A 57,671-nucleotide genomic window follows, 5' to 3' on the forward strand; every position below is an offset into this window, starting at 1 on the left:
CTTTATATTGGATTCCCGAATGCAGGATCAGCCGATTATCGAAAGTGTTGGGAAGTTGAAGCGGATAGCCTCCCATAGCTTTTGCAATACTAACATGCATTGTATTTGAACTGATGGAGAAGTCAAAACCAGTGCCCGATTGCAATGGGTATTCAAATTTTAATCTACTCCAACTGGAAAAAATACTTGTTTTCCACCTGTCAATTTGTTCATTATATTTTACATTGGGCTTACCAGATAATAAGGTTTCATGGTAACCTTTGCCTACTTCAAATCGAACGCTTTTAGGGATTTCAGCATCCGACTTTAAATAAAACGTTGGCTTTAAACATAAATACCCAAAAGGCTTTGCACGATTTACGTTATTATCAAAAAAAAGGCTTACTTCAACGGCGTCATATAGTTCCAACTGCATTCCACCTTTAGACAATAATCTTTTTGTTGTTGGCAGATAGATCTTTTTACGATCATCTGTAGCAAGGCCGGTCAATTCGCAAAGGGACTTGACAATAGCTGTTAAAAACAAATTTTTTAACGACCCCCCGTCACGAATTTCTTTAAATGTAATTGGCGTCCGCTTTATTTCACCCTGCAATATATCGCCAAACGCTTCCCTAATGTGTGACTGAGTACCTAGGGCATAGACCATTTTTTTAATCGGCACCGCCACTATAGGCTTACCCTCGGTTCTGGGCCTTATTTCCTGCCACACATCCGCATTGCTGAATGATGCCTCAAATTGAAACACTTCTGTTGGACAGGTGATTGGAAACAAGTTGCTTTTTAGTAGTACGTGCGGGGTCTTCGACTCCATTGAAAAAGATGCAACCACAGCATTTTCATCTTCCGCATTTTCGAGCATTTGTTTCATGTTATTGGAAAATGTATCATTTCCTATAAAGCATGTCTTTGAAATATCAATCAGAGAGGTATCAAACCCTTCAGTTGGTATGAAGAACCCTTTTCTGTTGTAGGCTGATAAATGCATTAGCAGTTCTCCAACTTCATCTGCCATATTATATCCAAATCCACACCAAAAAAGCATCCCACCTCCCGGTTTTGAGTATGCTTTTTTCAGAGCATCCATTAAAGATTTGTCCCGACCGCTATAACCCATAACAATTAGATGTTTGTCATATAAATGCTGTTCCAGTGCCTGAACAAATGTGTCGTGCTGATTATCGAGTTCTTCGCCCGTATTTTTAAGTGGGCCATATTTGTAGTCACCGTGCAGGGCAATTGTCAGAAGTTCTTGGTTGCTGGAGACTCGATGGATTCTATCTGCGCTGTCCAGGGTAATTGCAATTGGCGTTATACCGGTTTGGTGTGCAGCCTTTTCGACCAAACCATCAAAGTTGGTTGTAAATACAGATCTAACCATACCAAATTTGGCCATAAGGCAAAGCAGTTTGTAGCCTAAAGCTGGTTCGATTCCACGGCATTTATTTTCAAAATACTTTCTTCTAATATCATCAATCGGGAAGGCTTTCTGGGCATAAAACGAATACTCTTCTGGTGCACCTTCTGCTGGAAAAACTCCTTCATTGTCCAGCCACTTTTGAATACTCCTTTGCACAGTTTCAGATTTATATTCATTGTACTGCGCAGAAAGGTTTGGATTTTTCGTAATAAAAATATTCCGCTTCCATTCCCATATGCAATCAGATGCAGGCTGAACGCCAGAGCTTATAGATGCACCAGCGCCTAATAAAAAACAATGATCTGTATCGGTATTCTCGCGTAAGGTTCTTAGAAATGCGTCGTAAGGCAGGTCGAAATTCATAAACTATATAATTCTCAAATAAAAACTAACCCCTTAATATTAGGACGGAGGTATAGGTTCAATCAGTAAATAAAAAATATAAATATAATTATTTTCTGCGACCGTACTCGGTTACCGGTGTGAAAGAACGTTTCTGTTTGATACCAAATTCGCCTTCATCAAAACTGATGTGGGATGAAAACGACAGAAATAAGCACAAATAAAAAGAAAGAGTTGTTGCAGCAACTGGTCACGCTCGACGACCTTGATATTTTTAAGCATGAATTACTGGCAGATATTAAAAGCCTTCTAAAAGAATATGCTGGTAAACCTTCCAAACGCTGGTTAAAAACTGAAGAAGTCAAAAAGCTACTCGGAGCTTCGACTGGCACCCTGACAGCGTTACGCATTAAAGGGACATTACCCTACAGCCGTATCGGAGGAATCATTTACTATGATTCCGAAGATGTAGAAAAGATGTTCGATTCCCGTAAAATTCAAAATAATAAGGTATGAGCAGGAACGCATCCATCAGCGGCCACGGCATGAGCGTGCCGCCCATCCTTCCGCACGTGTTGATCTACTTTGACCAAAAAGGTATGTCGGCAAAAGAAGCAGAAGCTTTCTACCATTATCAGAATGCACACGGCTGGAAAACAGACAGCGGCACACCTATAAAAAACTGGAAGGTGGTTGCAGCAAACTGGATATGGGATATTCAACGCACAAGGTTTGTAACCATTCAGCTCAAAGTCAGCCGGAATTTGCTCAAATGAGAAACAGGACGCAAAAGCTGACCGAGCAGGTATACTATCAAGCGCAGACTTCCTTCCGGACAATGGAGAAACTGGCTGAGGAAGCAGTGCAGCTCAAAGACCTCAAAATGCTGTTTGGGAAATATGTACCGCAAAATAACCTGGTGCATTTTCCCTCGCAGCGAGGTGTAGGTAAGTCCTGGCTTTGTATGCAAATTTGTATGGCAGTGGCCGGTGAATGGGATTGCTTTTTAGGTGAGCCGATCACCCTGCATGGCAATACCCTCTACATAAATCACGAGCTTAGTCCAAACACCATGCGCAGGCGCAGCCGGAAGTTATACGCCGGTTTACCACAATCACTGAAAGACCAATACCATTGTTTTGTTTATACCTCACGAGCTGGGCTAACTACCGAGCTGGCAGCGATTATCCAGTATATCGAAAAGTATAAACCGGTGCTTATCGTGATCGATAATTTACGCATGGCCTTTACCGATGTGGACGTAAACAACAATCGCGAAAGTACCCGGATCATGAACATGCTGCTGGCACTTTGCGATACTTCCAGTGCCGCCCTGATAATTACCGATCATTTCAGAAAACATACAGGCGGCCAATTGTCGGGCAGCGATTTGCAGAGTGGCTCCGGTATTAAAACCGATTTGTCTGACGCAGATTTTTTCATGCGTCGCAGTTGCCAGGACAAGAGCCTGCGCATTCTTAAACGGGACAAGTCCCGGCACTTCGAGGAAGATCCGAGAGCGAAACTGATCCGTCTCAATCCTGAAACATTATGGTTTGAGTTGGTGGCAGAGGACGTAAATGAAGCCGAGCATATCGGACTGAATGGACTCAAAGAAAAGGACGAGCAAAAAGATATGGCACAAACGCTACGTGACCAGGGTAAGAGCATCCAGGACATTGCCACCATTTTAGGTAAGGGCAAAGCAACGATACACCGATGGTTAAAAATAGACGGAGAATGAACAGCAATAATTCAGTCAAAGACCGGTTCAGCGTTCCATCGTTCCGTTTTTTGGAACGATGGAACGAATGGAGTTCTTAAGCGATTGAAGGAAAGAATATTACCTCAATCATTACAGTGACATGGAATGAACGGAACGAAAAATGGAACGAGGCCAACCATTGACCAATGAAAGCATATCCGGCAAGTGAATTTTTGGCAGATTAATTCTTAAATACAATCAAAGCATGAACATGAAATCGGTCCGAAGGCGGGCCTTAATAACTGTTGGTTCCCCTTGCTTCGCCGGGGAAAGCAAGATGTACACTTGTCGGACAAGTGGCGATTTTTTGCCCCCTTTCGCTCCGGAGTCGCAGGGGTTTTCAGACCATTTTGAACTATGAATAATTGACAGATGGAGAGTGTTCAGAGAAGTAGAAAACTGACGGTCCGGCTTACCCCGGACGAGTTCAAGACGATAGACGGCCAGTTTAAAAAATCGACCGCAAAGATCATGAGTGATTATATCCGCAGCATTTTATTGACTGGAAAGATCACCTTGTATTATCGTAATCAGTCTCTCGATCAGCTCATCGAAGAACTGAAATTATTACGCCGTGAGCTTGCGGCTATCGGAAATAATTTCAACCAGGTAGTAAAAAAGATCAACTCAGTAAAGGAGGCAGCCGAGCTTAATTTCTGGTTGGACATGGCCGCACTGCTTCAAAAACAGTTGCTGGAAAAGACCGCAAGCATCAACGATAAAATCGCTCAAATCTCAGACAAATGGTTGCAAGGTTCGTAAGCGGAAAAGAGATCGACAAGGCTGTTCGCTACAACGAGCAGAAGGTAGCAGCCGCTAAAGCTGAACTGATCGGCGCCTTTGATTTTACCAAAGATGCTGATCGTTTAACCATGTCGGACAAGATTGGTCAGCTTCAATATTTAGCAAAACAAAATTGTCGGACACGCAGAAACGCAATCCATATCAGCCTGAATTTTGATAAAGCAGACCAACTGGACAAAGAGAAACTATTAGAGATCGCACAGACGTACATGGACAAGATCGGCTTTACCGGACAGCCCTGTCTGATCTACCAGCATCACGATGCTGCGCATACGCACATACATTTGGTCACGACGAACATCCGTGACGGGGCCAGGCGGATCAACATCAATAATATCGGTCGCAATCAGTCAGAAACAGCCCGGAAGGAGATCGAAGAATTATTTGGCCTGGTTAAGGCGCAAGGTAAAAAGCAGGAACGTGACCTGCTGCTAAAACCGGTACAGGCAGAGAAAGTGATCTACGGTAAATCCGAAACCAAAGCTGCAGTCTCTAATACAGTTCGCGAGATCGTTAGTACCTATAAATTCACCTCGCTTGCTGAATTAAACGCTGTCTTACGGCTGTCTAATATCGAGGCCGACCGTGGCACACTCGGCTCGCAAATGCATCAAAAAAACGGGCTACGGTATTTCGTGCTCAACGAGCAAGGGCAAAGAGTTGGTGTACCCATTAAAGCCAGCAGTATTTATGGCCGCCCCACTATGGCCAACCTTCAAAAGCGCTTTGCTGCCAATGAGCAAAAACGGAAGGGCTACCAGCAAAGATTACAAGCTGCGCTAGATAAAGCGTTGCAGCCTACTGGCGGCCTGACACAGAAAGCTTTTACCAGCCAATTAAAAAAAGCGGGGGTTGATGTTGTGTGGCGACGAAATGAAGAAGGCCGCCTCTACGGCATTACTTACGTGGATCATGCTACCCGAAGCGTATTTAACGGCAGCGATCTTGGTAAAGCTTATAGTGCCAATACAATAAATGAATTCCTGGTTAAGCAACCGGAAAATGACTACGACAGAAACAGTGATCCAAAGGATGATCGTCTGCCTTATATCGTCCGTGACCTTCCGGGCAACCTCATTAGTACCCTACTGGAACAACCCGATGTCTCCGACCAGATGGATTACCACCTACGCATTACTAAAAAGAAAAAAAAGAAACGCCCCAATTTTTAACCAGCTAATTACAGATCATGAGCCATACAGGAGAGAATTTAGAAGGGCTGCGAAAGATCATTGACCTTACCCGCAAGATGAGTATAGCATCACTGCTATTGCACATATATATTTATTGCTACGCGGCTTTCCGGCTATGGCGACTGACGCATCCGGTTGGTGACAAGATACTTGGTAACATTGCGGCCGTAAGCCCGCTTAACAATATTTGGCTGTCAAAACTGGCTGCGCTGGCGCTATTGCTTATCTCCCTGATCGGCGCAAAAGGCAAAAAAGACGAGCAATTGAAATGGCCGGCACCGGTCCGGTCGGTGATTATCGGCCTGGTGCTTTATTTTCTAAGCAGCTTCCTTTTAAATATTAACGCTTCGACTGAAGTTATAGCAGTGTTGTATATGAGCCTGACAGCACTTGGCTACCTGATGGTATTGAGTGGTGGCACCATGCTATCGCGTATCCTACAACTGAAATTTAAAGGTGACATTTTTAATAAGCTCAATGAGACATTTCCCCAGGAAGAACGCCTGCTTGAAAACGAGTATTCAGTCAACCTGCCGGCACGGTACAATCTGAAGGGCAAAATCCGCAAATCATGGATAAATATCATTAATCCTTTCCGGGCATTGCTGGTAGTGGGGACTCCCGGCGCGGGTAAATCCTATTTTGTAATACGTCATGTCATAACCCAGCACATCCGCAAAGGCTTTACCAGTTTTATTTACGATTTTAAATTCGATGATCTCTCCGTTATCGCTTACAATACTTTCTTAAAATACAAACATCTTTACCCTGTAGAACCGAAATTCTATGTGATCAATTTTGATGACCTGTCACTGAGCCACCGATGTAACCCGCTCTACCCGGATAGTATGACCGATATAACCGATGCAACGGAATCCAGCCGTACTATAATGCTCGGTTTAAACCGCGAGTGGATCCGCAAGCAAGGCGAATTTTTTATAGAGAGTAGTATCAATTTTGTAACAGCCGTAATTTGGTTTCTGAAGAAATATCAAAAGGGTAAATACTGTACCCTGCCGCATGTAATCGAATTGATGCAAACGGAATACGACGAGTTATTTCCGGTACTTAGAACGGAGCCGGAGATTGAAGTACTTATCAACCCTTTTGTTTCTGCTTATGTTAATGAGGCGATGGAGCAATTGGAAGGCCAGATCGCCAGCGCGAAGATCAGTATGGCGCGGTTGGCCTCACCGCAGCTTTACTATGTACTTTCCGGAAACGATTTTAGCCTTGACCTGAATAATCCGAAAGAGCCGAAAATTATTTGCGTGGGTAACAATCCGCAAAAGCAGCAGGTGTATGGAGCTGTTTTGTCACTATACATTTCCAGGATGATCAAGCTGGTCAATCGTAAACAACAGCAGAAAAGCAGCCTGATTTTCGACGAATTTCCCACGATTTACTTTAATGCGATTGACAGCCTTATTGCTACTGCCAGAAGCAATAAGGTATCTACTACGCTTGGCGTGCAGGATTTTTCACAGCTACGCAAGGACTACGGCCGGGAGCAGGCCGAGGTTATCTCTAACATTGTGGGTAATGTCATCAGCGGTCAGGTAGTTGGTGATACAGCCAAAACCTTATCAGATCGATTTGGTAAGATCATGCAGGAACGTGAGAGCCTTTCCATTAATAGCCAGGATACTTCTGTCAGCCGGTCTACACAGTTGGACGCTGCTATTCCAGCATCCCGTATTTCATCACTTTCTTCAGGCGAGTTTGTCGGCGCCGTAGCTGATGATCCAGACCAGAAAATCGAATTAAAAACATTCCACTGTGAGATTATTAATGACCACGATGCATTAAGAAAAGAAACTGCTGAATACCAAGCCATCCCTAAGATCAGGAATTGTCCGCAAGTGGAAATCGATGCAAACTACCTTCAAATCAAAAAGGAAGTGGCAGCTATTGTCGCTACTGAAATGGAACGCATTTACGATTCTCCGTCACTGGCACATCTGCTGGTTAAGAAAAATAATAATTAGTAACTGTATTTATTCATCTATAAATCCATCTTAAAAATGAAAAAGCAATGTTTAATGTTTATGCAACTCTGTTCATGTTTGCCTTTTCCTGTAAAAAGTACAACAGTGACCAACCCGCTTCCCAAACAAAGGTCTTGCCACAACTCGCGATTACCTATTATGATCGCTGGTTGTTTAATATATAATTAATGAGAGAAGATAACGCCTCGCAGTAAATTGCAATCTCTATTAAAAATATCAACAACCAGTTATTGCGATGAATACGCTATCAGAGAACCTGGACACACCCCAATGGCATTTCAAATCAAGCGATACATTTTACGTTCAAATGCGGAACGGTTGCAATGTGCGTATTATGGTGGAAAGGGATCATTTGGAATTTTATGGAATCGACAGTGACGAACTTTACATCACTTCAAAATCATTCAATTGCGTTAGATTACATTTTAAATTACCTGCACCACAAAAGCTTTGGGAAGCGGACGAAGTGAGCATAATATTTAATGATGAACCCAGGAAGCATAAAATGTGTAAAGTGTTGGAAATAAAATTGAAGAACGGAGGTATTTGTAATTTAAATATCGAACACGACTACATTAAAATCTTCGCGAATAATTACCGGCGCTTCTTCGTAGAGCCAGCTTATTGTAATGTAATAAAGGCAGTCGTTTATAATGATTAATGCCACCTGGTAAATTCATTTTGCCTGACTATGTGCTTTACATTACCTTTTCATTTCTTTAACTTTAGCCTAATGTTTTTTGAAAGTTAGGCGTGTATGTGCTAACCCCATCGGCTGAAAAGGAACTGCTTGCCCGTTTGCGGCAGGGTGATAGCAAAGCTTTTGACCAGATTTACCATCATTACAGCCTGAAAATTTACGCCAATATCCTGCGCATGGTTAAAGATGCTGACGACGCGCAGGAACTCCTGCAGGATGTGTTTCTTAAAGTATGGCAGAAACGGCACAATATTGATCCCGAGCAGTCATTCAAATCGTACCTGTTTCGTATTAGCCGGAATTTAGTTTACAATTTCTTCAGAGATGTATCCATAGAGAGGAAGGTCATGGATTACCTGGCCAGCATCGGTACGGAGTTGCATACCGATTTAGAAGACGATCTGATGTTCAAAGAGCAAAAACAATTGCTCGAACAGGCCATAAACCAGTTGCCACCGCAACGCAGGCAAGTATATACATTGTGTAAGATCGAAGGGCACTCTTATGCCGAAGTGAGCAGGATGCTTGGCATATCCACATCTACGATCAGCGACCATATAGTTAAAGCGACCCGTTTTATAAAAGAACATCACCGCTTAACCGATGGTGCTGCGCTCCTTGCAGTTTGCATGCTATTTAACAATATCTGAAATTAATTTTCTTCCCGAACAGAGGATACCTGCCTGCCGCGTGTATTAATATCATGCGTTTGACCCCGGCGGTTTCACGGTAATTACCTACCTGAAGCTGTCGGAATAACTTTAGTTAATAGTTTAAAGCAGCAGCGCGAGGCTGCTGCTTTTTTAATGTAATTTTTCTCCTGATGACAAGCAATATTTCTTTTTAATGGCAGTCCCCATTTATGTACGACGAGTACTACGCCGTCATAATAACTACGGCTTTACCGCATTGAGCGGCGTGTGAAATGAATTTTTTAAGTGCAAGGAAATGAGTGTATAAATAATCACATGATTCTTTGCCATAGTCCCAAATATCCGGGTAAATAGCTAAAGCTGTCATTGCAGGCGGATCAAAATTCTTTTTAAGGTCGGATACTTTTGCATCGGAAAGAAACATGTTTACTTTCCTTATTTCGTCAGGCATTAATACCTCACAGATTATGTTTGTGTCCCCATCAGCCAGTTGAATGGTCTTGCCTATTAATAAGTGTTGATTGGGATTTTGAACATCCGTACTGCCGGATAGCAGGAATTTAATTCCGGGTAAACTTTTATCGAGATCAAGCATTTGATCTTTTGGAGCCTGCTCGTCCAGGTAAAAACTCGGGTAAAAATCCTCCACGTGTAGATCGGATAATTCAGCAGGATTTAACTGAAACAGTTTAGTGTATAGTCCCATAATACAAAGTAACAAAGCAAATGTTACAAACGCGCCATTAAACCTGGAAAATGAGTTGCCACTAAAAAAAATTCACATTTATCAATAAAAATTAAAAACGAGCAGAGTAACCATTTCTTAAAAGTGTATTAACAATAAAAACACTTTGGAAAACAGGGACGACATCAGAAAACAATTTATCCGCTACCTGGCCGGAGAAAGCAGCCCGGAAGAAGCGGAGCAACTACTGCGTTACATTCACTCAGGACAGGATAGGGAATTTATTGAACTCCTGATCGGCGAGCATCTTGATCATCCGGTCGCACAACAGTTGGCAAATGATACTGACACGCAAAACCGCTTGCAACAGACGCATGAGCGCCTCAGAGAATTAATTAGGCCAATAGAGGAGCCGAAGGTCGTTCGTCTACAATGGATACGCATTGTTGCTGTCGCTGCCTCTATCACATTACTACTTACTGGCGGATGGCTATTTCGGGATAATATCCGCAACTGGATAGACCCGGTAAAAATGGCGCAGCTCACAACATTAAAAGGCGAACACAAACAGATCACCCTTTCGGATGGGACGCAGATCTGGTTAAGTCCTGCCAGTAGTCTTGAGTACCCGCACACTTTCAATCGTGACACCCGTGAAATTCGGTTAAGTGGCAGTGCTTTCTTTGAAGTTGCCAAAGACAGCAAACACCCCTTTAGCGTTCATACCGGAAAGATCACCACGCAGGTTTTAGGCACCAGTTTCCAGGTCGATGCTTATAATGACCAGCCGGAGATTGCCGTGACCCTGCTTACCGGCAAAGTGTTACTTGCCTCTGGCAGTGATACTACTCACCTGCAACCGAAACAACGCGGCAAAGTGAATAAGAATACAGGCAAAATTCAGAAAACGGACTATCCCGAAGCAGACGAATATCTGGCACGGCGTGATGGCGTCTTCGATTATCAGGGTGAACCGGCGGTGGTTGTCATTACCGACATACAACGGGAATTCAATATAAGCATCGATATAGTGGGGGCGGTAAGGCACCGTGGCTTCTACGGCAGTATTTCGCTAAAGGACGGTGCACTTGTGGCTGTGCAGAAACTATGTGCCACAATAGGCGCAACCTACGAGCGACAGGATGATCATTTTACAATTCATATGACAGGCAGATAATTTTTTTAGAGCGATTAAAAGAAAGGATAAGCATGGGATAGACCGATATAAAACAACAAATCCTCCCTGCCTGGGCAGGAAGGAATGATTTAAAGTGAAAAATATGTGCAGTTGCACCAACAGGCCTTCGAAAACCAGGTGTACTGCTTCTATTAACCCTAAACATTTTAAAGTTATGAAAAAAAATGAACCGCATAGGTTCTATAAGCTACTGGTATGCGCTATGAGGATACAGTTGTTTATCATTGTTTTGATCTGCAGCGCTACGATGCTGGCGCTGGCAGATGCCCGTGCGCAGGACCCGCTACGCAAGACCATCACTATTGAGCTGAAAGACGCGCCCTTGAAAGAGGCGCTTGATAAGGTCGCTAAAGAAGCCGGTGTAAAATTTCTCTACAGCGATGATGTCGCTAAAAGCACCACTAAGATCAACGCCTCTGCCCATGAGATTACCGTGGGTAAATGGCTGGCTGACATACTACAAAACATCCCCTATTCCTACCGAATCGTCGGTGACGCACTTCTTGTCCGTTATGATGAGGCAAAATTTAAAGCCCTTCAATTAAAACAGCGCCGGAAAGCTGCGCTACCGGTAAAAGGGCGAATCGTTGACAGCAAGGGCGAACCCTTACCCGGTGCCACCGTCCGGGTGAAAGGAACAGAAACACTCGCTATAACGGATAAGGATGGACTCTTCCAATTACAGGGAGCAAGCACGGATGACATTTTAATTATTTCTTTTGTTGGTTACAAAAGTAAAGAGATTAAAGTAGCTGACATTAATGCCAACGGAAGTGTTGTTCTTGAGGAAGACGCTGCCGCCCTGAAGGAGGTTGTTGTGTCAACGGGATACCAGGAAGTACCATTGGAACGGGCTACCGGCTCATTTTCCAAAGTAGACAATGCCTTATATAACCGGGAGGTTTCTACGGATGTTATCAGCCGTCTAAAGGCGATTGCGCCCACCTTACTATTTGACGAACGCAACGGTACGACCAAGTTGAGCATCAGGGGACGCAGCACCATTTTTGCCAATGATCAGCCGCTTATCGTCGTTGACAATTTCCCTTACGATGGAGATATAATCAACATCAACCCCAATGACGTAGAGAGTATATCCATACTTAAGGACGCAGCGGCCGCATCAATATGGGGTGTTCGCGCTGGAAATGGCGTTATCGTAATAACAACAAAAAGGGGACGGAAGAACCAGGCACCGCAATTAGAATTAAATGCCAATGTAACGGTAGGTAATAAACCTGACCAGTTCTATAAACCGCAAATGAATTCCGCCGATTTTATTGATGTTGAAAAATTCCTTTTTTCCAAAGGTTTTTATGATGCATCAATTGCGAATAAAAGAACATTCCCGGTACTAACGCCTGTGGTGGAATTACTGGCAAAGTCGCGTGCAGGCGATTTAACTTCAGAAGCGGCAAATGAACAAATCAACGCACTAAAAGGTTATGACGTGCGAAATGATATTGACAAATACCTTTATCGAAAGAGTATCAACCAGCAATATGCACTGAATTTAAAGGGAGGGGCGGAAAAATACACGTACTATTTTTCGGCAGGCTACGACAAAAATCTAAACAACGCTGTCGCCAGTGGTTTTGATCGCCTTGTATTAAATAGTCAACAAACTTTTGTCCCTTTAAAAAACCTCGAACTGACCACAGGGTTAGTCTATACACAAAGCAATGTGCAGGCAAATTCTGCGGTCAATCTGTCTATGGGTGCGAAAAATATTTACCCCTATGCACAACTGGCAGATGCTAATGGAAACCCACTAAGAGTTGCCCGCGATTTTAATGCTGACTTTATTAACTCTGCCCAGTCAAAAGGATTACTGGATTGGAGTTACAAACCGCTACAGGAGGTAAAAGATAATAGTGATAAAACGACCCAGTCGGACATGCGTTTTTCCGGTATTGCAAAATATACTTTCATAAAAGGACTAAGTGCTTCGCTGAATTATCAGTACGAACGGCAAAATACCAATAACACTTTACTACAGGGCGAAAATGCATATTACACCCGCAACCTGATCAATAGCCTAAGTTCCCTGAATGGTGATGGAACAGTCAATCGAATTGTCCCTGTTGGTGGGATATTAACAAATGGAGCGACCTTGCTTACTTCTCAGAATGGAAGAGGGCAATTAAATTTTGACAATAACTGGAATAAAAGCAGGATAACCGCTATCGCCGGTGCAGAGGTCAGACAGGCAAAACTAACATCCAATCAGGGAAAGTTGTACGGTTATGACGCCGAACTTGGCTTGGGACAGCCAGTAAACTATACGGATTACTTTCGCACAAATCCATCAGGGTTTTATTCCAATATTCCGGGTATTACTTCAGTTAGCACCATACTGGATCGCTTCCGTTCTTATTTTGCTAACGGTGCATACACATATGACGACCGGTATACGTTGTCAGTCAGCGGTCGCATAGACCAGTCGAATTTATTTGGTGTAAAAGCGAACCAGCGTTCCGTTCCTTTGTGGTCATCAGGAGTTAAATGGGATATTGATAAGGAATCTTTTTACAAGGTATCATGGCTCCCGACGTTGAGCCTTAGAGCATCTTATGGCTATAACGGAAACTATGATAATACGGTGACTGCCTTTACAACGGCATACTTATCGTACAACGTTTATACGCAACAAACAGCCGCCGCTATTCAGAGTCCCCCTAACGAAAATCTCAGGTGGGAAAAAAGCGGGATTCTTAATATTGGCGTTGATTTCGCCAGTCAAAATAACCGGCTCACCGGCAGCATTGAATATTATCATAAAAAAGGAACAGACCTGATCGGCAACGGTCCACTTGATCCTACAACTGGTTTTACTCAGTTTAAAGGAAATGTAGCCGGTATGAGCGGTAAAGGGTTAGACCTGATAGTAAATACCAAAAACATTACCGGCAAATTCGGTTGGCAAAGCACCATAATTACCAGTATCGTAAACGATAAGATTACAGATTACAAACTGGTAAACACTATTGCAAGCGCCTATCTGGTCGACGCCAGTATAACCTCGAATACCTACGGTTATTCACCGGTTGTAGGACGTCCTTTATTTGGCATATACGCCTACAAATGGGCTGGTCTTGACCCACAGACAGGCGATCCTATGGGTTATTTGAATGGCAAACCGAGTAAAGATTACGGAACATTGAATAATATCGCTGCCGATAGCCTGCAATATATAGGACGGGCAACACCTTCGCTTTATGGTGCTTTCCGGAACACATTTAGTTACGCGGGCATCTCCCTTTCTTTTAATATCAGTTACCGGTATGGTTATTACTTCCGGCGTTCGTCAATCTACTATACTGATTTATTCAATAGGAATGTATCTCACAGCGATTTTGAAAAAAGATGGCAAAAACCAGGCGACGAAATAAGTACAAATGTCCCCTCAATGGTGTATCCGGCAAATAGTAATAGAGATTATTTCTATAACAAATCCACAATCCTGATTGACAAAGGTGATAATATCCGGCTTCAGGATATCAGCCTTGCTTATGACCTGTCGCCACTGAAATTAAGGAAGCTTCGGTTAAACCATTTGCAGGTCTATGCCTACATGAATAATGTCGGGCTGTTGTGGACGGCCAACAAAGATCATATTGATCCCGACTATCCAAACATGACATTACCAAGAACGATAGCAGTTGGCATCAGGGCTGGTTTTTAATTTAATTACTTAAAAAGATGAAACAAAAAATACAAATACTGACCTTTCTCTTTTTGATACTGCTTGCGGCATCATGCAAGAAAGACTGGCTGGATCAAAAGCGCGACAGCTCCCTGATTGTGCCCAAAAGTTTAAAGGACATGCGATTGTTGCTGAACAACAATTATCCTTATGGCGTAAACGACATTGGCCTTGCAGAGCAGGCCGCTGATAATTTTACTATAGCAGACAACTACTATTCTTCACTTTATTCACAAGAACAGTTTGCCTATATCTGGAGTGATCAAACATTTTCAGGAATCTCTTACGTGCGGGAATGGGAGGAGGCCTACCAGGAAGTATTATTAGCAAATGTAATTTTGGACGGTCTAAATAAAATCACGCAAGACAGCAACAACCAGACTGAATATAACGACATCAAAGGTGGTGCATTATTTCTCAGGTCAAGAGCTTTTTATAGCCTGGCCCAGATGTTTGCGCCAGCTTATGACTCCAAAACGGCATCAGCAGATTTAGGCATCCCGCTTCGGTTAAACCCGGATATAAACGAAAAATCTTTCAGAGCAACAGTGCAGCAAACCTATGACCGAATTACCGGCGATCTTAAAGAAGCGGCTTCGTTATTAAAAATCGTTCCGGCATACAAAACTGATTCTTCTCGTCCGGCAGCCTATGGGTTATTGGCCCGCTGTTATTTAAGTATGGGTATGTACGATCAAGCCTTTCTATACGCCGATCTTTCCCTAAAGGATTACAGCAAACTTTTAGATTACAATAGCCTGGACGCCACAGCGGATTACCCTATCTCGTTATTCAATGACGAAGTGGTATTTGATGCATCAATTAACGCTTATGCTTCTTTCGCTGTGCCGGTTTGCAGTATTGCTACCGATTTGATTAATTCTTATGATGGAAATGATTTACGCAAACAGGTATTCTACGTTCAGAATACGGATGGAACTTTTTCTTTCAAAGGAAATTATTCAGGTTCAGATGTACTATTTGGCGGCATATCCACCGATGAACAATACCTGATCCGTTCTGAATGTGCTGCCAGGTCCGGGAATGTTGCGGCAGCGATGACGGATTTAAACATTCTTTTAAAGACACGATTCAAGGTCGGGACATTTACGTCATTGGTTGCGGATAATCAGGCAGCCGCATTGACATTAATCCTTAAGGAAAGAAGGAAGGAATTGCTGATGCGTGGAATTCGCTGGTCGGATCTTCGCAGATTAAATAAAGAACCGGCATTTGCAACGACGCTGAAAAAGACAGTAAACGGTCAGACCTATAGTTTATCGCCGAATGATAAGCACTACACTTTCCTGATTCCCGATTATATCATTAAAGCATCGGGTCTACAACAAAATGCACGTTAAACGTAAAGCACATGAAAAAGATCACTATTTTGATACCAGTCCTGTTGCTGGTAAAAACATTGATTGCAGCACAATCTATACAAGCACAATCCAAAACTAAAGATGATGAGATAAAGGTTGATATCCATTTTTCAAATGGCTTTGCCTATGATGAACTGGAAACGTATGTCTGGGACACCTGGAACCTGGAAGGATACCAGCGATCTTTCAAGAGCAAAGTTACAGGGAATCGTTATCACATTAAATTAAAGGCCAATAAGCCCGTTTATTTAGGCTTTGAAGCGGATACTAATAGCCTTTTCCACTCGCTAAAAGCTTATTCAGCAAGACATGGTTTTATTGCGGAGCCAGGCGACGAGCTTCATATGGAAATAGGTAAACATTTGGATATGGGTATACTCAATATTCGCTTTATCGGAAAAGGCGCGGGCAAATATAGATGCATGCAGGAACTTATCAGGCAGGTAAATGGTAAAAGCAAAACAAGAAAATGGGCGTTCTGGCTCGATACAGAACAGTTGTTTGCACGGGCAGATTCTGACCGGGTAACAGTTGCGCAAGTGATGGGCAAATACAAAAATCAGCTTTCTTCATTGGCCTTTAAAGTAATAGAGTTAGCATATCTCCAGGGAATATATTCCAGTGCCATTGATAAGCTTGGAGATAGTTCAGACAGGAAGCTGCTAAATAAGTATGCCGATAAAATCTCTGCGCTTAAAGCCAAGTTCACTAAAATTGAAGCCGGTTACGATAAAAGTAATTTGACATTCTTATATCGGTTGGCTGTGCTTGAGCAAATGATTAATCAACCAGATGCACCTGGATTGGGCTACTATCGTACCCATTTTAAAGATGCTTACCTGCTACTAAAAAGATCCTACGCAGATTCGCCGGCCTTAAACGAAATATTGTTAGCCACAAATATTTTCGATACTGTTGCTGCCTCTGGTATCAGCAATGACGCTAAAGCCTGTATGGCCGATCTTTTATCGTTTGCAAACAAATCAGGCGTTTTATATAAACAGATACTGGCTATACAGCAGCAATACCAAACAAATTTTGAATCAGGCAGTGATGCTTATGACTTTGCCCTCCCGGACACCAGCGGAAAAACAGTTAGACTGGCAGATTTCAGAGGCAAATTAATTATTATGGATTTCTTCTTTTATGGCTGCGGCGGTTGTATAACAACAGCACCGGTGTTGGATAGCCTGGAAAAATTATACGGCGATAAAGAGATAGTATTTATAGCTATATCGGTGGACGGTACAAAAAAACTTTGGCAAAAGGGCATAGGCATCTATAGTAGTAAAAATGCGGTACAATTATACACAAATGGGCTTGCTGCGAATCACCCGCTCATTAAATATTACCGTGTCGGTTCTTACCCTACGATTGTGATAATAGATAAAGAGGGGAAACTTATATCCGCTCATGCACCCGATCCCCGATCAGCGGTTGGGTGGAAAGAATTCACTTCAGTTTTGGAGCGATCACTATAGCAAACAATCAGTTTATATCCTCAAAAGTTTAAAAGAAGTACCGGCACGCCGGTACTTCTCAAATGGCGAATTACATGCCTACGGGTGAATAGCGCCTTGGGTAGGTTGGCCGACGGGCGAAATGGGATTGTTGTGGCTGTCAACATTGTACTGTTGTGCACAGTTGTCATTTCCCGCCTGGCACGAAGGGAGGCCGGGCAATGCGGTTCCGGTGGGCTGGCCGGCAGCGTCCAGGTAGAACCATTTTGTAGCGTCCAGTTGAGAAGCGAAAGCTCCTCCAACACCCAATACAAGGGCTGTAGTAATAAGGGTCATTTTGATCTTTTTCATAATTATTGGTTTTAAATGGTTAAAAAATGGCAGGGTTTGATAGAGGGAAAGTACCGGCGTTGTGTTCAGGAGCCGGAGAAGCCTGCGTTTATGTTGCAACAGTAAACAAGCGTTTAGATTAGTAGGATAATTCGGGGCTTGACGAAGTTCTTTGATAAGCAGGTATGCGGGTTAGCAAAAGACCAATGATGGCAAGTGCAACCATGATGATGTTAAACACCAGGTGCTGTGTCCAGTTCATGCGTTCCAATAATCCACCGCATGTACAGGGCACCTGTTTGGCAACACCAAGCACCAATGCGACAAACACAGTGAATCCGGACATAAGTATGAGTGAGCTGATAATGCCGGGTCTTTTGTCGGTAGCAAATGCCAACCATAGCGCGGTCGCAATCTCCCAGCATGGCACCAGCCAGGCAACGGTTCCTGCAAAGTCACTGATAAATGGATCACGACTGAGCTTAGTCTCGAAGTTCTGGTAATCCAACAGCTTCGTTAGCCCGGCATAAAGGAATAAAATGATGAAACATGAAATGATAATCCAAAGCAAAATTATTCTTGATCGTGGCGTAGCGTTGCCCGATACGGTAGTCGTATTCATAGCTCACAATTTGAAATTGTTAAAGGGTTTTTTAACGGTGTTTCGTTTCTGGGAAAAGCGGTAATTTATAGTTCCTTCCTATCTGTCAAATGTCCCGTAGCTGTAAGGAGAAAGTCTGGATATTTCGACATTATTTGATCCGCTTTTTAGGGTTCACTACTAAGCTAAGCCCCAAAACAATGCTGGAGAAATCTATTATGTGAACATGCGTATTGCCGATGTGAACGCAAAAATGCTGGAAGAATTTGGTGAGAAGAGCAATGGTGAGGGAGAGCAAACAGACCTTTAGCCAGTTTTCTTAGACTGGCCAAAGGCATCTCATAGACTACTTTAATCCTGTCGGGCAGGTGCAAGTCGGAAATAAAGAGGTTGTAGTTGTGGTAGTGTTAGTCGTCGTGTCACCTTTTGACCGACCAGCTTTTAGATTGTAGTTAAATCGGAATACAGTTTTTCTGCCTGTAGTAATCGGAATTGATGTATTCATAATAATTGATTTTAGCAGATGTTGAACAGAAATCATAATGAACTTAAGCCTTTGGTTGCTGTAGTCAGCAGCCAAAGGCAATAAGTACCCGGTTTACTTTAATCCCGTCGGGCAAGTGCACGTGGGAATAATTGAAGTAAGCGTAGTTGTTGTGTTGGTAGTGTCATCTTTTGATTGACCAGTTTTTAGATTGCTTGTAAATCGGAATACGGTTTTTCTACCTGTAGCAGTGGAAGTTAGTGTGCTCATAGTAATTGATTTGAATTAAGATTTTAAACTGTATCCAAGATAAAGGCTTTAAAATATGCTTTAAAATATTTTATATGAAATGCCTCATGACGGTTATGAAATTACAATAGAAACTGAATTTATATGGAGTCATTGGATCCTACATTCTTAAGGCGTTATATCATATTGGCGATTTGCGTGATCATTATTCAGGAACAGGCAATGATATATGCGCAAACACACAAAATTTACTTTCTTATAGCAGCAGCATATTATGCGGTCGACATACCATTCTTTTTTATTGTTTCAAACTGTGCTATACCATTTGGCGTTACGAGACCTTTTATTTTGTTGAGAATGCCCGTTGCTATTATTTTGACATTCGGAGGGTATATTCTGGCACAAAATTTTGTTGATTTCTTCATAGCCTGGTTAACCACTCAACACTATGAATTTATATTTTCATATAAAAAATCACTGTACAGAGGTGTTTATCTCCTGACGCCCGCAGTTGGTTACTTTCTCACTAAGGAGGGAATTAAGAAGGCAAGGGCGGCCAAAAGCATAGAAATTCAAAACCTGCAATTGGAAACCGCGTATCTCCGCTCCAAGATCAAGCCACACCTGATTTTCAATACGCTCAACTATATATACGGGTTGGTTGAAGAAGCCTCGGAAGAAGTGACAAACATTCGTTTACGAAAGGCACTTAAAAGCACAAAGCTTTTTTCTAAGGTTTTACGCTATGCATTGAATAACGAAACCGAAAAAGTTTCATTGGCGCAGGAACTGGAACATGTTTACCATTATATCGGTTTGAACCGTGAAAGGCTGGGCAAACAGTTGTGCTTTGAATTGGCGCTCGATGTTGATAGCCGGGTCGATGACCTGCAAATTCCACCGCTTATACTGATCACCTTTGTAGAGAACATCTTCATGCATGGTGACCTTTACAACCCGGAACAGCCATGCAGGCTCTCCATTAACTGCAAAGGGCAGCAACTATCCTTCCATACCTGGAACCTTAAAAAATCAGCGGTAAAGCTTGAACGCACCGGCGTTGGCATGGCTTATATCAGGAACCAGCTTTCAAGACAATACGCTGGCCGGTACACCCTGTCAATAAATGAGACAGACAATTATTATGAACTGCTTTTCACCATTGAATTATGAAACTCAAATGTTATGTGGTAGATGATGAACAGACAAGTGTTGAGAACATCTGCCGCTATATAAAAAGCACTGAAGGACTCGAATTGATCGGCTATGATACCGATGAAAAAAAAGCGATGGAAAAGCTGTTGCAAAAAGAGATCGTGCCGGACATCCTTTTCCTGGATATTATGATGCCCCACATAAATGGGATCGAATTCGCCAGCAAGCTTGATCCTAAAACGGCAATTGTTTTCATCAGCGGGCACGAGACATTCGCCCTGCCAGCTTTTAAGTATGGCGCAGCATACCTGCTGAAGCCGTTAAACCGGGAGGATTTCATGGAAGCAATAAAGAAAGTCCGGCAGATATTCGAGGGCATAAATCCGCAGTTACAAATCAGGGAAAATTTACTACTGATCAAGGATGGCAGGAAAGGGAGTTACATCCATATCAAGCTTCCTGATTTACTATTTATCGAAAGCGAATCAAACTATATGAAGTTCATGATGTCCGACGGCTCAAAGCACCTGGCGTATACATCGCTCACTGCGTTGGAAAAAAGGCTTTCAGGCCTTGGGTTCTGGCGCGTGCATAAAAAATTCATCATCAACTTGCAGTTTATGGTGGCAATTGCCAACGGCAGCATCCAGATAAAGGACCGGTATTTTATACCAATAGGGCAAAAATATCGTGACGGTTTTATTGATGAAGTAGAGAAGAACCTGCCGGAATAGCCTCGGCATGTTCTTTAACGGCATTTCTCCGACCGGCTGATTTGATATCTTTTTGTAAAAAATAATAGATAATCATTTCATGTGTGCGCTGCGCCATTGGGAACATACGGTTGATATGCATGTGAAAAAGTGAATTGAAGATACCCGGCCTTTCCGCGACCGGATATTGATACAGCGTATCGGCAAACGAAGAACTCAGGGCATTAAAATTTTGCCAGGCTTCATTGTCAAGCGCCGGTGCCTGGATACTGCCATATTTTGTCCAGGCCACATTTAATAATTTGAAGCGGCCGGGGTCAAGACTATGCTCCGTATTAAAAGCATGAGCAGTTTCATCTATCGTCTTTAAAAAAACGCCCTGTGTAAAAATATCCTTTTCCTGTACTGCTTTTACCAAAGTAATACACAAGAAGTACTTTTCTTCATCGCTCAACTGGTGTCTTAAAACACTGAGCACAAACCGGCTGTCCAGGTGAAAATGCACCTCTACAAAAAATATATTGGCTACCCCGTACCGCTCCGTTTCCCGGCGATAGAGCCGGATGGATAAGTCGGAGACCACGCCCACCTGTATCTTTTCCTTCAGCAGAGATGTAAATGCTGCCATGATCTGTTGCGATGCTTCGGCCTTACGTAACCTGAAGCGCAGACGGATATGGTTTCCCTGGTCCGTATAGCGTATAAAAAACCACCGCATGATCTGGTCCCTGTGGGTTTCCAAAAATTCCTGAATATCGCCGGTAAGCAGTTCATCGGTGCGTGCAGGATGGCAGAATATCTCGAAATACAACCATTCATCACCGGGAGGAATGATCTTTTCGATGCCCGTATCCTGTTGTTGCAAGGCGGTGGATGGAGCCGGCCTATATGTCGTTTGTCCGTGATGCAGGGTTACCAGCAACTGTGATACATAGGGACGGGTATTTGTATCCTCAATGACGGATCTTTTGGGGATAATGGTTTCCTCAAGGTAGAGCGACTTTTGTTTCTGCAGCAGATGAAATAATTCAATAATATCCACCTCCCGGCTGGTATCAATGCATAAGGTCTGATCGGTTGATCCTACTCTTACAAATCCGGAAATTCCCCTTTGCTCAAGATGATCAACGAGTAAAGCTGCGGTGCCTGTTTTACCATTGGGCAGCACATCCTCCAGCCGGATAAGCCATGTTGCCGGTGAAAGAATAATATTCCTATACTGCAGCCGGGGATAATAATTAAGGTTGGCAATACGGTCACGTAATCGCAGGTACAGGTTTTTATGGATACTCTGGTGCTGCAGATCGCAGAACAAACGAAATACCGGCAAGTCGCTTAACAGGTAATTATAGGCAGATGCCAGGCGCGGAACCATACGTCTATTATGCTTTTGGGAGCGAATGATCAGCTCTCCACCTTGCACCGATAACAGAAGATCATTTAATAGCACCGGATCTGCAGAGGTGTCGTAATTGAGGATGCTGACCTGTAAATCGTAGATCGGTCTGCGCCGGTTTACATTGTCCACAACACCGCCAACGGTATAGGCAACGTCAAAGAATAATACGCCGGGGTTAGCCTGTTGTTCTATGGCAGCTATTTTCCTGCAATGCGCCAATACATTATCGCTGCTCAAAGTAAATCTTCCGAGGAGTGAATTGGCTGTACAGCCGCCCAGGTGCTCCAACAGAATCATGCCATCTGCCACCGTGCATAATACCGGCAGGCTGTTGGGCAGCGGCTCATTTTTTATCCCTGCGGGTATTTCCAGTTTTTCAAAATCAATAACTGTTGGTTTATCCGTGATCAGCCGAGGCAGCAATACCCGGAGCGTCGAGTTGGTTATATCTTCAGAACTGTCGTCAGCTTTTTTAATAAGCTGGTTGATAAGTTCGCTGGTTAGCACCGACTGGTCCATGCCACCATAACCTATGCCCAGTTCCGGGTCCAGTGCCACCATCACAGGGACTTCCTGGGCGCCGAACTTTTTAATAAACCGCTGAATAAACTGATCTAATTCGGGAGACTTATAGGAGGGCAGCATTTGATGCAGTTTTTCTATTAACCCCGGCAGATGCTTAAACAAATGCGGATCTACGCCGCCTTGTATTAAGGGCCGCTGCGCGATAATATATTCCTGTCCTGCCGGGGAAAAGTTGACCCGCTGAAAATAATCCTGTCCGATTATGTTCGGTTGCATTTGTGATATTAAAAGCTGGTCTGCCAGCATTGTCTCCAGTACATGCAAAAACGTTGGCCGGTCAGCGGATTCGTTAATCATCTCAAATAGCGAGGAAATGGTCTGTGGGTGCGCACATGCCTCCAGTATTCTTACCCTGAGCTTATCTTTTGGTATGTCGGCCAATTCGTATCCATCGTCAAAGCGACCGATGTATCGAATGTCGGATTCCGTGAAATAGTAAGTGCTGTTGGCAAAAACTAAAGCGTCTGCTTTTACAAGATCGGCAAAGCTGATGGTCAACTGGCCGGTACAGGTCCAGTCAGCAAATCGTTGCAAATGCTGGTAGTTAGCAATAACTGCAGGTGTTGAATCGTATTTGCCCAGTTCAATAATCCCCGTTCCCGCAAACCCGCCATAGGGAGTTGCGCGATAGCGCGACCGGTTAAAATATTTCCATATCGTATGCCGGATATTTTCCGGCAATGTTGCCAGATCACCGGGCTTTATATGTTCGACCAGGCTATAAAAAACTTTTGAGGAAATCTCGATGGATTTTTTTAACTCCGGCCAACATTCTTCCAGGGTAGCATCATAACTGAACACTGGTACGCGGTATAACAGGGTGGGATCTATCAGCATCTTCATACATCTATGAAAATGCAAAACGGAAAATGAACCGGCAAAATTATTATATGAAACGTTGTTTTCGGGCTATGAAACTATAGTATAGTGATCCGTGCATAAATATGACATTATCATAAGGTCTCCTTAAATGCCAAATGCGCGTCCACAGTTCCGGTGATTCGACCAAGAATGAAGTAGAATATTTTTTTCAAAGCATTTAAATAAGTCGTTTTCCTGTTGATCGTTTTCGGTAGTTCGCCGTATACGTCCCTGATTATTTCAATCAGCGCCGGTTTAATTTCAATATCGAGATTATGCGCCAGTTTATTCCTGGCCTGGTTAATTTTAATTATGATTTTTATCAGGTCGGAATCCATCCCCTTTTTTGTAATACCAGCGAATAATACCAGTTTTTTGTAAAAGCTTAAATCAAGTGCTTTTACTGTTTTGTCATCATATTCAGCACTGAGCCGGTTAAGAATCAGCTCCTCGATCAACAGATGTCCCTTCAAAAGCAAAAGTTCGTCGTTGTCTATTTTTTCAAAAACGGCGGTAATTCTATCAATAAATTTCATAGTGATAAAGTTGCAATTTATTCCGCTACCTTTTCAAGCTTATGGCGACCGGCTCTTTATCCTCAGCTCTTTGGACAACTCCCTCGCCATAGCAGCAGGTTAATCGTAATTTGTCTATCGGTAAATTTCATCACTATCATCCATTCGTTCAATTAATTTTTCACGCATTTTGTCAAGGAAACTGGTTCGTGTCTTGCGTATTCTTATTTCCTGGAATGTCCGATAGTAATTGCCGAGATCGATTTCAAACAATTGCTCAAAAAAACTTGCCACCTGTTTCACATCAGCTTTGGTATTGCTTTTCCTGTTATAAAATACGCCCATGCTTTGTAAGCCATATAACAACTCAATGAGTGCTACTTTAGTTTCTGACCAACCAAGCCCTGTTTCGTCTATCCAAACCAGCTCGTTTTTAGTTGTCAGCTTTTTTAATTCGGCATTTAGATAATCTGCAAGTTGCTCATTGGCGAGCAGCATAGACATTTTATAATCGTGGCTAGTGCAAAATGACGGATCGCAATCAAAATATGCGGTGTCGAATCCTATAGCGATATCATGCTTATTACGCACGAAATACAGTTGATCAAGGTAAGTAGCCCCGGAACGTACATACTTATAAAATTCCCTATTATCATGGGAGAACTGCGTAATTGTATCCAGGCGATTCCTGAGATACTTACGCAAAACTTTTTCAGAGCCGGTCGGTCGGTGCGTCTCTATATGGAAGACCTGGATATAAAAGATTAGTTTACTATAAAATTTAGGCTTTAGTTCCTTAAAGAAATAAACCTCTTCTTCGATATTTATAAACCTGTACGTCGAGATGTAATTTTTTAAATTAAGTAGTGCAAGTTCAATGATCGTGTATGCACTTTTTGCCGTCGATAAAATATCCTCTGATGATAATTCAATTTGCTCTATCTGCTGATTAAGTTCAGCAAGCATCCTTAATACGATTTCCATAGTGTGTTAAAAAAATTAATTATTGCTTAAGCCAAATTTATCCCGACGTGTAATGCGCACGAAATTTTCACGTCCCGGAAATAAACGAGGTAGTGAAAAAATGCGTTGAATTACGCAAAAGCAGGGATGAGTTACGTTGATTTGCCGTTTACAGACGGTCAAGAAGCTTTCGGAAAGGTTTAGGAAGACAATAGGGGCTAGGAAAATGGCTCTCTCTGGTATATCGTATTAAATATGCAGGACGCGAATGTATGAATTTTGCGTAAAAAAATAACCGAAGGTTGTCTCCGGTTATCAATGTGCCTGTGCTGGATTGAACTTATTGAGGTCCTATGTCGATGTCGAGTTCGCCGGAAACGGTCACGCCGTTTGTATTGCATACCGCAGTAAGATTATCCCTGTGCCGCACAAATTTACTGGCCCCGGAAGGCACTGCTGTCATTGTAAAGTTTATTGGCAGCCGGTTATTAACTGCATTGCTTAATGATCTTCCAAACGTGGTCGCGAACTTGTTATCAAGTTTTGTAAGATACGTTTGCTGATCACTGTTAAGAGAAAAATTGTCGCTCATCCATTGCCGGAAATTGGTGGCTATTAAATTGGATTGCGTTGTCAGGTCAGTATCGGACATTCTATATAGTTCAGCGATTTTTTGCTGTACGCCATCAGTTGTAAACGGTTGTTTTGCCATAGTGTTCGAGTTGTTTTAATCAATGGTTAAAACATTTCGTTCAATAGCTTGTTTTATTTAGTTATGAATTTCTTCAAGAAAGAACCGTTAAAGTTCAATCATAGCTTAAACAAATAAATGCCGATTCCACCATACCCTGTAAAGCCTTATAACGACCTGCTATTCCGTATAGTGATTTCTGTAATTGCAGCTCATTTTATTATTTCATTTGGCATAGATGAAACATTCTTTCAATTATTATTGCTCGCGGACTATTATGAATCGTTAGCCGGCAGCGCAATAATCGCCTTCCTGCTGATCAGCCTGGTAAGAGGCGTTTCCACCCGGCTGGACAGGGACTATGATTGGCGGGAAAAACCACTGGTAAGGGCTTTGCTTCAAATACTATTCGGCGTCGTAATTATATCGGTCGCTGCCTTCCTGCTGGCAACTATCTACTTCCTGTTAAATGGTATTAATATTTTAAAGACCGTATATCTCAAATACGATTTCCCCGTGATCGTAATTTTCATTTTTCTACTCAATATTTATTACCTCTGCTTTTATCTTATCAGGCAATTATCTTCTCCTGTCGGGGAACAGGCAACAGCGGCGGGAGCCAGCTTTGTTACGGTTTTTATTGTGAATAAGGGGACAGAAAATCTACCGGTTACAGTCGGCGACGTGGCTATAATCTATCATGAGGGCAAATACAATTTCATCAAACTGTTTGATGCTGTAAGTTACCTGATCTCACAGAGCCTTGACCAGGTGGAAAAGCAACTTGATCCCGAACAGTTTTTTCGTGTCAGCCGTACTATGATTATCAGCCGGAGGGCGTGTAAGTCATTTATTATATTGGATTATGGCAGGCTTGAAGTTGTTACCGATCCGGTAATGAAAGAGCCGGTAATTGTCAGCCAGAAAAGATCGCCGGTATTCAAAAAATGGCTGGAACTTAAAACAGCTAAATCGGTTTCATAGCTGTTATTCACCCAACCGATTATCAAGCCAGCGCTAATTTAACAGGTCTTCCCTGCTACCTGTTTCCCGTAAATTTTTTTAAAAAAAATCACACCGTACTCGGTTTGTGGTGTGAAAACACCCCTTTTTTACTCGTGATGTTTGCTCAGCAATAGTGCTAAAAAACAAAACGATTAGTTATGCTGAGTAAAATTTCTTGGGGCCAATTCGCCCTCGCAGTGGTGGTTGTTCTGCTGCTCTATTACCTGGTGATTGGTATTTCTCTGTACCGGGATAAAATCAGGGAACTACTACAAAAACGACCTGCACAGCCCCGCGCAACTGATAGGGAAACACAACCAAAGCCGAAACAAGCGGAAATAGACATTCCTTCAGACCTGGTACTGATTGAGCGCATGATCAATGAAGTCCGCTATGAGATACTTCCTAAAGCCGGTGAGCACGCAACCAAAGACAAGCTCCTTATTGTTTTTAAAAACTACCTGTCCGGCTTCAGCGGGCAAAATCTTCCGACACCATTTAAAACAGGCATTAATCAATTGATCGCAAAAGAAGCGGCCAGTCAGTGCGATGTCTTTATTGACCCTGCAGAAATAGCCGAACTCTGGTAATCCCTTTTCCCTAAAAAACCAATGAACATGAAAAAACTGAATATACAAAGCCATCGTCAACGGCTGAAAGCAAAATATATCTTACTGGCTGCGATCCTGGTCTTTTACGATATGTTATGCAATCCCTGCCCCTCTTTCGCGCAGAATGGCAATGCCGGTATTACTTCGGCAACGTCCCAGGTCAAAGGCTATTTCTCCGATGGCACCCAACTGATGTATGCCATTGGCGCAATAGTCGGTTTAATCGGTGCCGTCAAAGTATTTAATAAATGGAATAGTGGAGATCCGGATACGGGTAAAGTTGCCGCCGCGTGGTTTGGCAGTTGCGTATTCCTTGTAATCGTCGCCACGGTGCTTAAAGCCTTCTTTGGAGTTTAAAGGATGAATTATGAAAGAGCAGGAAGGACCAAGATTATTGCCGACGATAAAAATACACGATACGGAGTTTTACGTCGATATACGATGTGATGAATTTCGTGAGGTAGATGCACCCTGGAACCGAATATCATTCAATGAAATCAGGGAGGACACCGATGGTAAAACAACCGGAATATTATTCGATACCAGGGAGAAGAATGTTTACAATGAATTAGTAGACCCGGAAAAGATACCCGCGCATGTAAAACTGGTAATCATTCCTTCTTTGATCGATCTCGATCCCATAGGAATGGCCAGGAAATATGGGCTTCCCGACAATACGTTTATCGAAAATAGCTTTCCGGCATTCCGGCAGCGCCATAAGCAGAAGTCAATACAAGGATTACAGCGTAAACAAAAAAGAAAGGGCAAGGGATTATGACGGCTCCGGTGATCGTGCAAAGCAGCCGAAAGGTTTTTGGTTGCCTGTTGTACCTGCTAAGGCTCTTATTCTGCTGCTGGCTCCTGCTGTTAGTGGTAGTGTCCGTAGGTATAACCTACCTGGTCGCCGGTCCACTCATTGGGTTAAAGATCCTTTTTACACGAAAAATCTGAAGTCATGCAGGAAAGATTATTACAAAGATTAAACGATTATATCCGGCTCGATCATCCTGATTTATTGATCAGGCTGGCAAAAGAACACAAGTTATCCGGCTGGCTGATCGATAAGGTGAAAACAGTTGAACTACTTATTGAACAACTGATAGCAGAAGGAAAGTCGCTTCAGATCATCGAAGAACGTTGCCTCGAAATACTGACTATGGATTTGCGGCCATCGCGGTTTGCCTATATCAGTGAGTTGCTGGAAGAAGATTTTGAATGGGATTATTACCAGATGCGGGAAGCGGGAACAACTATGTACGAGGTGATCGGTATGATCGATAAATGCAGGCCGATTTTTGATGAATTAGGTTTTTGCGAAGCCAATAAAAACAACCCCGCCATTCGGCGTGCAGTCATGGCTGTATTGCAACATCACCTGCAGCCGGAATAGCCCATTTTTCACAGGATTTAAAAAGAAATTTTATGTCGCTAATAAGTAACCGGCTGTTACCGCAAATAAAAGTAGGAGGAATTGATTTCTATGTTGATGTCATTTCCGGTAATCTGATCGAGAAAGCAGATATAAGCAACCGGATTTACGTATTGGATATGCTGACACTTGAAGATCATCACGAATTTTTGTTTGACAGGCAAAAGAAAAATATCGTTGAAGGGAATGGGATTGCGGGTGCTTACGAAGATCACCAGGAATATGTTTGGATCAGGCGCATGGAGGCACTTGACCCTGAAGGGATGAAGGTACTGCAGGAAATGGGTATGGCACCTAAATTACCGGAAAACCTACCCGTAGTATATATCGGTGATACCGCTTTCTATTGGTTGGAAGAGCAAAGTGCTTTCTGCCAGGCTGACAATCATTGGAACCGGATCTATAAGAATGATATCACGGTCATCGAAGGCGAAAAAGGTTTTTATTACGACAGCATTTTAGCACAGGTCCCGTTCCCCCATGAATTAGATGCATATAAAGGCGATTTACCGGATCACATTTATTTCAAGCCAGTCAGGCCACTGTTTGAGATCATCAAACTGTTAGAAAAAGGAACATTAAAAAAACGCCAATCAATCACGAACGATTCTTCTACACGGCAGAAAAAAAATAAAGGAAGGAGGATGAGGTGATGGCAAACAGCGTGTATTCTATAAATAAAGGCATTAATAAGCCAATAGAATTTCAGGGGTTGAAAGCTCAATACATAGCCTATTTGGCTGTCGGGCTGGTTGCTTTGCTCCTGCTGTTCCTGGTGATGTATCTCGTCGGGCTTAACCTCTATATCTGCGTAGTGCTGGTGTTCGGTTTGGGCACCGTATTAATTATGGCCGTGTTCCAGCTCAATCGCAAGTACGGCCGTTATGGGTTGATGAAAAAACGCGCTAAAGGCGGTATGCCGGTCTATCTCCGTTTTCACTCCCGCAAATTATTTACCCGATTAAAAACAGATCAATGATTATAGCTGATAAAATCTTTCCTATTTATAAAGTTGAACATGGTGCGCTGCTATCGGCCTACGGCGATATTACCATTGCCTATGAAGCATCCCTGCCGGAGATATTTACCTTGTCGGATGCAGATTATGAAACCTATCACCAAAGCTGGATCAGGGCAGTAAGGCTATTTGGCAGGCAAACGATTGTTCATAAAAAGGATATTTACCGTCGGTCACTGTACCAACCAGAACCCGGACCGAAAGGATTCCTTGCAGATGCAGCCAACCGTCATTTTTCGGGCAGGCCGTACCTGGACCATTGCTGCTATATCCTGATCACCAAGAAAGCAGAGGACCGGAAAGCAGCCAGCAGCGCCTTTTCAGGATTGTTGCGAAAAACGATCGTGCCTAAACAAACCATTGACCCGGACCTATTCCCGGAATTTATGGATAAAGCAGGCCAGTTTGGCCGTGTCCTGTCCGATAGTGGCTTTATTAAGCTACGCCGGCTATGGGACGATGAACTGGCGGGAACCAAAAACAAGCCCGGCTTGCTGGAACAATACATTTTCCAGCTTGGTGCAGAGGAACGTCCGATGATCAAGGATGTACATCTTAAAGACGGTTTGCAGGTCGGTGATCGCTACGGACAGATATTTACCTTAGCCGACGCGGAGGATTTACCCGCACTTTGCGGCAGCCGTATCGATTATGATAAATTCAGCACCGATCAGACACGGTTTCCCATCGGATTTGCAACGCAGCTTAATTTACTGCTGGATTGCGATCATGAATACAACCAATATTTATTTATTGAAGACCCGCAAAAAACACTGAAGCTGCTGGAGGCAAAGAAACGCCGCCTGCAATCCCTGTCCGCTTACAGCCGTGAGAACGCGATTGGCCGTGATGCTACCAATGATTTCCTGAATGAAGCCATTAGCCAGGGACGTTTGCCGGTTAAGGCACATTTCAATGTGGTTACCTGGACAAACGACAATGCTCAATCGCAGGATATTAAAAATTTAGTGGGTTCTGCAATGGCCCGCATCGATGCGGTAGCCAAGCAGGAGACGGACGGAGCAGCGCAAATTTGGTGGGCCGGTATACCCGGCAACGCCGCTGATTTCCCGCTCAATGACACTTTCGACACTTTTTTGGAGCAGGCGACCTGCTTTCTTAATCTCGAAACAAATTACCGCAGCGATGCGCCACAGACCGGTTTCCGGTTCTGTGACCGGCTAAGTGGAAAGCCGGTCTATGTTGACCTTTATGATGCGGTGCGCCATGCAGGTATTACCTCAAACATGGGGACGTTAGTGGCTGGAACATCCGGCGGTGGCAAAAGTGTTACCGTCAATCATCTTTTGGAAACATTTCACGCGCAGGGGGCGCATTGTGTTATCGTAGATATTGGCGGCAGTTATAAAGGATTATGTGAGCTTGTCAAAGGTTATTATTTCACTTATGAAGAAGACAACCCCATCCGTTTTAACCCATTTTACTTACCGGACGGGCAAATCCTGGATACGGAGAAAAAGGAAAGCCTGAAAGCGCTGCTGGTTGCACTGTGGAAACAGGAACATGAGGCGTTTAACCGCACCGAGTATGTGGCTTTGTCCAATGCCCTTCAGGGCTATTATCTATACCTAGTCGAAAACCCTTCGGTGATGCCGTGTTTCAATAGCTTTTACGAATACCTCGAAAGTCACTATACCGAGATATTGAAAGAGCAGCGCGTTAAAGACCGCGATTTCGACATTGATAATTTCCTGTATGTTCTACGCCCCTATTACTCGGGAGGTGAATTTGATTACCTGCTGAATGCGACGGAGAATCTTGACCTGTTGAACCAGCCTTTCGTTGTTATAGAATTGGATAATTTGAAAGACCACCCGGTTTTATTTCAGTGCGTTACACTCATTCTAATGGAAAACTTCCTTTCCAAGATGCGTAAGTTGAAAGGAATCCGTAAGGTGTTGTGTATCGATGAAGCCTGGAAGGCGATAGCAAAATCCGGCATGGCCGAGTTCTTGAAATATGCCTTTAAGACAATCAGAAAATTTGACGGTGTACCCATTGTTATTACACAGGAGCTGGATGACTTGGTGAGTTCCCCGATCATAAAAGATGCTATTATCAACAATGCAGACATTAAGATCCTGATGGACATGCGCAAGTTCATCCACAAATTCGATAAGCTCCAGGATACGCTCGGCCTGTCTGAAAAGGCCAAAGCCATCCTGTTGTCCGTCAACAAGGATACCCGGGAAATCTGCATCGACATTGGCGGGCAGATCACCAAAGTTTACCGCAACGAACTATGTACAGAGGAACTGCTTGCCTTTACCACGGAAGGCAAAGAACGGGTCAGGGTACAGGAATATGCCGCCAGGCATGGCGGTATCGAAAAAGCGATCACCATACTCGCAGAGGAAATACGAACCAAAAACAAAATGTATGAAAAATTATAAAAAAATCACAGTTCCCTTGCTGGCAGCGGTTTTATGCCTGACGTATCCGGCACAAACTCAGGCACAGATTCCTATCATTAACATTATAACTACAGCGATCAAAAAGGTAATTGTAGCTATTGACATCAAGGTGCAGCAATTACAAAATAAGACCATACGGCTACAGCAGGCGGAACAACGATTGGAAAACAGCAAGACCATGACCAGCCTGAAAGATATCAACGGGTGGCTCGGTAAAGAGAAAGACTTATTCAATAAATATTACAATGAATTGCAGCAGGTACGAAAAGTAATAGCTGGTTATAGTGAAATAAAACAGATCATAAGCCAGCAGGCCCGGCTGGTCGATGAGTATCACAAAGCATGGACGCTGTTTCGGCAGGATAAGAATTTTTCTGCCAGTGAGATCAGCTATATGACATCCGTGTATGGCGGTATGCTTGACCAAAGCGCACAGCATATCACGGAACTTACCGCTACCGTCACCTCATTTTCTTCCCAAATGAATGACGGAGAACGTTTAGAAAGGATAAAAAAAATTGCCGCATCCATGCAGCAGAGCCTCAATGACCTGAGAAGCTTTAATACATCTGCAGTTCGCCTGTCCATGCAGCGGGGAACCGAAAAAGGGAATCTGCTGGAAGTAAAAAAACTTTATGGTATTACCCAATAATATACGGCTATGAAAAACTTATGCATCATTCTTATACTATTACAATTGCCATGCTGCCTGATAGCGCAGCAACAGGCAAAGAAACGCGGAATTATTATAGAGCAGATTGCCGGTTTAGCAGTTTATGGAAAAGCGCTCAAAAAAGGATATGATATTACAACCGCCGGACTGAATACAGCTCACTCGATGAAGAACGGCACCTTCAGCCTGCACACCGGTTATATCGACTCCTTGAGCACCGTCAGTAAGCAGGTGCGCAGTAATCCAAAGATTACATCCATCAGGGAATTGCAACAGCGTATCATAACCGTTTTCGCTGATGAAATCAATTGGCAGCAGGCCCAGGGCATAATGACGAACATGGATGTCAACTACCTGAAAAAAGTTCGTGATAATCTACTCAATGACTGCCGCGATAATCTCGATGAATTACAGCAAGTAACCGGCAATGGACAATTGAAGATGACCGATGCACAGCGACTGGAACGCATCGACAAATTATATACCGACATGCAGGATAAATATGCCTTTGCCTGTGCTTATACTGCTAAAACCCACAAGCTGACCCAGGTACGCAAACGGGATAAACAAGAGCGCGAACGACTAAAAAAATTGTATGGCATCCAATAAAATTATCGTCCCATGAAACAAATTCAAAAATTACTGTGCCTTGTTATCCTCGGCATTGTTATAGATACCGCCACTGTCCGCGCCCAATCCATATCTGATAATATCCAGATGTTGGTACTGGATTATGAAAAGCTTGCAGGGCTTAAAAGAGTACTGCAAAATATGTACAATGGCTACAAGATAGTCAGTAAAGGCTATAATAGTGTAAAGGCGGTTTCGCAGGGCAATTACAGCTTACAACAAGGCTTCATCGACGGGCTGATGCTGGTCAGCCCTACCGTTCGCAAGTATCCGAAGGTCGCCCGTATCATCGAAGACCAGGCCACCATCATCAGCGAGTATAAAAATGCGCTGTCGGCATTCCGGGCGAACGGAAGGTTTACCACAGCGGAATTAAATTACATGTCATCGGTCTTTTCCAATCTTTTCGACGGGTGTATACAAAACCTGCAGGCGCTTACGATGGTCACGACGGATAATAGTGTACGTATGAACGATCATGACCGGCTACAGCTAATTGATGGCCTTTACACGGATACACAGGAACAGCTCGGCTTTCTGCGCAGTTTCAATAACAAAGCCAGGTCGCTGGCCATCCAGCGCTCAGGCAGGGAAGTACAGCAACAACAGCTTAAACAGCTTTACCAGATCAATTAAGTAATAATCAACCGACATATGAAAAAACAAAGTTTAAGGATAGCCATAACGGCTATTCCGGCCATGCTCTTGCCCTGTTTAAGCCATGCACAGGGGATACAAAGCGACATGCATAGCCTGCAGGGTGTACTTAATCAAATGTATGACCAGATGCTGCCACTCTGCAGCCGGATGATAGACGTAGGACGCGCCATCGCCGGGTTTGCAGCGCTATGGTATATCGCCGTCCGCGTATGGCGGCATATCGCAGCAGCGGAGCCGGTCGATTTTTATCCCCTCTTACGACCGTTCGTAATCGGTTTCTGTATCATGATTTTTCCGGCAGTGCTGGCAATGATCAATGGAGTTTTGCAACCGACAGTAGCCGCAACAGCCGCTATGATCGGCGATTCCAACCAGGCCATGCGAACCATGCTGGATACCGGGGAACCGGTGGATGATGAACTGCAGGGTGCCTCCGCTACAGGAACCGACCCGGATAAATGGTATAAATATGCCCATCCCGACGGCAGTACCGGCAATAATAGCGCCGCCGCTAATCCCATTGCAGACCAGTCATGGGGATGGAGTGTTAAAAGCTGGATCAAAAAAGCGATTGCCGAAATACTCAACCTGGGCTACGAAGCAGCGGCATTGGTGATTGATACCATCCGCACGTTTAAGCTGATCGTATTGGCGTTACTCGGTCCATTCTGTTTTGCCCTCGGCGTTTTTGATGGTTTCCAGCATACGATTAAGCAATGGCTTGCAAGGTATATCAATGTGTATATGTGGCTACCGGTAGCAAACATCTTTGGAGCCATTATAGCGAAGATACAGGCGAATATGGTGCAGCTCGAAGTAACGGGCGGTGCTGCCAATCCGCATTTCGGGGGAACAAATACCATTTATCTCATCTTCCTGCTGATCGCCATTGTCGGGTATTTCTGTGTTCCCTCCATCGCCGGGTATATCGTCAACGTTGGCGGCCATGCCCTGCTATCAAAATCAAGTGCAACCGCTTCGATGGTCACTTCAGCGGCTACCAGCTTCGCGATGCAGCAAGTCATGGCAAATCAGCAACAAAAGCACATGGAGCAATTTTTCAAGCAATCAACCGGCGGAGCCGCAGGCGGTTCGTCTGGTGATTCGGGCAATTCTTTCCAGCAGCAAAAATTAAATGGCAAATCCTGATAAAATCAATACACCATGTTTCAACAAATGAAAAATATTGACACGGCATTCCGGCAGATCAAATGGTTTTGTTACCTGCTGATCATAGCCTGCGTTGTGATTTCCTGCTATGCCGTTTACAAAAGCTACCAATCCGAAAATGACTTTAGGCAACACATCTACATACTCGCCAACGGCAAAGCGCTGGAAGCATTTTCCGCTGACCGTAACGAAAACATACCTGTAGAGGCGCGGGACCATATTGCCAGTTTTCATCATAATTTTTTCACGCTCGACCCCGACGAAAAAGTTATACAGGCCAATATCACCAAAGCCCTGTACCTGGCCGACAACAGTGCAGCTAAAGTGTATAGCGACCTCAAGGAGCAGGGGTATTTTACCAATATCATATCCGGCAATATCAGTCAGCAGGTATCGGTTGACAGCATAGCCTTAGACATGAATGTTTACCCTTACCGGTTTCGCTTTTATGGTACTGAAAAACTGATACGTACTACCTCCATTGTTACCCGGAGCCTGATCACTGAAGGGCAGTTGCGCAATGTCAGCCGCAGCGACAATAACCCCCACGGCTTCCTGATAGAGAAATGGAGCACCATCGAAAATAAAGACCTCAATATTCAAAACAGGGAATGATGAAAAAACAAAACAAATCTATTCAAAGGCCTGCCACCACGGTGTTTAACCTGTGGTTATCGGGTATAGGCCATCGTATCGCCAACCGGCTGAATGCATACACGGCAAGGTGGCCTCCCGCTCTGTGGACAACCGTACTCGTGCTGTTCTGCATCGTAGTGGGTACCTGCTGCCTGATGGTAGCATTCAGCATTTGGCATTAACCATTTAATAAAAAACTTCATTATGAATCAAATACAAAAATTACCAAAGCTTACGGCAAAGCAAAAAACGATGTTGCTGGTCCTTCCGGTAGTAGTGCTTCCCTTTATCATATTCCTGTTCTGGTCGCTCGGCGGCGGTAAGGGAAATGAACAGGTGAGCATCCCGTTAAAAGCCGGACTGAATACGCAATTACCTGACGCCAATTTAAAAAACGACAGCACCGAAAACAAGCTAAGTTTTTACGCCCAGGCCGAAAAGGATTCTGCGCGGTTAAAGGAACAACTAAGGGAAGACCCCTATCGTCACAATAGCAGCGCCGTAGATTCGGCAGCAGGGCAGACACTGATGGATATTACCCAGCCTTCGGCCGGTACCGGGTACAGCCTGGCACCGAATGGCAACAGAACGGGTGATCTTAATTCAAAAGAGGCGATGATCACCCGCCAACTGGCGGCACTGAACCAGGAGATCAGCCGGACCGAGCAATCACAAAACACACCGCCTGACGCGTTAGATGCGAATCCGCAGGCGCAGGGGTTTCCGCCACAAGGACAATCCGGCAGCACGACCGACGACCCGGAATTAAAACAATTGAGTGGTATGCTCGATCAGATTATGGATATACAAAATCCAGGCCGGGCCGCACAGAAATTAAAAGAACAATCGCTTAAAGGCAGAGGACAAGTATTTGCCATGACCGCGCAACCCGCCAATGATGCCGCGAGTACCGTAATGGGTAATACCACATCACAGACCGGAAATCATTTTTATGATCTGAGTAATGAAACCGGTGTAGACGATACCTTGCGCCCTTCGGTCCCTGCAACCGTTTATCAGACACAGACACTTACTTCCGGGACAACCATTCGCCTGCGATTGAGTGCAGATATTTTCATCAATGGAGCACAGATACCCCAGGGAACTTTTGTCAACGGCATTTGCGAAGTAGAAGGCGACCGGCTGAACATTATTATCAAAACTATTCGCTATAAAAATGTCCTGCTACCAGTAGCTATGTCGGTTTATGACATGGACGGGATTGAAGGCATCAATGTTCCCGGTGCCATTACACGGGATGCAGCCAAACAGGGGGCCGACCAAATGATGCAGAACCTCGATTTCTATTCCATGAATTCGTCCGTAGGCGCCCAGGCAACCAGCGCCGGATTACAAGCCGTCAAAGGGCTTTTCAGCAGGAAAGTAAAACTGGTAAAAGTTACAGTACGTGCGGGCTACCCGGTGCTGCTTATGGATCATAATAAAGATGACAAGTAAATAATCAATAACGCCAAATCGAAAATCAAATGAAAAAACTACTGATGGCTATTTTAGCCCTGATAACGACCATTGCCGTACATGCCCAGACTTTGCAGGAACTCGGTTCGGCAGCGCTCATAACGCCTTATCGTTTGGAGATCACCGACCAAAAAACTACCGTGATCCTGTTTCCCTCCGCCATACAAAGCGTAGACAGAGGTACAGCATTCGTGCTTGCGGAAAAAGTAAAAGGTTCGGAAAACGTACTGAAGGTGAAAGCACAAAATAAATTCCTTCCCGAATCAAACCTGAGTGTTGTTACAACCGACGGGCAACTGTATAGCTTTACTGTTACCTATTCCGTTAAGCCCGCCTACCAGGCTATAGACCTGAAACGACAGCAACTCGGCAAAAAACCTGACGTAGTGTTAACCACGGCTACTGTCAACGAAAGCTACCTGCAGCAGCAAGCCACACAGGTGTTCTCAGCCCGCACTTTTATGGATAATATCGACCGCCATCACCGCATGTCTGTGGAATTGCAAGGCATTTACGGTTCAGGCGACCTGTTGTTTTTCCGCTTCTCTTTAGCCAATCAGTCGAAAATTGGCTACAGGACTGGTATTACCCGGTTTTTTATTTCCGATAAAAAACGATCCAAAAGAACAGCGATACAGGAAGCTGACCTTTCGCCGGTTTATATAAGCCCGGATGCCGCCAATGAATTACCTGGCCATCGTGAACGCCAATTTGTAGTTGCGTTCAATCGCTTCACCATTGCCGACAATAAACGCTTTACGATTCAACTGACGGAAAAAGATGGCGACCGGAACCTGAATCTTTCCATCAGCGGTAAAGATCTACTTAAAGCGGTAACTATAGCAAAATAGTCATGAACATAGAAATATCAGACATTGAAAGTCTTGCTTCACGGTTAGCCGATGAATTGAGTAAAGGTGAAAACCGGGTGATACTCATGCAAATAAAATTGCTCTTTTAGACGATCAGCTTCAAATGGCCCCGCCTGATAAAATCGCTTATAAAATCTATCCGTCACCCCATTTTGATGGCGGTCAATTTATCAATATTCAAAAACAAAAAAAACATGGAAAATCAAATCACAGAAAACCAAACAGAAGCACCATCTGGTTTGGAAAAACTACTTGATAATGTAAAGTATACAGGCTTTGGAACTGAATTGCATCAGGCGATCACGGAAAAAGTAGAAGATAAAATACCGGAATTTACGGTAAATCGTACCATCGATGACGCCATCTATGAGCTGCATTTTAAAAAGGCTGAGGATAAAGATGTCCCATACTTTAATAAGTACACTATTACTTTGCTGCCAAATGACCAGCAGCTAAATGAGATCAGCCAGACCTTTTACCACAACCAGGGAATAACAGCCAAAGAAGGCTATAACCTGCTGAAAGGCGGTTCGGTATACAAGAGTTTCAATGTTTACGAACGGATAGAAGACGGCGAAAATGTCAAATACAAATGGACACCGGAAACCTACAAAGCCTGGGCTAAGCTGGATTTTGACAAACAAGATAAAAATGGAAATTACGAGCTGGTAAAATATGGTAGCGGTTATGGCTTCAATCTCACTGAAAAATTAAAGGAAATGAACCTTGTCGAGCTAAATAATCCAGATAAGTTTGCATCCCTGACCCGGACGCTGGAAAAAGGCAATATGGCCAATGCGACTTTGATAACCGACGACGGCAATCGTAAGCAAGTATTGCTCCGGGCCGATGCACGATTCAAGGATGTTATTACCTATGATCACAACGGCAAACGTTTATTCAAGCAGAATAAGCAAAAGCAAGATAAACCTGGCGAACAAAAAATCGATAGTACGGCAAAAATGAACGAGGAAAAGATTGCTGCTAAAAACTACAGGAAGAATAAAGGCCCCAAAAGATAAAGTTCAATATGATAAACGCCTGTCAAAACGGGCGTTTATTATTTTTAGGCATTTCAATGTTTCGTAGGACGAGACATGATGTAAATAAAGCCCCCTGACACTCGCTGCTTGGGGGCTTCAACCTAAACCTTATCACAATTAGGCAGTGATTGCCTAAGAATAAACAAACATAACAATTTTGAAATCAGATTAAATAGAATTACTCCGATCTCATTGCATTTACTTTAACTCACTACAGTTTTTAAAAATCTCGTCATTTAACGATTGTTCGAGTGTACGGTAAGGGGGTGGTACGGCATCGGTCATTGCAAACTTGAATTTTTGATCTCCGGTCTTATTCATATGAAATCGCCTTTCTTTCCCTTCGTGCTTTACGTAAACCTGGAATAATTCGAGTTTCCAAACATTCATAGGCTCAAATCGAAATTCAATATCATTTCCTTCTACTGGAACGATAGTTTTTAAAACGCTGGATCATGCGACAAAAATAATATCTGCCGCCCAAGTTTATAGTGGGATTAGTATTTTCTCCATAACATAACAAACGTTTATAAAATAGGCGGGTAGTGTCTCAGTTTGAGCATTAGTTATTCTCAATACTATTTTTTAATTATTTTGTCATTTCTAAAATTCAAGGGAAAATCAATGAACACTTTTTTGTGGGTCTTACAGGCTATTTTAGCAGTCTTTTTTATTATGCCTGGTGTTGGTAAAATTAGCGGTAGTAGAGAAAAACACATTGCTGACGGACATATTAAACCAGAGGGGAATTTGCTTCCTATTCGTATCCTCGGCGTGCTGGAGCTGTTGGGATGCGTGGGCATCATTGTGCCCTGGCTTACAGGGATTGCACCAATACTTACACCTGTTACAGCAGTTGGTTATTCCCTGATAATGATAGCGGCGATCATTAACCACACGATAAAGAAGGAATATAAAATGTTACCTATGCTAATTACGCTTCTAATAATGGCTTCGTTAGTGGCGTATTATAGGTTTGTTTCTATAAACAGATAAAAATTCAAACTGAGACACTACCCAAAATTCCATTCACTAAAAATTATTTATTTTAAAAATCACACTCAGATAAATAAATCTGCCGATAGTGCTATATGACTGCCTTTCGGCATAGGTATCATTTATTGTTTGCAAATAGCTATTTGTCTGTTTCAAAATATTAAAAATTCCAATCCGCGATTCGAGGCTTTTTGACCTTAAAAACTTGTATGCCAAATATGCGTTCCATGTAGTCGAAACTTGTGCAGCCGCAAATGTTCTAATTGCAGTAGAATTTAAAATCAGCCTGGCAGAAGGTTTAAAGTTGATTTTTCCAGTTATATTTCCCGATAGAAAATTGTCGCGCCGTTGGCTATTTACAGTATTATAATAATTATAGCTTGAAATCGTAAAGTCGAATTTCTTATTGAAATTACTTGCTAGATTTATACCCATGCTGTAAACGTTTGCTTTGGCTCGACTGATTATATCATTTATCATGCTTGGTATAGTTCTGTAACTATAGCCCATGTTTATTGTCACAAAGCATTTGATAAATTCCAGAGGACTGCCATAACTGACACTGCCACTTGCATAAAAATAGTTGTTTAAATTAATCGGTTGCATCAGCATTCCATCCTTACTAAGCAAAATGTTATTTGCTAAAAGACTATCCCTTGGGGGACTGAACTGAGCATTAGCTATGTAGTTAGCAGTATAGCTAATATTTCCATATAAGGAAATATTCTGCCCTTTTTTTGCATTTATATGTGTAATCTTAAAGGTTAATGAGGGATTAAAAGCCTGCTTTAAGAGCATGTTCCCGGTATAGATCAGAATAGGGTTTGTATTGTTAATCACCGGCTGCAATTGGGAAATTGTTGGTGTTGTTGTTATAGTATGTAATTCTAACCGGAGAGTGGTAACTTTTGAAAAGTTTTGATTAACTAATATTTGCGGCAACAATGCATTGTAAAGCTTGTTTATTGAATTGCTGTAAGGAAATGTTTGCGATGCTAAAATCTCCAGGAGTTGATAATCGAATCCGACATTGTAATAATTCTTGCCTTTACCGGAAATGCTATAAAGTATACTTAGTTTATTGATCTGAATGGGTGAATTTAAATTACTTGAAAGAGCGGTGTCTACAAGGCTATAGGTAAGTTCCGGCTGTTTGAGATCGAATACCTCTCTACGTGAATCGTTGCTTTGATAAGAGTAACTATAGCTGATTTGAAGGCGATTGCTTTTGAAAGGCTCCGTATAATTTAAACCTACACTTGCTTTTGTACCTCGGGTTGCCATTTTGTTTTGCCGGTTTGTGTAAATGCTATCCGAGCTAAAAAGATTAGTTGCTATTTGCTCTGAATGGTTTGAACTTTCATTGTACGCTGCGCCAACACTCAAAGAAATGGTCCTTCCTTTTTTAGAAAATCGGTGCCTGAACGCTAAATCTGTATTTAGATAGTTGCTTGCCCCTTTAGAAGAGTTCAAAGCATTGGAATTTGCGTTTATAAAATTGTTTTGTTGCCCAATTCCAACAAAAGACGAAAGTAAATGATCGCCACTTGTTCGACCAGAAAATGCCCCTATGAGGGAATTTGTACTATCAGGATTATATTCAATTCTTAGGTTAGCATTGATGCTTGTGTTCGTGCTGATGGAATTGTCCGTCTCCCTGTAAACTTTATTGCTGTCGGATGGATAATAAAAAAAACGTTGCAGTTCACTGCTTCTCTCATTGTTTAGACTATTGTAGCTAAACCCTCCGTCAATTTTTATATTTTTTCTTCTGCTGTTACTGAAACTTAAATCGATACCATTGCTCTTTACTCTTCCGGTATTATTTGCTGGTGGATTGATATTGTCTTCGTTGCATGATGCGTTTTGACTGGTATTATTTGTAAAACCTGTAAGAATAAATGACTGGTGTATGTTTAATGCTGTTGCATTTATTCCTGCATTGTAATTGTCGCTTGTTCCAGCGGATGCGAATGCCTTGCCTATTGTGCCTTTCTCCTTTTTTGTAATAAGATTTATGGTTTTTGCACCATTACCATCATTTACCCCTGTAAATACAGCCTGGTCCGTCTGACGCTCGAAGTACTGCGCTTTATTAAGTATTGATGCCGGAAGGTTTTTTAATAAGCTCAGTGGGTCTGCGATTGAAGTTCTCTCACCATTTACCATTATCGCGGTTACCTGTTCCCCATTTATTTTAAGCGTCCCATTTTCAATTGTTACTCCGGGATATTTGGTGAGTAATTCTTCAGTTGTTGCATCTTCTCCTACTTTAATTGCTGACGCATTAAATGTCAAGGTATCACCTGCTATCTCCACAGGCAGTGCCTTCGATGTTACAATCAGTGTGTCCAGATAAGTTTCCTTTCTTCCAAGCTTTACTATTTTTTCAATTGCTATGTCAGAAATCTCTATTTCATCTTCATAAGGATAGTACCCAATATGAGAAACTATTATTTTATATTTACCCGCGACGTCTGGCAGATGACAAATTCCTTTCTCATCCGTCAAATCTTTTTGTTCATTATTGAAAGTTCCTTTTTTAAAAAAAATAACACCTGCGCTTGACACAGGGGTTAAATCTGTTTTATCAATTACATGGATAGTATGCTGACTTTTAGCATTAAAGCTAATAACAAAGCATAGAAACAAGGCGATCGCAAAACGCATATCCTTATCCTTTTATTTTGCCTTTAGTCAGTTCAATGGTTTCACCATAATTAAAATAACGTACTTCCAAACCATGCTTAATTATAAGCTGTGGAGAAGGAGAACTATATATTTCGGGGTATTCATTTTCTTTCATATAGTGAAATAGTACGTCCTGTCCGCAAACAATTAATTTTTTATATCTTGATGCAAGCGGGAGTAGCTTTAATAAGTCATAATTGGTTATTGCAACGATTTTAACAGGATAATTTTTAAAACTATCTACTGATAGAAAATCGCAAACATCACTGAAACATTTTGCACAGTTTTTCTCCGTTACAAGAATGTAAACTTCGTTGCTCGAATCGGAAACCTTATATTGTTCATCCTCCTTTGTCGCTAAATTCTTAATAAAAGGGACATAAGATTTTTGCGCCCAAAGGAGTGTTGAGTTAAAACATACTATAATTAAGGTAACTATTGCAACTGGTATTCTGATAAATGCCATTTGTAATTATTTTTTAAAGCATCCTTATACATTACCTTTTTTAGTGTATCCAACGGGGCGCTTCTGTAAAGCATGTAATTATTCGTGGAAAAAGTGTATACTTTGTTGTTGTAGAAATATGGGCTTACTTGTGAATCAAAAATTACATCCACACTGAAAAAATCCTCGAATTTCGTAACAGGATCATTTTTTGAGCATAGCCATTTTTCTTTAAAGTCAATGACCTTATTTGTATTGACATTATAGAAATATAAGTCACGATACTTGAAATTATAATTCGCTTTACAAACAGTAATTATAAAAATTGAATCCGTATAAGGAATAATTTTTTCAATATAGTCATGGCTTGATCTCGCAGTATTCATTATCTCATTTAGAAATTCGCGTGAGTCTACATATGTATGAAGCAGCGCATCATTTTTTCTAAATGAATCTTCCCCTATTTTATAATATAGATGATGCCGAAAGTTCCAATCCGAATAAATTGTCGAATCTATTTTTTTCTGCCATTGTGCATTGGCTGAATAGTTACTGAAATGCACGGGTACAGAGGTCCTTTTAACCAGTGCTAACTGCAAGTCATATACAAATAACTCTCCGGTAAGAGGTGCTAAATAAAATATATTTTTCTTATTCGCAAAAACGAGGCTTGTTAGCATTGGCCCTAACCCAACGCCTGGCACCTGATAGCGTTGGCTTTTTACAATTTTATTTTGGTTAAGGTTAAAAATGTGCAGTTGTAAGCCAGAAAAGCCATCCAGCGGATGGTAATTATATAATCTGCTTAAAAGAACTGTGCTATCATTTATCAACACTCCATGAGAAAAATTAAATGTATCCGAGGAGTATTGTTTGAAATCTTTCGCTAACCTATCATAAATAAGCAGCCTGTGTAATCCCACAATAACATCCCACTTCTTTGCTGTGCATATGTCCCAAAACTGGAAGTTTGCTGTGCTAAATCCAATGGTATCCGTTCTTAAAATCGAAAATGTTTTTAAATCAAGCTCTTTTATTACAAACTCTGCTGCATTTTCGTTCGTAAGCTTTTCGTAAATCCTTACTTTGTCTTTGAAGCCCTTAAATGCGAAAGGTTCATCTGATAATCTCGATATGGGAATTATGTCTGGGTCTGTGTATACCTTACCTGTCCATTTATATTGGGCGTTAGATATAATTGAGAAGAATAGAAAGATGATAGCTGCTGATAGTTTGAGCATATATATGAAAGGTTAGATTTGGGATAGAATGCTACACACATTCTATCCCATATTAAAAGCTATTTGGCATCAGAGAAAATGGAGAATGTAAGATTATTTACATCTATGCCGTCCCAGGTGTAAGTACCGTCGCTAAAATCTGCAGAGCCTTGTAATACTCCGTTTGCAATCTGATCGGTAACTGTCTGCTGAATATTGCTGAAGTTAGCATCAACCACTTTTGGCAAAGTACCATCGCTAAATTTACAAACTTTGGAACCGGGGTTGGTGCAAAATAGCACATAATCATCGTCGTTTGGACGCCTTTCGTCAATCTCGTTACAAGTACCATTTCTATTCGTATTATCCTGATGGCTGGTATAGCATTTTGAAGCTTTACTTTCAGTAGTTGCACACACAGCAAAAATTGATAACGCTATTATTACTTTTTTCATAACTTGATTTGGTTTTAAAGTTTAGATTTTGAAAAATTACTTCGTGTTAGAGTTGGATTGTGTATGAGAAATTGTTAAGCTCTACTGCATCCCAATCAACGCGCGCTCCATCTACCACGATGCTTCCAGTAAGGTTTCCTTTCATGATCTGACCGGTAACAGCCTGGTCAACATCATCTAATTGCGTTTTACCCCACGGGTCCGTGTCCCATTTACAAGCCTTATCTCCGGGGTTCATGCAGCTCATTTGATGCGTATCATTTTCTGTAGAATGCGACCAGCCCACATCCTTGTAACCCCCAGTCGAACTTGGGTCACATTTGTTAATCACGATTGTTTTAGCATTGCCGGTAGCAAGAATACCCACTATTGCAAAAGCTGTCAGGATTACTTTTTTCATTTAGCGAAAAGTTGTTAGAATAATAAAAGAGAATTTCATAGTTTAATTAAGACCGCGTTAGATGGAGGAACAGTTTAAGTCTGCGTTATAAGAAATTTAGGTTATTGCAGAAAAAGATGTTGTTATTTTTCAAGCAATAGCTTTCAAATTTTCGAATAAAGGATTCAGGAAGTTTTGGCGATATGGTAAAGGTTTTAGATGCAAAGTAAAAAGCGGTTTTTAGATTTACAAAAAAATGATTAGCATATATAAATCATTTTAAATTAGTTTTTAACCCGCCATTTCAACCGTTTTTTAACGGTTTTTTGATCGGGCAAGGGATGGTTATATTTTAAATATTAATTATTTAAAATATGCCGAGAATTTGTACGATGGACTTAACAGAACGAGGGCTTACGGTGAACTATAGCTTATTAAATCAATTAGCTTTTGAATTGAGGTGCCTTTTAGCCAGAAGCCATTTGCACCTGCCTTCTTGACTTCTTCTGTACTGTGGGAGATAGATGATGCCGAGCAGGCGATTATCGTCATATCCGGCCAGCGTCTGCGAATTTCAGGGATAACTTCCATGCCCCCCATTTCCGACATGAACATATCCACAATGCAGGCAACAGGGCGCTTATCCAGTTTTTTTAATGATTTTAATAATTGCCGGCCATCAGCTACGGCGATTATAATCTCAAAATTGGCACGCCTTAGTGCATTACAGATGCCATCCCGCAGTTCATCGTGGTCATCTGCATAGGCGATCGTACCTAAGCAAGAAGTTGCAGTTTTCATTTGTTTGCTTTTATCAAAAGCGTCGGGCTTAAACAACATGAAACAGTTCGGCCTCGCCGCAGGCTTCATGTTACCGCTCCGGAAGCCCTTCCACAGGCCTGTACGCAAGCAACACTAACGCCCACGGCGAGGCCGCGGACGTTTAGCTGTTGACTTGGCTGCGTACACATCAATAGTGGAAGTATTGTCCGAAGCAGCTTCGTTCTATAGCTAAACGCTAATTTTATCGTCAAATGTTCTCCTTTGAGTTGAAGAACATATTTAACTGCAATGTTACATAGCCTAAAAGTAAAAAACCACCGTTAAAAAACGGGATTTTTCTATGATGATTCAAAACGTCAGGTGTCGTACTCGTTTTTCAATCTGCCTTAACTCCGAAATCCATTTATAGATATAAATCCTTAATGTCATCAAATTTGTAACCGGGCGTGAAGATGTAAAAGGATTCTATGTCACCATTTCCAGTCATGTCCACTTCCAGTTCGTCAAAATTGCCGTCTTCTCCGAAACTATCCGGGAAGGCTTCTATTTGCGTGTCCAGGCACTGGCGGTAAAAGTCTTCTTCATTCTTAAAACGGCTGCGCAGTGCAAGCGCCAGCACCGGGATCAGGGTAACATCTGAAATAGCAACCGCATTAGCTACAAGGCCACCTGGTTCCGCACGTAGTTTAGCGATTAATGCTTCAAAATCTTTCCATGAATTATCCATCGATTGTTTATGTCTCGCTTCCGATTCAAAATTGTCCTGCTGGTTTTTCCAATACTTTTTCCAGGAACTGTAAATATCAATGATTAGGTCGTCTTCTGTAATGTCATCGTGTTTATCAAACAGTATTTCCCAAATCTCGAAAGGTAGTTCGGTATAGACCATGCTCAGGTCATCCTTGAAGAAGTCTTTCAGGTCGCTGATCAGGTCGTCATAATGGCAGATACGATAGGTTTCGCCCTCATAATATGCATGCGCCCCATCTCCCTGGATAATCTGGAAATCTTTTGCGCTATGGCCCACAAATTGCAGGAATGCTTTCCGGTAATGATCGATAGTATGTTCAGGAACGATAGCCATATAAACTCCAATTTCGGTAATCACTATAATTAAATGTGGTAATAAAGTTATTGATTTTGACCTGGCGAATATCCTTTAGGTTAATTAATACCTGTCCCTGATATTTTTTCCTTTTGGCCATTCCCTTACGGGCCGGGCTATTCGCTGCAAGTCCTCTCCGCCACCGCGGATGCGGGCTTTACGCTGCTATCCCTAATGGATTTTCCTTTTTATTGCTTCGGTGTTTACATTTTTAAAATCCTTAAAAGGGCTGGCAGCTTAATGGATTAGATAAAATGATCCTTCTCGACCATATACCTTTTTCAATGCCGTCTTCATGGCTTCCACACACTTTATTCAAAGAGCCAGTATGCTATTGTCCCGTATCAAGAGCAAAGGTATGAACGTGTTTTTAACGGAGGCACAAGGTCATGCAAGTTTGAAAAGAAATCTCCACCCGTTGGGTAGTATTTCTTCCCAAAACCTTGCGCCTCCTAAACACTAACCTTTTTTGCTCGTGAACGAAACATAGCATACTCCGGCTCTTTAGACGAATAAAAAAAATGTCAGCCATGAAGAACTACAGCATTGAAAACGGTAAAAGGGAACGAAACAGCACCTCCTCTCATTACCGAATAAATCACAAAAAATCAATTCAGAACTAATCACTCCCAAAAACAGGAATTATGCAACAGATCACAGGAAGATTAACCGCAGATGCAACAGTTAAACAACTGGAAGGCGGCAGGCAGGTGGTAAGTTTTAATATCGCAGACAACCAGAGTTACCGACCAAAAGACGGCGGTGACAAAGTAGAAATCCCCACATTTTTTAGCTGTTCGTATTGGGTGAGTACCCGCGTGGCTAATGTACTGCGCAAAGGGGCAGTGGTACAGCTTAACGGCAGGGTAAGCGCAAGGGCGTACAGTACCAACACCGGAGAACTGGCAACCGCGTTGAATTTCCATACCAGTCGCATTGAGGTTTTGAGTTACGCAAAAGAAACCAATGCAGCCGCAAAAGAAACAGGTGGCAACAAGAAGGTTAAAGGCGGGAAAGCCAAAGCCGGAGAGGATAAAGAAGACCTCCCATTCTAATCTATTTCACTTCATTTTTTAACATCAAAATTTTATCAAAATGGCACATAATATTCATCATAATAGCAAGACAGGAAAAGACAGCTTTTTTAGCGTAAAGGAAAAAGCATGGCATGGCCTCGGCCAAATTGTACAGGAGTACCCAACCAGCGAGGAAGCTATGCGCTTTGCAGGGCTGGACTATACCGTAGAAAAACGCCCCCTGTTTACCTATGATACAGAAAACCACAATGGCGACCCCGAAAACGAATTGTTGATACCGGAAATAGAAGTCCCCAATCATTTTGCAACAGTGCGGACTGATACCGATGCGATTTTAGGCGTTGTGGGCAAGGATTACCATGTTGTACAAAACAGCGAAGCCTTCAGCTTTTTTGATTCTATTGTTGGCGGGGGGGATGGTATTCTATACGAAACAGCCGGTGCGTTGGGCAACGGTGAGCGCATCTTTATTACGGCAAAAATGCCGGATTACATCCGCGTAGGCAATGACGATGTAATCGAGAAATATTTATTTCTGACCACCAGCCATGATGGCAGCGGCAGTATTATGGCAGCTTTTACCCCTATTCGCATAGTCTGCAATAACACACTCAATATCGCGCTAAAAAACAATTCAAACATGGTGAAAATCCGGCACACCCTGAGCGCAGGCGACAGGCTGCGTGAGGCGCATAAAATTATGGGCATGGTCAACACACTATCCCCCATGCTGCAGGACATATATAACCATTGGGCAACAGTTCGCATTACCGACAGCCAGGTACAGCAGTTAATCAGGCAGGCGATGTGTCCAAATAAAGAGGTGTACAATATGCTGGCACATGGACAATTTGACGATACCTCAACCGCCTTTAAAAATATGTGCAATGATGCCTTTGAATATGCAATGAGTAGCGATACGCAGCAGCTTATAACAACCAAAGGCACCGTATTTGGCGCATTCAACGCGGTAACCGGCTATTTCCAGAATGTACGCAATTACGCAGATGATACCGCAAAAATGGATAACCTGATTTTTGGCGGCACCGCGCAACGGAAATCACAAATGGCCTTTGACCTGTGTAATTCATTTGCCACAGATGGTGCAGCCTGCCTGCTTATGAATTAGCACCCATGCGGGGGCGCAGCCGCAATAACAAGGTGCGCAATTTTTAAATCTTCAAATAGCTACAACCTTAATGACCAATGCAAGCCGTATGGAAAAGACAACCATCTATTACGAGATCAGTATAAATCTGACGCTAAAAAATAAAAAAGGCAAAATCCGTAAAGGGTACTATGAAACCGGATTGGGCAATACCTACGAATCTGCTTTATGGTATGTGTATTTCACGCTCAAAAAAAGAGGCTATCAGATTTTGGAGGTAAAAAGTGCCGTAGTCAAGGGGGTTGCATTTGCTTACAACAGTGCCGGCGACTCTGTAAAAGTCAACCTCGCAGACTGTATGCCTGCGATACCGGACGATCTGAATAAAGAAGTTCAAAACTTACCTAAAAAGAAATCATTATGAAACCGATCAATCAATTAACCAATGTAGAAATGGGAAGGTACATACACCAACTATTCCCCGAAGAAATGCCGCAGTTTATCGATTATGCAAAAAGCGTAAGTGAATTTGTGCAACAGGACGCAAAAAACAAAAAATGGGAAAACGACTTTTTGCCGCCGCAATTGTGGATGGATATAGCAAAGCATACCGAACAGGTAATACTCAAATATGGAGTGCAGTTGCATAAAAACAGTAGGCTTTTCAGCGATCAGTTATTCGATGGTTTCAATGCCATTTTTATAATGCATTGCCTCCGGCTATATACTACTACCCAACAATTAGCTAACCGAAAATTCAGTCTCGCGGTAGATCTGTTCTTCAATCCTTAATTAAAACAATTCAAAAATTATGGGCACCTACATGACCGTAGTCCTTAAAGGGGACTACCGGAACGATAAGTTCATCGACAAACTGAACGAAGACCTTTTTAAATTCTTCGGCTCAAACAATGACACCAAGTTCAATCCGTGGCATTTCCTACAGGAAGAAGCCGATTATATGAATACCGATCCCGAAGGGCTAATACAGTTAAAGGATTGGAAACGGCCTATATCGAAAGAAGCATTAGAGGCGAATTTCTTTTGGCTTAAACATGGTGAATTTTCATTTAAGCTATCGGGCGGCGGCAGCGATTCGGACGAAGCAAGGGACGCAGTAGCCGTTTGCAAATGGATTAGAAAGACCCGCAGCCAGTTTATTGACGAGAAAGCCTCTTTCAATTACAGTATGGGTACGGTGCAATCCTATCTCAACTATGTGTTTGAGGACGCAGGTTATGACCTGAAAAAATTATGGCAGCTACCCATTTACGAATTCTAAACAGGCTGCTATTAAATCAACTATTCAATACACAACTAAAATTCAAAAGATCATGACAACTATAGCAAAAAAAACAAAGACAGTGTCTCAAACAAAGAGCGCAGATACTAAGAAGAATCGCACCAATGGAACTGGCGGTAAAAAGAAAGAAACTATTATTGTTACGGCGCCAGCCACCCCTGTACAACCCGTGTCGCAAATTGTCAAAAGGGGGGACATTGATTTCAGCCCCTTACAGTATCGCAAATATTATTCGGAAAAAGCGCTACTGGAATTTGCCGAAGATTTAAAACAACATGGCATCCTTCATGCTTTAACCGTTCGACAAACGATTGAGGGGCGTTACGAATTGGTTGCAGGTGAGCGCAGGCTAAGAGGCGCAGAAATTGCAGGTTTGGAGGACATCCCCGTTGTTGTGCGGGAACTGACCGATATAGAAGTGCGGGAGATACAACTGTCCGAGAACATGCATCGGGAGAACCCGCATCCGATGAACGAGGCGCAGCAGATTGGCGAAATGCAATTGGCTTACAAATCTGTGGACGAAGTGGCCGGACGGTTGGGCAAATCAAAGCAGTTTGTTTATAGTCGTATCAAGCTGCTGTCCCTGATCGAGCCGCTTCGTGAAATGTTTATCGCAGACGCTATACGTTTACAGGAAGCATTGGAGATCGCGGTATTGTCTGACGAATCGCAACAACAGTTCTATAATCAAAATTGTCAGGAATGGCGCGAGGATGCGGATTTTGAATTGAGCGATTTGAAATGGACATTGAACAGGTATAAAGCGAACCTCAAAAATGCGCCGTTTAATACCGAGGACGAAACCCTGTTACCCAATATGGGTGCTTGTACTAACTGCCCGTTTAATTCGGCCAGCCTAAGCGAATTGTTCCCCGACCTGGCTAAAGCGGCTACTTGTGATAACAAACAATGTTACCAAAACAAATGCGGAGCGCATCAAAAACGCCTGATAGTGCAGGCTTTTGAATCCGATCCGCAGGCCTTAATTTTCGATTTTCAGCCCACAGAAGATGTTACGGCTATTCTGGAAACAATACCGGCCGCGCTGGAACTGCCGCAGTTCTTCCGGCATCAGGTACACACTTATACCATTCCGCAGGAACCCATACCGGATTATTTTAGGCAATGGAATGAACCGCAAAATAATTTAGCAGACGAGGATAATTTTGATGATGATGAATACGGAGACGAGGAATTTGAGGATGGTGACGAGCAGACAAATGAGCCGTCAGTAACATCAGAGGTTCGGGAGCCTGTTTTTGATGAAGAGGCTTATCAGGAAGCATTAGAAGAATATCGGTTAAAAAAGGATGATTTTGATAACCAGCTTGCCAATGGTAACATGCAAAGAGGGGTTTATTTCAGCAGGAATGGTATAACTATTATATTCTTTATGGAAAATACCGCCGACAGCTTCAAAAACATCGAGCCTTCCCGCGAAGCAGTAACCGCTAAAGCTGTCAAAGAAGCAGAGAAACAAGGCAATATCACTGTTGCGCTTTACGATGGAGAAATTGAGCGTTTACGTACAAGAGAGAAACGCGCCAAAGAGATCGATAGTGAAAAATTCCAACTGGATCTACACAAGCTGTATATAGATTTTAATAAAGAGGAAAGTAATGCAATTCCCACAGATGCAGATCAGGCGGCAGCCAAGCTAATCATCTTTAATTCTTTGGGATGGAGCGGCCAGCGGGATTTTGCGGGGGCATTGGGTATTACCCACCTGACCCATACCGAAGAATACCGGACGGCTTTATACGAGGCTTTGCAGAACCTGAGTGATACCGATTACCGTTATCTGATAAGAATAGCATTAGGCCGCACAAACGATGTCAAACACCCCAATACAGCAGATGCTTATTTTCTACTCAAAGTTTCGGAAGAAGCAGGGGTTAATGTGGCCGCATTGAAAAAAACGTATGCGGAAAAGACCGCTATTCGGGAAAGTAAGATGGAAACCAAAATCTTTGAAGTTGAAAGAAAGAAGGAAATTTTGACCAAGAAAGATGAAGTGTTAATTTAACTAATAGTAAGCAAGCCCCCCACATTGCGGGGGCTTCTTTCTTTTCCCGAACACAAAAGAAAGAAGCAAAGAAAACTACGGCGAGGATTGTAATAACGATCATTTTGTAATTTTGCAAAGATCACACCGCCCTGATTAATGGAGTTAAATTTTAATAGCCATGAAAATCATTTTGTATATAATAGGATTGGTGCTGATAGCTCTCTCTGTTTATGGCCGCTACTGGCGTGGCAGGCGCATTTTTGAACGCCGCAATATTGCCGGAATACAGGAGTTTAAAAGCTACAATGATTCACTGAAGAAGACTTATTTTGAAAACCTGATGCATTTCCTCGGGGTCTTCTCGTTAGTGTTAGGTATCATTGTTTTGCTGTTTGCCTACTTTGGATATGATGACTTCCTGCAATGGATGCAAACGCATCAGCACTAATAACTCAATTCTACTGTATAATCTTCAATAGGTATATGCTGATTTCAGTCGAACCGGTCGTCTTTTTTGACTTGGATGCGATCATATGCTTCACTAAGATATAGCAGGTCGTAATTAGTTATTTTGTACTCATCCAGGTGCATCTCAAAACTAAATTTTTTCTGTTGCTCTATTTTATCTGTATCTCTTACTTTGATTAGTATTTCAGTTAAAGTAATTTTATTGTTCTTTATTATCTGAACTATGGTGTCCCAAGTATGGAGATCAATAAAGAACAGGTTTTCGATTGGCAAAAGCGCAATTTGTTCGGCTGTTTTTAATTTCTGTGTTTCCTCTTTCAAAAATTGATTCCATACATCTCCTGAGTTGCCGATATAAAGCCTTTTATAAGTCACAATAATTCCAAATGCTTCTTCTTTTAGTTGCAACGTCTCCACTACATCCAGCATTTGACTTGTGTACGCTTTGACAATATTTTTGCGGAATTCATTGGCAAGGTTATCATCGGTTGGATTAATACCGATGATCGGTTTTAGTTCTATTGCTTTCGCTTCCACAAGTATGTTGCCGTCGATGATAAAGTCCACTACTTTTTGATCCTTGCCTAATATCGATTTAAGATCATTCTCGGTCTTAAATGATGCGTTTATTTCTTTTAACCCCAGGTTCATATATTTTTCCATTCGGCCACCAAATTCAGTGGAAAAATGTTCGTCCCTATTTTTCATAAAATCATAGATGAAGTAATTCGCTGTGGGGGTCAGTATGTCTTTGTGAGGAATTACGATTTTACCGTCAAAAGCAAAGAACGGATACCTGGTGAAAAATGATGTGTCAAATATCTGCAGGTCATAGTTTCGTACCATTCTTTTATCTTCTTCAAATATCTCTTTGGCATTATCCTGCGAAACAGTAAGTAGTTTTCGGAAATCCTTCGCTATAGTCGCACCATACAGATCGACGATAATATTAGTTACGTCTTCATAGAGTTGGCTATCAAATTTCATTTTCGTCAGGTGGTCCTGTGTGATAACCAGCCAGTAAATAAAAAGGATTTCGAGGAATACACTCAAATCGAGGTTGGTCAACTGCTTAAAGCTTTTCGCTATGTCGTATTTATGCTTCAGATCATAGAATAGGATAAGCTGGCTTGCGAAAGAGTGCCTCCAGGCATTTTGCTGATATTGCAATTGCTGCACGGAAAGTATGGTAAGCATTTTATTGATCTTGCCGCCATTCGTCTTCAGGTTAAATGTCCGGTGTGACATTTCCAGGTCACTTAATGAGTTCAAAAGTTTATGTACGTCATTCTTGTTTGCGTTTTTGGATGGATAAGACTCACCGGCAAATTCAAGTGTCCATTTTAATAGGGTTAGCGAGTGCCAAAATGCCTGCGGTCTTTCAGAGGTTTCCTGCTCTTTTAATATTTGAAGTAGGTGCGTAGTTAATGAATGATAACTGAATGTCCTGATTTTATTGCGGATAGGTTTAAAGTCCATAACCAAAAATGGGGATTCTTCCCCTTTTTCTATCTCTATATTTGATAAAAAACTAGACTAAAATCTTCGTCGGTCTGAAATATCATGACGATTATAAAATACAAGGAAGTCATTAATTGAAATTAAATTGCTACCAACTATACCAACTAATAATTCGGTGGCATTTCCTGGGCTTTAAGTCCCTCGCCAAGTAATGTCCTCTGCGACTTTTAAATACATAAGATATTTTATACATTAGCAATTAACTTTTATCACATGACGAAGATTATCGAAGCTCTGACTGCAAAATCGAAACTAAAGCGAAAGATACGGCAGCATTTAAAAAAGTTGGGCTTCGCAAAAACACCAGATGGAAATTTGGTACTTCCTTCCTTTGATAAGCAAATGATTAGGAATTTGCATTCTGCCCAGCGTCGCGAACGCATTCAATTTAATAAAACCTTTATTGATGGAAATTTTTCAAAGTTGATAAAATATTTTGCCAATGGTGATGAGGTTAAACCTGAAGCAATAACACCAGTATTAAAAAGAGTTTGTGGCAATGGATGGGAGGCGAAATTATTTCGACTTGCATCTCTGACATGGTCTGTACCAGTTTCTAACGGCTTTGGTCGCCGACTTCGTTACCTCGTTTTAGATCAACACAATGGAAAACTTATTGGCCTTATAGCAATTGGTGATCCTGTTTTTAATCTCTCTGTTAGAGACAATTTTATCGGTTGGAATTCGAATGATAGAAGTCAACGTCTAGTTAATATAATGGATGCCTATGTTTTGGGCGCTATTCCGCCTTACAACATGCTATTGGGCGGGAAGTTGATCGCTAGTTTGCTTAGAACTAGAGAATTATATGATGATTTTAAAAAAGAATACGGAAGTTCAAGGGGTATCATTTCTGGTGAAGAAAAAGCGGCTCGGTTATTAGCTGTTACGACTTCTTCTTCAATGGGAAAGTCAGCGGTATACAATAGGATCAAACTTGATGGCCAAAAATATCTCACGTCTATAGGATACACAAAAGGATGGGGTCATTTTCATATCCCCGAAAATATCTTTTCAGATATGCGAGAATATTTAAGAGCCATAGATCATCCTTACGCTGATTTACACCAATTTGGTGATGGACCAAACTGGAGGCTAAGGACAGCAAGAGCGGCACTTGATGCGTTAGGGTTCCGAGAAGATTTACTGAAACATGGCATTGGTCGTGAAGTTTTTGTATGTCCCCTTGCTGAAAATGCGATAGACATCCTAAAAACTGGAAAGGGAAAGCCAAATTTAAAATCGCTATTATCGGTCCGAGAAGTCGCTGAGTTAGGCTTACAGCGTTGGATAATACCTCGATCCATCACAAGGCCGGAATATTTGCTTTGGAAAGCGGTCGACATAAAAACGCTTATACTTAATCCTGAACAATTTCAGAAAAGCCAGTCAAATGACATTGATCTAAATGTTGTTAGAACAGCTTAATATATCTAATGCAGCTACAATATCTTTGGCTGAATGGCAACGATTGCTTGTTGCCCATTTTACTTTTCTTGCGAAAAGTCGAAAGGAAAAAAATAGATCAGTCTTTGCACTTGAGCATGGTCTACGACCCTCACAGGTAAAAATAATCACTACTCGTTTAATTGATGACCATCGCCTAAATGCAATTAATAAATCCTATTGGCTTTTATGGGTTGTTTACTCTACCGAATTGGGATATGAATATGTTGGGGATGAATATTGGCAAAGCTTTGAAGAAAAATTACGTTACTGGGATTCATCTCACAGAGAAAGTATTCGTTGGGCCTTTAAAGAATTTCAAAAGCAATTCAATGGGATTACGCCTTGTGGTACGTGGGCTAATAATTTCTCCATAATATCTTGGCCAATTACTAACGCGATCCTGCCTGAAGATTTACAATACCAGTTTGCAAAGCTCTTGTTTCTCTGTAGGTATACCCTTAAGAACGTATCCCATCAAAACGCAAGTTATATAGGAAAATTACTTGGAAAGTTTGCTTATGAATTCAGTTCATCAAGATTCCTTAATTTTTTGCAGAACGAAGAGCTAGTTGGGCGCATTGCGTTGGCATTGTTAGCTCACAATAATGATGTTCAATCAGAAGATTTTATTTACAACATCACGCTTAAAAGAATCATTGCGGACATTGAAAAAAAACAGAACGCCCGGGATCTCATGCATGGAGCCCGACGAGAAATCAAGCCGAGGATATTAGGTGCAGCTAATCACGATAAAAGCAAAAATAATGTCGAAGGTGTAAATCGCTCGATCAACACTACAAGAAATCCATCTATAAAACCAAAATTAGCTTTACAACGTGTGTCTGAAAACAAATGGGCAGTCACTATAGAGATTCCGCGTCTTGCCGATATCATTGACACACCTTTGATTATTGAATTACTTAAAAAATCTAGGGTAAAAATTGCCGGGGTAAATAGCAATTGGTTACCTGCAGACATTTTATTAGGGGCATCGCTAAAGCGAAAACTTTCAGAATGGCCGCTAGAAAAGCCCTTACTATATTTTGAAGACAAAGAATCCTCGCTATTTGATCTTACTAACAATATCAGTATTTCAAATGCTCCTTGGTTATTCCAGCTTGGTACAGATGGTCAGGTTGTAGAGGTTGTAAATAAAAATATCGAAGTGGCGCACGA

The 57,671-nt window shown here is 42.2% G+C and carries 56 protein-coding genes (2 of these 56 cut by a window edge); 40 read left to right on the forward strand and 16 right to left on the reverse strand.

Annotation, left to right across the window (positions count from 1 at the left end):
* Nucleotides 1–1,783 carry the 5' portion of an SIR2 family protein gene (locus ACEN9X_RS09170; RefSeq protein WP_413670081.1) on the reverse strand. 1,403 nt of this gene lie to the left of the window's left edge, so the window shows 1,783 of its 3,186 coding nt (coding positions 1–1,783); its start codon is at nt 1,781–1,783; the stop codon falls past the left edge of the window.
* Between the two features lie 174 nt (nt 1,784–1,957).
* Between ACEN9X_RS09170 and ACEN9X_RS09175 the strand changes: the two genes are divergently transcribed.
* The 8 genes from ACEN9X_RS09175 to ACEN9X_RS09210 all read left to right on the forward strand — a co-directional run bounded on the left by ACEN9X_RS09175 (nt 1,958) and on the right by ACEN9X_RS09210 (nt 8,883).
* Nucleotides 1,958–2,278, forward strand: a complete 321-nt coding sequence (locus ACEN9X_RS09175; protein WP_413670082.1) for a helix-turn-helix domain-containing protein — start codon at nt 1,958–1,960, stop codon at nt 2,276–2,278.
* Nucleotides 2,275–2,538: a hypothetical protein gene (locus ACEN9X_RS09180; RefSeq protein ID WP_413670083.1), complete on the forward strand. Its 264-nt coding sequence runs from the start codon at nt 2,275–2,277 to the stop codon at nt 2,536–2,538. Before ACEN9X_RS09175 ends, ACEN9X_RS09180 begins: the two co-directional genes overlap by 4 nt.
* The gene (locus tag ACEN9X_RS09185; protein WP_413670084.1) at nt 2,535–3,506 is read left to right on the forward strand and encodes an AAA family ATPase; all 972 of its coding nucleotides are present in this window, start codon (nt 2,535–2,537) and stop codon (nt 3,504–3,506) included. The genes ACEN9X_RS09180 and ACEN9X_RS09185 overlap by 4 nt, the downstream gene beginning before the upstream one ends.
* Before the next feature lie 393 nt (nt 3,507–3,899).
* Nucleotides 3,900–4,289 carry a plasmid mobilization protein gene (locus tag ACEN9X_RS09190; RefSeq protein ID WP_413670085.1) on the forward strand — a complete coding sequence of 130 codons (390 nt, stop codon included), beginning with the start codon at nt 3,900–3,902 and terminating at the stop codon, nt 4,287–4,289.
* On the forward strand, nt 4,271–5,503 hold the full coding sequence (locus ACEN9X_RS09195) for a relaxase/mobilization nuclease domain-containing protein (protein ID WP_413670086.1): 1,233 nt from the start codon (nt 4,271–4,273) through the stop codon (nt 5,501–5,503). Before ACEN9X_RS09190 ends, ACEN9X_RS09195 begins: the two co-directional genes overlap by 19 nt.
* 17 nt (nt 5,504–5,520) lie before the next feature.
* On the forward strand, nt 5,521–7,512 hold the full coding sequence (gene mobC / locus ACEN9X_RS09200) for a conjugal transfer protein MobC (protein WP_413670087.1): 1,992 nt from the start codon (nt 5,521–5,523) through the stop codon (nt 7,510–7,512).
* A 256-nt stretch (nt 7,513–7,768) separates the two neighbouring features.
* Entirely contained in the window at nt 7,769–8,194 is a 426-nt protein-coding gene (locus ACEN9X_RS09205) for a hypothetical protein (RefSeq protein WP_413670088.1), read from the forward strand.
* Nucleotides 8,195–8,286: 92 nt separating this feature from the next.
* Entirely contained in the window at nt 8,287–8,883 is a 597-nt protein-coding gene (locus ACEN9X_RS09210) for an RNA polymerase sigma factor (RefSeq protein WP_413670089.1), read from the forward strand.
* Between the two features lie 226 nt (nt 8,884–9,109).
* On the opposite strand, the gene ACEN9X_RS09215 is transcribed toward ACEN9X_RS09210, so the two are convergent.
* Nucleotides 9,110–9,592: a DUF1877 family protein gene (locus ACEN9X_RS09215; RefSeq protein WP_413670090.1), complete on the reverse strand. Its 483-nt coding sequence runs from the start codon at nt 9,590–9,592 to the stop codon at nt 9,110–9,112.
* 145 nt (nt 9,593–9,737) lie between these two features.
* Between ACEN9X_RS09215 and ACEN9X_RS09220 the strand changes: the two genes are divergently transcribed.
* The 4 genes from ACEN9X_RS09220 to ACEN9X_RS09235 all read left to right on the forward strand — a co-directional run bounded on the left by ACEN9X_RS09220 (nt 9,738) and on the right by ACEN9X_RS09235 (nt 17,338).
* The gene (locus ACEN9X_RS09220; protein ID WP_413670091.1) at nt 9,738–10,748 is read left to right on the forward strand and encodes a FecR family protein; all 1,011 of its coding nucleotides are present in this window, start codon (nt 9,738–9,740) and stop codon (nt 10,746–10,748) included.
* Nucleotides 10,749–10,923: 175 nt separating this feature from the next.
* Nucleotides 10,924–14,454 carry a SusC/RagA family TonB-linked outer membrane protein gene (locus tag ACEN9X_RS09225; protein ID WP_413670092.1) on the forward strand — a complete coding sequence of 1,177 codons (3,531 nt, stop codon included), beginning with the start codon at nt 10,924–10,926 and terminating at the stop codon, nt 14,452–14,454.
* Nucleotides 14,455–14,471: 17 nt separating this feature from the next.
* A complete protein-coding gene (locus tag ACEN9X_RS09230; RefSeq protein WP_413670093.1) occupies nt 14,472–15,836 on the forward strand; it encodes a RagB/SusD family nutrient uptake outer membrane protein in 1,365 nt (454 codons plus the stop codon).
* An 11-nt stretch (nt 15,837–15,847) separates the two neighbouring features.
* Nucleotides 15,848–17,338: a TlpA family protein disulfide reductase gene (locus tag ACEN9X_RS09235; RefSeq protein ID WP_413670094.1), complete on the forward strand. Its 1,491-nt coding sequence runs from the start codon at nt 15,848–15,850 to the stop codon at nt 17,336–17,338.
* A gap of 78 nt (nt 17,339–17,416) precedes the next feature.
* Here the strand turns inward: ACEN9X_RS09235 and ACEN9X_RS09240 are convergent, their stop codons facing one another.
* Both ACEN9X_RS09240 and ACEN9X_RS09245 read right to left on the reverse strand, forming a co-directional pair.
* Nucleotides 17,417–17,653 (reverse strand): hypothetical protein, encoded by a 237-nt coding sequence (locus tag ACEN9X_RS09240; RefSeq protein ID WP_413670095.1) that lies wholly within the window; start codon nt 17,651–17,653, stop codon nt 17,417–17,419.
* 133 nt (nt 17,654–17,786) lie between these two features.
* Entirely contained in the window at nt 17,787–18,269 is a 483-nt protein-coding gene (locus tag ACEN9X_RS09245) for a MauE/DoxX family redox-associated membrane protein (protein ID WP_413670096.1), read from the reverse strand.
* Between the two features lie 1,069 nt (nt 18,270–19,338).
* Between ACEN9X_RS09245 and ACEN9X_RS09250 the strand changes: the two genes are divergently transcribed.
* Complete coding sequence (locus tag ACEN9X_RS09250; protein ID WP_413670097.1) at nt 19,339–20,154, forward strand: sensor histidine kinase; 816 nt, start codon at nt 19,339–19,341, stop codon at nt 20,152–20,154.
* Entirely contained in the window at nt 20,151–20,870 is a 720-nt protein-coding gene (locus ACEN9X_RS09255) for a LytR/AlgR family response regulator transcription factor (RefSeq protein ID WP_413670098.1), read from the forward strand. Before ACEN9X_RS09250 ends, ACEN9X_RS09255 begins: the two co-directional genes overlap by 4 nt.
* Here the strand turns inward: ACEN9X_RS09255 and ACEN9X_RS09260 are convergent.
* The 4 genes from ACEN9X_RS09260 to ACEN9X_RS09275 all read right to left on the reverse strand — a co-directional run bounded on the left by ACEN9X_RS09260 (nt 20,836) and on the right by ACEN9X_RS09275 (nt 25,884).
* A complete protein-coding gene (locus ACEN9X_RS09260; RefSeq protein WP_413670099.1) occupies nt 20,836–23,676 on the reverse strand; it encodes a thiopeptide-type bacteriocin biosynthesis protein in 2,841 nt (946 codons plus the stop codon). The two genes, ACEN9X_RS09255 and ACEN9X_RS09260, sit on opposite strands and share 35 nt — an antisense overlap.
* 110 nt (nt 23,677–23,786) lie before the next feature.
* Nucleotides 23,787–24,230, reverse strand: coding sequence for a hypothetical protein (locus tag ACEN9X_RS09265; RefSeq protein WP_413670100.1), 444 nt, complete (start codon nt 24,228–24,230; stop codon nt 23,787–23,789).
* A gap of 114 nt (nt 24,231–24,344) precedes the next feature.
* Nucleotides 24,345–25,193, reverse strand: a complete 849-nt coding sequence (locus ACEN9X_RS09270; protein WP_413670101.1) for an RteC domain-containing protein — start codon at nt 25,191–25,193, stop codon at nt 24,345–24,347.
* A gap of 319 nt (nt 25,194–25,512) precedes the next feature.
* Entirely contained in the window at nt 25,513–25,884 is a 372-nt protein-coding gene (locus tag ACEN9X_RS09275) for a hypothetical protein (protein WP_413670102.1), read from the reverse strand.
* A 117-nt stretch (nt 25,885–26,001) separates the two neighbouring features.
* Here ACEN9X_RS09275 and ACEN9X_RS09280 point away from each other — a divergent pair, with 117 nt between their 5' ends.
* The 17 genes from ACEN9X_RS09280 (at nt 26,002) to ACEN9X_RS09360 (ending at nt 40,520) form a co-directional block, all read left to right on the forward strand.
* Nucleotides 26,002–26,847, forward strand: a complete 846-nt coding sequence (locus ACEN9X_RS09280; RefSeq protein WP_413670103.1) for a LytTR family transcriptional regulator DNA-binding domain-containing protein — start codon at nt 26,002–26,004, stop codon at nt 26,845–26,847.
* Nucleotides 26,848–27,026: 179 nt separating this feature from the next.
* A complete protein-coding gene (locus tag ACEN9X_RS09285) occupies nt 27,027–27,458 on the forward strand; it encodes a hypothetical protein (protein WP_413670104.1) in 432 nt (143 codons plus the stop codon).
* A gap of 27 nt (nt 27,459–27,485) precedes the next feature.
* Nucleotides 27,486–27,836 (forward strand): DUF4134 domain-containing protein, encoded by a 351-nt coding sequence (locus ACEN9X_RS09290; protein WP_413670105.1) that lies wholly within the window; start codon nt 27,486–27,488, stop codon nt 27,834–27,836.
* Nucleotides 27,837–27,846: 10 nt separating this feature from the next.
* On the forward strand, nt 27,847–28,257 hold the full coding sequence (locus ACEN9X_RS09295) for a hypothetical protein (RefSeq protein ID WP_413670106.1): 411 nt from the start codon (nt 27,847–27,849) through the stop codon (nt 28,255–28,257).
* 177 nt (nt 28,258–28,434) lie between these two features.
* Entirely contained in the window at nt 28,435–28,869 is a 435-nt protein-coding gene (locus tag ACEN9X_RS09300) for a hypothetical protein (RefSeq protein WP_413670107.1), read from the forward strand.
* Nucleotides 28,870–28,901: 32 nt separating this feature from the next.
* On the forward strand, nt 28,902–29,561 hold the full coding sequence (locus tag ACEN9X_RS09305; RefSeq protein ID WP_413670108.1) for a hypothetical protein: 660 nt from the start codon (nt 28,902–28,904) through the stop codon (nt 29,559–29,561).
* Nucleotides 29,561–29,887, forward strand: a complete 327-nt coding sequence (locus tag ACEN9X_RS09310; RefSeq protein WP_413671125.1) for a DUF4133 domain-containing protein — start codon at nt 29,561–29,563, stop codon at nt 29,885–29,887. The genes ACEN9X_RS09305 and ACEN9X_RS09310 overlap by 1 nt, the downstream gene beginning before the upstream one ends.
* Nucleotides 29,884–32,340 (forward strand): TraG family conjugative transposon ATPase, encoded by a 2,457-nt coding sequence (locus tag ACEN9X_RS09315; protein ID WP_413670109.1) that lies wholly within the window; start codon nt 29,884–29,886, stop codon nt 32,338–32,340. Before ACEN9X_RS09310 ends, ACEN9X_RS09315 begins: the two co-directional genes overlap by 4 nt.
* A complete protein-coding gene (locus ACEN9X_RS09320; protein WP_413670110.1) occupies nt 32,327–33,013 on the forward strand; it encodes a conjugal transfer protein TraI in 687 nt (228 codons plus the stop codon). The genes ACEN9X_RS09315 and ACEN9X_RS09320 overlap by 14 nt, the downstream gene beginning before the upstream one ends.
* A gap of 9 nt (nt 33,014–33,022) precedes the next feature.
* Nucleotides 33,023–33,643, forward strand: coding sequence for a hypothetical protein (locus ACEN9X_RS09325; RefSeq protein ID WP_413670111.1), 621 nt, complete (start codon nt 33,023–33,025; stop codon nt 33,641–33,643).
* A 12-nt stretch (nt 33,644–33,655) separates the two neighbouring features.
* Nucleotides 33,656–34,300 (forward strand): TerB family tellurite resistance protein, encoded by a 645-nt coding sequence (locus ACEN9X_RS09330; protein WP_413670112.1) that lies wholly within the window; start codon nt 33,656–33,658, stop codon nt 34,298–34,300.
* 108 nt (nt 34,301–34,408) lie between these two features.
* Entirely contained in the window at nt 34,409–35,473 is a 1,065-nt protein-coding gene (gene traJ / locus ACEN9X_RS09335) for a conjugative transposon protein TraJ (RefSeq protein WP_413671126.1), read from the forward strand.
* A gap of 15 nt (nt 35,474–35,488) precedes the next feature.
* The gene (gene traK, locus ACEN9X_RS09340; RefSeq protein ID WP_413670113.1) at nt 35,489–36,109 is read left to right on the forward strand and encodes a conjugative transposon protein TraK; all 621 of its coding nucleotides are present in this window, start codon (nt 35,489–35,491) and stop codon (nt 36,107–36,109) included.
* A gap of 225 nt (nt 36,110–36,334) precedes the next feature.
* Nucleotides 36,335–37,588 (forward strand): conjugative transposon protein TraM, encoded by a 1,254-nt coding sequence (gene traM / locus ACEN9X_RS09345; RefSeq protein WP_413670114.1) that lies wholly within the window; start codon nt 36,335–36,337, stop codon nt 37,586–37,588.
* 29 nt (nt 37,589–37,617) lie between these two features.
* A complete protein-coding gene (traN, locus tag ACEN9X_RS09350) occupies nt 37,618–38,460 on the forward strand; it encodes a conjugative transposon protein TraN (RefSeq protein WP_413670115.1) in 843 nt (280 codons plus the stop codon).
* Between the two features lie 215 nt (nt 38,461–38,675).
* Complete coding sequence (locus ACEN9X_RS09355) at nt 38,676–39,503, forward strand: hypothetical protein (RefSeq protein WP_413670116.1); 828 nt, start codon at nt 38,676–38,678, stop codon at nt 39,501–39,503.
* Nucleotides 39,504–40,148: 645 nt separating this feature from the next.
* Nucleotides 40,149–40,520, forward strand: coding sequence for a DoxX family protein (locus tag ACEN9X_RS09360; protein WP_413670117.1), 372 nt, complete (start codon nt 40,149–40,151; stop codon nt 40,518–40,520).
* A gap of 36 nt (nt 40,521–40,556) precedes the next feature.
* Here ACEN9X_RS09360 and ACEN9X_RS09365 read toward each other — a convergent pair whose 3' ends face one another.
* From ACEN9X_RS09365 to ACEN9X_RS09395, 7 genes are all read right to left on the reverse strand, one after another.
* Entirely contained in the window at nt 40,557–43,190 is a 2,634-nt protein-coding gene (locus tag ACEN9X_RS09365; protein ID WP_413670118.1) for a hypothetical protein, read from the reverse strand.
* Between the two features lie 4 nt (nt 43,191–43,194).
* Nucleotides 43,195–43,677 (reverse strand): hypothetical protein, encoded by a 483-nt coding sequence (locus tag ACEN9X_RS09370; RefSeq protein WP_413670119.1) that lies wholly within the window; start codon nt 43,675–43,677, stop codon nt 43,195–43,197.
* Nucleotides 43,647–44,897 (reverse strand): hypothetical protein, encoded by a 1,251-nt coding sequence (locus tag ACEN9X_RS09375; RefSeq protein ID WP_413670120.1) that lies wholly within the window; start codon nt 44,895–44,897, stop codon nt 43,647–43,649. The genes ACEN9X_RS09370 and ACEN9X_RS09375 overlap by 31 nt, the downstream gene beginning before the upstream one ends.
* A 59-nt stretch (nt 44,898–44,956) precedes the next feature.
* Nucleotides 44,957–45,331: a hypothetical protein gene (locus ACEN9X_RS09380; RefSeq protein WP_413670121.1), complete on the reverse strand. Its 375-nt coding sequence runs from the start codon at nt 45,329–45,331 to the stop codon at nt 44,957–44,959.
* Nucleotides 45,332–45,377: 46 nt separating this feature from the next.
* Nucleotides 45,378–45,731: a hypothetical protein gene (locus ACEN9X_RS09385; RefSeq protein WP_413670122.1), complete on the reverse strand. Its 354-nt coding sequence runs from the start codon at nt 45,729–45,731 to the stop codon at nt 45,378–45,380.
* A 393-nt stretch (nt 45,732–46,124) separates the two neighbouring features.
* Nucleotides 46,125–46,511: a response regulator gene (locus ACEN9X_RS09390; protein ID WP_413670123.1), complete on the reverse strand. Its 387-nt coding sequence runs from the start codon at nt 46,509–46,511 to the stop codon at nt 46,125–46,127.
* Between the two features lie 385 nt (nt 46,512–46,896).
* On the reverse strand, nt 46,897–47,601 hold the full coding sequence (locus ACEN9X_RS09395) for a hypothetical protein (protein ID WP_413670124.1): 705 nt from the start codon (nt 47,599–47,601) through the stop codon (nt 46,897–46,899).
* Between the two features lie 641 nt (nt 47,602–48,242).
* Here ACEN9X_RS09395 and ACEN9X_RS09400 point away from each other — a divergent pair.
* The 7 genes from ACEN9X_RS09400 (at nt 48,243) to ACEN9X_RS09430 (ending at nt 53,505) form a co-directional block, all read left to right on the forward strand.
* On the forward strand, nt 48,243–48,653 hold the full coding sequence (locus tag ACEN9X_RS09400) for a single-stranded DNA-binding protein (protein WP_413670125.1): 411 nt from the start codon (nt 48,243–48,245) through the stop codon (nt 48,651–48,653).
* A gap of 40 nt (nt 48,654–48,693) precedes the next feature.
* The gene (locus ACEN9X_RS09405; RefSeq protein ID WP_413670126.1) at nt 48,694–49,764 is read left to right on the forward strand and encodes a DUF932 domain-containing protein; all 1,071 of its coding nucleotides are present in this window, start codon (nt 48,694–48,696) and stop codon (nt 49,762–49,764) included.
* 88 nt (nt 49,765–49,852) lie between these two features.
* On the forward strand, nt 49,853–50,167 hold the full coding sequence (locus ACEN9X_RS09410) for a hypothetical protein (RefSeq protein WP_413670127.1): 315 nt from the start codon (nt 49,853–49,855) through the stop codon (nt 50,165–50,167).
* Nucleotides 50,164–50,535, forward strand: a complete 372-nt coding sequence (locus ACEN9X_RS09415) for a hypothetical protein (protein WP_413670128.1) — start codon at nt 50,164–50,166, stop codon at nt 50,533–50,535. Before ACEN9X_RS09410 ends, ACEN9X_RS09415 begins: the two co-directional genes overlap by 4 nt.
* 31 nt (nt 50,536–50,566) lie before the next feature.
* On the forward strand, nt 50,567–51,025 hold the full coding sequence (locus tag ACEN9X_RS09420) for a hypothetical protein (protein ID WP_413670129.1): 459 nt from the start codon (nt 50,567–50,569) through the stop codon (nt 51,023–51,025).
* Nucleotides 51,026–51,077: 52 nt separating this feature from the next.
* The gene (locus tag ACEN9X_RS09425) at nt 51,078–53,075 is read left to right on the forward strand and encodes a ParB/RepB/Spo0J family partition protein (RefSeq protein ID WP_413670130.1); all 1,998 of its coding nucleotides are present in this window, start codon (nt 51,078–51,080) and stop codon (nt 53,073–53,075) included.
* Between the two features lie 160 nt (nt 53,076–53,235).
* Nucleotides 53,236–53,505 (forward strand): hypothetical protein, encoded by a 270-nt coding sequence (locus tag ACEN9X_RS09430; RefSeq protein WP_413670131.1) that lies wholly within the window; start codon nt 53,236–53,238, stop codon nt 53,503–53,505.
* A gap of 44 nt (nt 53,506–53,549) precedes the next feature.
* On the opposite strand, the gene ACEN9X_RS09435 is transcribed toward ACEN9X_RS09430, so the two are convergent.
* Entirely contained in the window at nt 53,550–55,004 is a 1,455-nt protein-coding gene (locus ACEN9X_RS09435; RefSeq protein ID WP_413670132.1) for a hypothetical protein, read from the reverse strand.
* Nucleotides 55,005–55,259: 255 nt separating this feature from the next.
* Between ACEN9X_RS09435 and ACEN9X_RS09440 the strand changes: the two genes are divergently transcribed.
* Nucleotides 55,260–56,474, forward strand: coding sequence for a Druantia anti-phage system protein DruA (locus ACEN9X_RS09440; RefSeq protein WP_413670133.1), 1,215 nt, complete (start codon nt 55,260–55,262; stop codon nt 56,472–56,474).
* On the forward strand, nt 56,455–57,671 hold the start of the coding sequence (locus ACEN9X_RS09445) for a hypothetical protein (protein ID WP_413670134.1). Its footprint extends 1,642 nt past the window's final position; only the first 1,217 of its 2,859 coding nucleotides appear in the window; it begins with the start codon at nt 56,455–56,457; its stop codon lies off the right edge, out of view. The genes ACEN9X_RS09440 and ACEN9X_RS09445 overlap by 20 nt, the downstream gene beginning before the upstream one ends.

The organism is Mucilaginibacter sp. Mucisp86, from assembly GCF_047324315.1.
In the GTDB taxonomy this organism is placed as follows: domain Bacteria; phylum Bacteroidota; class Bacteroidia; order Sphingobacteriales; family Sphingobacteriaceae; genus Mucilaginibacter.

What these genes read in the sequence shown, in the direction of transcription:
- ACEN9X_RS09295 (WP_413670106.1), top strand. Translation starts at nt 27,847, where the DNA reads ATGAAAGAGCAGGAAGGACCAAGATTATTGCCGACGATAAAAATACAC.
- ACEN9X_RS09365 (WP_413670118.1), bottom strand. Translation starts at nt 43,190, where the DNA reads ATGCGTTTTGCGATCGCCTTGTTTCTATGCTTTGTTATTAGCTTTAAT.
- ACEN9X_RS09180 (WP_413670083.1), top strand. Translation starts at nt 2,275, where the DNA reads ATGAGCAGGAACGCATCCATCAGCGGCCACGGCATGAGCGTGCCGCCC.
- ACEN9X_RS09385 (WP_413670122.1), bottom strand. Translation starts at nt 45,731, where the DNA reads ATGAAAAAAGTAATCCTGACAGCTTTTGCAATAGTGGGTATTCTTGCT.
- ACEN9X_RS09415 (WP_413670128.1), top strand. Translation starts at nt 50,164, where the DNA reads ATGAAACCGATCAATCAATTAACCAATGTAGAAATGGGAAGGTACATA.
- ACEN9X_RS09410 (WP_413670127.1), top strand. Translation starts at nt 49,853, where the DNA reads ATGGAAAAGACAACCATCTATTACGAGATCAGTATAAATCTGACGCTA.
- traN (WP_413670115.1), top strand. Translation starts at nt 37,618, where the DNA reads ATGAAAAAACTACTGATGGCTATTTTAGCCCTGATAACGACCATTGCC.
- ACEN9X_RS09380 (WP_413670121.1), bottom strand. Translation starts at nt 45,331, where the DNA reads ATGAAAAAAGTAATAATAGCGTTATCAATTTTTGCTGTGTGTGCAACT.
- ACEN9X_RS09205 (WP_413670088.1), top strand. Translation starts at nt 7,769, where the DNA reads ATGAATACGCTATCAGAGAACCTGGACACACCCCAATGGCATTTCAAA.
- ACEN9X_RS09225 (WP_413670092.1), top strand. Translation starts at nt 10,924, where the DNA reads ATGAAAAAAAATGAACCGCATAGGTTCTATAAGCTACTGGTATGCGCT.
- ACEN9X_RS09300 (WP_413670107.1), top strand. Translation starts at nt 28,435, where the DNA reads ATGCAGGAAAGATTATTACAAAGATTAAACGATTATATCCGGCTCGAT.
- ACEN9X_RS09355 (WP_413670116.1), top strand. Translation starts at nt 38,676, where the DNA reads ATGGAAAATCAAATCACAGAAAACCAAACAGAAGCACCATCTGGTTTG.
- ACEN9X_RS09370 (WP_413670119.1), bottom strand. Translation starts at nt 43,677, where the DNA reads ATGGCATTTATCAGAATACCAGTTGCAATAGTTACCTTAATTATAGTA.
- ACEN9X_RS09230 (WP_413670093.1), top strand. Translation starts at nt 14,472, where the DNA reads ATGAAACAAAAAATACAAATACTGACCTTTCTCTTTTTGATACTGCTT.
- ACEN9X_RS09245 (WP_413670096.1), bottom strand. Translation starts at nt 18,269, where the DNA reads ATGAATACGACTACCGTATCGGGCAACGCTACGCCACGATCAAGAATA.
- ACEN9X_RS09275 (WP_413670102.1), bottom strand. Translation starts at nt 25,884, where the DNA reads ATGGCAAAACAACCGTTTACAACTGATGGCGTACAGCAAAAAATCGCT.
- ACEN9X_RS09310 (WP_413671125.1), top strand. Translation starts at nt 29,561, where the DNA reads ATGGCAAACAGCGTGTATTCTATAAATAAAGGCATTAATAAGCCAATA.
- ACEN9X_RS09305 (WP_413670108.1), top strand. Translation starts at nt 28,902, where the DNA reads ATGTCGCTAATAAGTAACCGGCTGTTACCGCAAATAAAAGTAGGAGGA.
- ACEN9X_RS09195 (WP_413670086.1), top strand. Translation starts at nt 4,271, where the DNA reads ATGGTTGCAAGGTTCGTAAGCGGAAAAGAGATCGACAAGGCTGTTCGC.
- ACEN9X_RS09430 (WP_413670131.1), top strand. Translation starts at nt 53,236, where the DNA reads ATGAAAATCATTTTGTATATAATAGGATTGGTGCTGATAGCTCTCTCT.
- ACEN9X_RS09315 (WP_413670109.1), top strand. Translation starts at nt 29,884, where the DNA reads ATGATTATAGCTGATAAAATCTTTCCTATTTATAAAGTTGAACATGGT.
- ACEN9X_RS09285 (WP_413670104.1), top strand. Translation starts at nt 27,027, where the DNA reads ATGCTGAGTAAAATTTCTTGGGGCCAATTCGCCCTCGCAGTGGTGGTT.
- ACEN9X_RS09360 (WP_413670117.1), top strand. Translation starts at nt 40,149, where the DNA reads ATGAACACTTTTTTGTGGGTCTTACAGGCTATTTTAGCAGTCTTTTTT.
- ACEN9X_RS09400 (WP_413670125.1), top strand. Translation starts at nt 48,243, where the DNA reads ATGCAACAGATCACAGGAAGATTAACCGCAGATGCAACAGTTAAACAA.
- ACEN9X_RS09375 (WP_413670120.1), bottom strand. Translation starts at nt 44,897, where the DNA reads ATGCTCAAACTATCAGCAGCTATCATCTTTCTATTCTTCTCAATTATA.
- ACEN9X_RS09425 (WP_413670130.1), top strand. Translation starts at nt 51,078, where the DNA reads ATGACAACTATAGCAAAAAAAACAAAGACAGTGTCTCAAACAAAGAGC.
- ACEN9X_RS09290 (WP_413670105.1), top strand. Translation starts at nt 27,486, where the DNA reads ATGAAAAAACTGAATATACAAAGCCATCGTCAACGGCTGAAAGCAAAA.
- traM (WP_413670114.1), top strand. Translation starts at nt 36,335, where the DNA reads ATGAATCAAATACAAAAATTACCAAAGCTTACGGCAAAGCAAAAAACG.
- ACEN9X_RS09270 (WP_413670101.1), bottom strand. Translation starts at nt 25,193, where the DNA reads ATGGAAATCGTATTAAGGATGCTTGCTGAACTTAATCAGCAGATAGAG.
- traJ (WP_413671126.1), top strand. Translation starts at nt 34,409, where the DNA reads ATGCATAGCCTGCAGGGTGTACTTAATCAAATGTATGACCAGATGCTG.
- ACEN9X_RS09255 (WP_413670098.1), top strand. Translation starts at nt 20,151, where the DNA reads ATGAAACTCAAATGTTATGTGGTAGATGATGAACAGACAAGTGTTGAG.
- ACEN9X_RS09325 (WP_413670111.1), top strand. Translation starts at nt 33,023, where the DNA reads ATGAAAAACTTATGCATCATTCTTATACTATTACAATTGCCATGCTGC.
- ACEN9X_RS09330 (WP_413670112.1), top strand. Translation starts at nt 33,656, where the DNA reads ATGAAACAAATTCAAAAATTACTGTGCCTTGTTATCCTCGGCATTGTT.
- mobC (WP_413670087.1), top strand. Translation starts at nt 5,521, where the DNA reads ATGAGCCATACAGGAGAGAATTTAGAAGGGCTGCGAAAGATCATTGAC.
- ACEN9X_RS09250 (WP_413670097.1), top strand. Translation starts at nt 19,339, where the DNA reads ATGCCCGTTGCTATTATTTTGACATTCGGAGGGTATATTCTGGCACAA.
- ACEN9X_RS09440 (WP_413670133.1), top strand. Translation starts at nt 55,260, where the DNA reads ATGACGAAGATTATCGAAGCTCTGACTGCAAAATCGAAACTAAAGCGA.
- ACEN9X_RS09435 (WP_413670132.1), bottom strand. Translation starts at nt 55,004, where the DNA reads ATGGACTTTAAACCTATCCGCAATAAAATCAGGACATTCAGTTATCAT.
- ACEN9X_RS09260 (WP_413670099.1), bottom strand. Translation starts at nt 23,676, where the DNA reads ATGAAGATGCTGATAGATCCCACCCTGTTATACCGCGTACCAGTGTTC.
- ACEN9X_RS09405 (WP_413670126.1), top strand. Translation starts at nt 48,694, where the DNA reads ATGGCACATAATATTCATCATAATAGCAAGACAGGAAAAGACAGCTTT.
- ACEN9X_RS09175 (WP_413670082.1), top strand. Translation starts at nt 1,958, where the DNA reads ATGAAAACGACAGAAATAAGCACAAATAAAAAGAAAGAGTTGTTGCAG.
- ACEN9X_RS09215 (WP_413670090.1), bottom strand. Translation starts at nt 9,592, where the DNA reads ATGGGACTATACACTAAACTGTTTCAGTTAAATCCTGCTGAATTATCC.
- traK (WP_413670113.1), top strand. Translation starts at nt 35,489, where the DNA reads ATGTTTCAACAAATGAAAAATATTGACACGGCATTCCGGCAGATCAAA.
- ACEN9X_RS09190 (WP_413670085.1), top strand. Translation starts at nt 3,900, where the DNA reads ATGGAGAGTGTTCAGAGAAGTAGAAAACTGACGGTCCGGCTTACCCCG.
- ACEN9X_RS09185 (WP_413670084.1), top strand. Translation starts at nt 2,535, where the DNA reads ATGAGAAACAGGACGCAAAAGCTGACCGAGCAGGTATACTATCAAGCG.
- ACEN9X_RS09420 (WP_413670129.1), top strand. Translation starts at nt 50,567, where the DNA reads ATGACCGTAGTCCTTAAAGGGGACTACCGGAACGATAAGTTCATCGAC.
- ACEN9X_RS09240 (WP_413670095.1), bottom strand. Translation starts at nt 17,653, where the DNA reads ATGACCCTTATTACTACAGCCCTTGTATTGGGTGTTGGAGGAGCTTTC.
- ACEN9X_RS09390 (WP_413670123.1), bottom strand. Translation starts at nt 46,511, where the DNA reads ATGAAAACTGCAACTTCTTGCTTAGGTACGATCGCCTATGCAGATGAC.
- ACEN9X_RS09320 (WP_413670110.1), top strand. Translation starts at nt 32,327, where the DNA reads ATGAAAAATTATAAAAAAATCACAGTTCCCTTGCTGGCAGCGGTTTTA.
- ACEN9X_RS09280 (WP_413670103.1), top strand. Translation starts at nt 26,002, where the DNA reads ATGCCGATTCCACCATACCCTGTAAAGCCTTATAACGACCTGCTATTC.
- ACEN9X_RS09235 (WP_413670094.1), top strand. Translation starts at nt 15,848, where the DNA reads ATGAAAAAGATCACTATTTTGATACCAGTCCTGTTGCTGGTAAAAACA.
- ACEN9X_RS09265 (WP_413670100.1), bottom strand. Translation starts at nt 24,230, where the DNA reads ATGAAATTTATTGATAGAATTACCGCCGTTTTTGAAAAAATAGACAAC.